Raw genomic sequence first — 56,072 nt, forward strand, 5'->3', positions numbered from 1 at the left:
CACTGTCGTTCTCAAAATCGGTGGAGCTGCATGACAAAGTCATCGGGCATTATCTGAACATAAAACACTATCAGTAAGTTGGAGTCATTACCCAGAATTGTGCTGATATCAGCACTGGTTTCGTGCGCCCTGTTATCAGGCTGTAAGGATGACAAAGCGTCCTCTGTCACCATTGAGTTTATGCACTCGTCGGTAGAGCAGGAGCGTCAGGCCGTTATTACGAAACTGATCGATAAATTCGAGAAAGAGAACCCGGGCATCACGATAAAACAGGTACCGGTAGAAGAGGATGCCTACAACACCAAGGTGATTACGCTGGCGCGAACCGGCGCGCTGCCTGAAGTGATTGAGGTCAGCCATGACTATGCAAAAGTGATGGATAAAGAACAGCTTCTGGATCGTGACGCAATCGCTGAAGCAATTAAGGCGGTCGGGGAAAACACCTTCTATGACGGCATCTTGCGCGTTGTCCGCACGGAAGACGGCGCAGCCTGGACGGGCGTGCCGATCAGCGCCTGGCTCTCCGGCGTGTGGTACCACAAAGATGTGCTGGCCGCGGCGGGCATTGAGGAGCCGCATAACTGGGAACAGCTTCTGCAAGCCAGCCAGCGCCTGAACGACCCGGTTAAAAAACATTACGGCATCGCGTTACCGACTGCGGAAAGCGTGATGACCGAACAGTCGTTCTCTCAGTTTGCCCTTTCCGGTGGCGCGAACGTGTTTGATGCAAAAGGGAATGTCGACATCGATACCCCGGAAATGGCCAAAGCGCTGGCGTTTTATAAAGCGCTGGCTGCGACCACCATGCCGGGTTCGAACGATGTTATGGAGATCAAAGACGCCTTCATGAACGGTTCTGCGCCGATGGCGGTTTACTCCACCTACATCCTGCCCGCCGTCTACAAGGACGGAAACCCTGCCAACCTGGGCTTCGTTGTCCCGACTGAAAACTCATCGGCGGTGTACGGCATGATCACCTCGCTGACGATCACCACCGGACAAACCGAAGAGGAGACCAAAGCGGCCGAGAAGTTTGTTACCTGGATGGAACAGGCTCAAAACGCGACGGACTGGGTCATGATGTCGCCGGGCGCGGCGCTGCCGGTAAACAAAGGGGTGGTGGGCACGGATACCTGGAAAAACAACGACGTGATTAAAGCGTTTGGGCAGTTGCCTTATGAGCTGATTGCACAGTTCCCGAACGTGCAGGTGTTTGGCGCGGTTGGGGATAAAAACTTCACCCGCATGGGCGACGTGACGGGCTCCGGCATTATCAGCTCCATGGTGCATAACGTCACGGTGGGGCAGAAGGACCTTAACACAACGTTAAGCGGCAGCCAGAAGCGACTGACTGATCTCATTACACAACGATAGGAGCGCTCTGCGGAAGGAAATTATGAAGACGTTGTTTTCTGGTCGTTCAGATATGCCTTTCGCCATGCTGCTGTTGGCCCCCAGCCTGATTCTGCTGGGGGGCCTGGTGGCCTGGCCAATGATTTCCAATATTGAAATCAGTTTTTTACGCTTGCCGCTCAATCCGCGCATTAGCGCCGTGTTTGTCGGACTGGACAATTACATTCGCATCCTCGGCGATGCCGCTTTCTGGCACTCGCTATGGATGACCTTCTGGTACACCGCGCTGGTGGTGATTGGCAGCACGGTGCTGGGGCTGGCCGTGGCCATCTTCTTTAATCGCGAGTTTCGCCTGCGTAAGACGGCACGTTCACTGGTGATTTTATCCTACGTCACGCCGTCTATTTCGCTGGTGTTTGCCTGGAAATACATGTTCAACAACGGCTACGGCATTGTGAACTATCTGGGCGTAGACCTGTTGCATCTGTATGACCAGGCGCCGCTATGGTTCGACAACCCGAACAGCAGCTTCGTACTGGTGGTGCTGTTCGCGATCTGGCGTTACTTCCCGTACGCATTTATCTCATTCCTGGCGATTTTACAGACCATTGATAAATCCCTGTATGAAGCGGCGGAAATGGACGGCGCGAATGCCTGGCAACGTTTTCGGATCGTCACGCTGCCCGCGATTATGCCGGTACTGGCCACGGTGGTCACGCTTCGCACCATCTGGATGTTCTACATGTTTGCTGACGTCTACCTGCTGACCACGAAGGTCGATATTCTGGGCGTCTATCTTTACAAAACCGCTTTCGCTTTCAACGACTTGGGTAAAGCAGCGGCCATCTCCGTGGTGCTGTTCGTGATCATCTTCGCTGTGATTCTGCTGACCAGAAAAAGGGTGAACCTCAATGGCAACAAATAAACGCGTACTGAGCCGTATTGGTTTTTATCTCGGGCTGGCGGTATTTCTGATCATCACGCTCTTCCCGTTCTTCGTGATGCTGATGACGTCATTCAAGAGCGCCAAAGAGGCGATCTCGCTCCACCCAACCATTCTGCCGCAGGCGTGGACGCTGCAGCATTACATCGACATCTTTAACCCGCTGATCTTCCCGTTTGTGGATTACTTCAGAAACAGCATGGTGGTGTCGCTGACCTCATCGGTGATTGCCGTGTTTCTCGGTACGCTGGGCGCTTACGCCTTGTCCAAGCTGCGTTTTAAGGGACGCACGACGATCAACGCGAGTTTTTACACCGTCTACATGTTCTCCGGCATCTTGCTGGTGGTGCCGTTGTTCAAAATCATCACCGCGCTGGGGATCTACGACACCGAGCTGGCCCTGATTATCACCATGGTGACGCAGACGTTACCGACGGCGGTGTTCATGCTGCGCAGCTACTTCGACACCATCCCGGACGAAATAGAAGAGGCCGCAATGATGGACGGCCTTAACCGCCTGCAAATCATCTTCCGTATTACCGTACCGCTGGCGATATCCGGGCTCGTATCGGTGTTTGTCTACTGCTTCATGGTGGCGTGGAACGACTATCTGTTTGCGTCCATTTTCCTGTCCAGCGCCAGCAACCTCACCTTGCCGGTCGGGCTGAACACGCTCTTTAGCACACCCGATTATATCTGGGGTCGCATGATGGCGGCATCGCTGGTGACGGCACTTCCGGTGGTCATCATGTACGCCCTGTCTGAACGTTTTATTAAAAGTGGTTTGACCGCCGGTGGCGTGAAGGGCTGAGGCGGCCAATTTTAACAAGGAGTTAATCATGAAAAAATTAGTTGCGACAGCGCCACGCGTGGCGGCGCTGGTGGAATATGAAGATCGTGCTGTGGAAGCACATGAAGTGAAAATTCGTGCCCGCTTTGGTGCCCCGAAGCACGGCACTGAAGTGGTCGATTTCCGCGCCGCAAGCCCGTTTATCGATGAAGAGTTCAACGCGGAGTGGCAGATGTTCACGCCGCGTGAAGAGGGCGCAGCGCGCGGAATCGAGTTCGGTAAGTTCCAGCTGGGCAACATGATTGTTGGCGACATTATTGAATGCGGTGCGGACGTCACGGAATACCAGACTGGCGATCGCGTTTGCTGCTACGGTCCGCTGCAGGAGACGGTTATCGTGAATGCCGTCAACAACTACAAGCTGCGCAAAATGCCGCAGGGCGCCTCGTGGAAGAACGCCGTCTGCTACGATCCGGCACAGTTTGCCATGAGCGGCGTGCGTGATGCCAACGTCCGCGTGGGCGACTTTGTTGTCGTGGTCGGCCTGGGAGCCATCGGACAGATTGCGATTCAGCTGGCGAAAAAAGCTGGCGCGTCAGTTGTTATCGGCGTGGATCCGATCGAACACCGCTGCGAGATCGCCCGTCGTCACGGTGCGGACCACTGCCTGAACCCAATCGGCACAGACGTTGGTCTGGAAATTAAAAAGCTGACCGGAAAGCAGGGCGCGGACGTGATCATTGAGACCAGCGGCTTTGCCGATGCGCTGCAGTCCGCACTGCGCGGCCTCGCCTACGGCGGCACCATATCCTACGTTGCGTTCGCTAAACCGTTCTCAGCAGGCTTTAACCTGGGGCGTGAAGCGCATTTCAACAACGCGAAGATTGTCTTCTCCCGAGCCTGCAGTGAGCCAAATCCGGATTACCCGCGCTGGAGCCGCAAGCGTATTGAAGAGACCTGCTGGGAACTGCTGATGAACGGTTATCTGAATTGTGAAGATCTGATCGACCCAGTTGTGACCTTCACCACCAGCGCTGAAAGCTACATGAAATATGTGGATCAGCATCCGGAACTGAGCATCAAAATGGGCGTCACTTTTTAAGCTAAGGAAAGCAACTCATGAAAATCGCAACACAAAATCAGGCCTTTTTCCCGTCCAACATCCTGGAAAAATTCGAGTACATCAAGGCGATGGGTTTTGATGGCTATGAGATTGACGGCAAGCTGCTGGTGGAAAATCTCGCCGAGGTGAAAGCGGCGATTAAGGCCACCGGCCTGCCGGTCACGACCGCCTGCGGCGGATACGATGGCTGGATTGGTGACTTTATTGAAGAGCGTCGTCTGAACGGTTTAGCGCAGATTGAACGCATTCTGGAAGCCCTGGCCGAAGTGGGCGGCAAGGGCATTATCGTGCCTGCAGCCTGGGGAATGTTTACCTTCCGTTTGCCGCCGATGACCTCTCCACGCAGCCTGGAAGGCGACCGCAAAGCGGTGAGTGCGTCGCTGCGCTGGCTGGATGAGGTGGCCGCGCGCACCGGAACCACCGTCTACCTTGAGCCGCTGAACCGCTATCAGGATCACATGATCAACACCCTGGCTGACGCACGACGCTATATCGAAGAGAACGGCCTCAAGCACGTGCAGATCATCGGCGATTTCTATCATATGAACATTGAAGAAGATTCGCTGCCGGAGGCGCTGCATCAGCACCGCGATCTGCTGGGCCATGTGCACATCGCCGATAATCACCGTTACCAGCCGGGAAGCGGTAGCCTCGATTTTGCCAGCCTGTTCAATCAGCTGCGTGCGGATAATTACCAGGGCTATGTGGTATACGAGTGTCGCGTGCGCGCTGAGGATCCCGCTCAGGCTTACCGGGATTCACTCACTTATTTACGCGAATGCTAAGGATGACGAGCGTGATGAGTGCTTCAACAACGTCGCCACTGCGCGTCGCCATCATTGGCGCCGGGCAGGTTGCGGACAAAGTGCATGCCTCGTATTACGCCACGCGCAGTGATGTTCAGATGGTGGCTGTCATGGACAGCCGCCTCGAACAGGCACAGGCTTTTGCGGAGCGCCATGCCATACCGTCGGCGTGGCAGGACGCGTGCGCCATGCTGGAGGCGGTTAAGCCGGACGTGGTGAGCGTTTGTTCGCCAAACCGATTCCATTTTGAGCATGTGATGGCAGCGCTGGAGGCCGGCTGTCATGTGATGTGCGAAAAACCGCCTGCCATGACGCCGCAAGAGGCCGACGAGATGCGGATCGCTGCCCGCAAGGCGGGCAAAGTGCTGGCATATGACTTCCATCACCGCTTTGCGCTCGATACGCAGCTGCTGCGCGAGGCCGTGATGAACGGAACGCTGGGCGAAATCTACTTCACCTCGGCGCAGGCGCTGCGGCGCTGCGGCGTGCCGGGCTGGGGCGTCTTCACCAATAAAGCGCTGCAGGGCGGTGGGCCGCTGATTGACATTGGTATTCACATGCTGGATGCCGCGATGTATGTGCTGGGTTTCCCGGCGGTCAAAAGGGTCACGGCGCACGGTTTCCAGAGGCTGGGAACCCGGAAAAGCAGCGGACAGTTTGGCGCGTGGGATCCTGCTCAGTTTACGGTGGAAGATGCCCTGTTTGGCACCATCGAATTCTGCAACGGCGGCATTTTGCGTCTGGACACCTCGTTCGCGCTGAATATCCGCGAGCAGTCGATCATGAATGTCGCGTTTTGCGGTGAAAAAGCGGGGGCGACGCTTTTCCCGGCACATATTTATCAGGATGACGCCGGGGCGTTACAGACCCTGATTCAGCGTGAAGAGGCTGACGATCAGCGCCATTTACGCAGCATGGAGGCCTTTGTCCGCCACGTGCAGGGAGAGCCCGTAATGATTGCAGATGCTGAACAGGGGCTGGTGATTCAGCAGCTTGTCGCGGCGCTTTATCAGTCGGCAGAAACAGGAGAAAGCGTAACATTATGCTGAGCGTGTCTGTATTAACCGATCCGGGCTTTTGTCCGCACAGTCTGAATAAGTACGCGTCCATTATGGCATGCGGTAACGGCTACATGGGCATTCGCGCTGCGCATGAAGAAGATTACACCCAGCAAACCCGAGGGATGTATCTTGCGGGCTTGTATCACCAGGCGGGACGTAACGAGACCACTGAGCTGATCAATTTGCCCGATATCACCGGTATCGAGGTTGAGCTGGACGGGGTGAATTTTACCCTTCTGTCCGGGGACATTCTTGAGTGGCAGCGCGAGCTGGCGTTTGCCAACGGCGAGATGCATCGCCGCGTCGTCTGGCGCTCGCCCAACGGAAAGCGCTATCGCCTGGAGAGTCGTCGTTTTGTCTCTCTGGATCAGCTGCCGCTTGTGGCCATGCAGCTTGCGATCACCCCGCTTGACGCAGCCTCGCAGGTGGTGATGAAAACCGGTATTGATGCAACACAAACCAATACCGGCCGTCAGCATCTGGATGAAATTTCAGTCAGGGTATTCGACCAGCACTATATGCAGGGTGTGTATGAAACACAGGACCGGGACTCTGACGTTGTTATCTCGGCTTTTTGTCAGCTATCAGCCGACAGCGAAAGCTGCTTTACCGCTAAAAATCGTCGGCTCTCTGCTCACTATTCCCTGACGATACCGCAGGGTGACACTGTCACGCTTGATAAGTTGGTCTGGGTGGCCCATCGCAGCGATAAAGCCCTGTCGCAGGAATCTTTCGCGCGCGGCGCGCTGGCGGATCTCAAGGTTTGTGCGGCAAGGGGATATGCCTCGCTGCTGGAGAGTTCAGCCTGCGCATGGGAAGACGTATGGCGTGATGCCCGGGTAGAAGTGGCTTCTGCAGCTCCTGACGATCAGATGGCGCTGGATTATGCCGTCTGGCATCTGACCACCATGACGCCAGCCCATGATGAGCGGAGCAGCATTGCCGCTAAGGGCTTGACCGGCGAGGGGTATAAAGGCCACGTATTCTGGGACACCGAAATATTCATGCTGCCTTTCCATCTTTTCACCCGTCCGCAGGTGGCCCGCAGTCTGCTGCGCTATCGCTGGCTGAACCTGGCCGGGGCCCGGGAAAAAGCCCGCCGCAACGGCTGGCCGGGCGCGCTGTTCCCGTGGGAGAGCGCCGCAAGCGGCAAAGAGGAGACGCCGGAGTTTGCAGCTATCAACATCCGTACGGGCATGCGGCAGAAAGTGGCCTCCGCCCTGGCCGAACACCACATCGTGGCGGACATTGCCTGGGCCGTTGTGGCCTACTGGCAGGCCACGCGTGATGACGCATTTATGCGCAATGAAGGGCTGACCCTGCTGGTAGAGACGGCAACGTTCTGGATGGGCCGCGCTACGGAGATTAACGGGCGCCTGGAAATTCATGATGTGATTGGGCCGGACGAATACACCGAACATGTGAATAACAACGCCTACACCAACTATCTGGCCTGGTACAACGTGGCCAGCGCATGTCGGTTTATGTTGATGTTTGAGCGTGAAGATGCCTGCTTCATGGAGAAGGCGACCACCTTCCTGGCCCGCTTGTGGCTGCCGGAAGCCGACGCCGGGGGCGTTATCCCGCAGGACGATTCGTTTATGGCGAAACCGGCGATCGATTTAAGCCGCTATAAAGCCAAAGCGGGTAAGCAGACCATCCTGCTGGATTACTCTCGCGCGGAAGTTAACGAGATGCAGATCCTCAAGCAGGCTGACGTGGTGATGCTTAACTATCTGTTGCCGGAGAAATTTACCCCCGCCCAGTGCGCGGCCAACCTGGCGTTTTACGAGCCACGTACGATCCATGACTCTTCGCTGAGCAAGGCCATTCACGGCATTGTGGCCGCCCGCTGTGGCGATACGGAAGGGGCCTACGCCTTCTGGCGCGCTGGCGTGGCTATCGATCTGGGCGACGATCCGCACAGCAGCGATGACGGCATTCATGCCGCTGCCACGGGGGCTATCTGGTCCGGCGTTATTCAGGGGTTTGCCGGCATGCAGATTGTTGAGGGAGAGCTGCATCTTGCGCCGAAGCTACCCGCTCGCTGGCGAAAACTTGCCTTCCCGCTGCGCTGGCAGAACGCTCGCCTGCACTTCACGTTTGAAAATGACGTTTTAACCATCGAGACCACCGCGCCCGTCACGTTAACCCTGTGGGGAAAAACGGTATGCGTATCGGAGCGGCAGGCAGTGTCCCGTAGGGAATTTCTTACGTCTTTTAATGGGACCGCTACCACGGAGGCCAGCCATGAAGCCTGAAGCTGTTGTATTCGATCTTGATGGGGTCATCACCGATACCGCACATCTGCACTTTCTCGCCTGGCGTTCGGTCGCGCAGGAGATCGGCATCACCATCGATGAGGTGTTCAACGAGGAGCTGAAGGGAATTAGCCGCATGGAATCCCTGCAGCGGATCCTGCGACACGGTGGGAAAGAGGGGGCGTTTGACGACAAACAATGCCTGGCGTTGGCGGGGAAGAAAAATGCGCTCTACGTCGCATCGCTGTCGTCGTTGACCGAGGCGTCGCTGCTGCCGGGCATCCGGGAGGTGCTGGCGGACATTCGGGCGGCGAAGGTCAAAATTGGGCTCGCCTCCGTTTCCCTCAACGCTCCTGGAATACTGCATGCCCTGGGTATTCATGACGCCTTTGATTTTTGCGCCGATGCCTCCCGTATCGTCTGTTCAAAACCGGACCCGGAGATCTTCCTCGCCGCGTGTGCAGGCCTGGACGTCCGCCCCGAGGCGGCCATTGGGGTCGAAGATGCGCCCGCGGGCGTGGCGGCGATCAACGCGGCGGGCATGCTGTCGGTCGGGATTGGCTCAGGCCTGACCCATGCGGGATTACAGCTTCATTCAACGCAGGAACTGACCTGGAAATGCCTGACCGATTTCTGGGCCTCCCGGGCGTATTGATAAGGAATTAAAAATGGCACAACTGTCACTGAAACATATTCAGAAAATTTACGATAACCAGGTCCACGTGGTGAAGGATTTTAACCTCGAAATCGAGGACAAGGAGTTTATCGTTTTTGTCGGCCCGTCCGGTTGCGGTAAATCGACGACGCTGCGCATGATTGCCGGGCTGGAGGAGATTTCCGCCGGTGAACTGGTGATCGACGGTGTTTGTATGAACGATGTGCCCGCCAAGTCACGCGACATCGCCATGGTGTTCCAGAACTATGCGCTTTATCCGCATATGACGGTCTACGACAACATGGCGTTTGGCCTGAAGATGCAGAAAATCGCCCCGGCGGTTATCGAAGAGCGCGTCAACTGGGCGGCACAGATCCTCGGCTTACGGGAGTACCTCAAGCGTAAACCCGGCGCGCTGTCCGGTGGCCAGCGTCAGCGCGTGGCGTTGGGCAGGGCGATAGTGCGGGAAGCGGGCGTGTTTCTGATGGATGAACCGCTCTCCAACCTCGATGCCAAGCTTCGCGTGCAGATGCGGGCTGAAATCAGCAAGCTCCACCAGAAGCTCAATACCACGATGATTTACGTGACCCACGATCAGACGGAAGCCATGACGATGGCGACCCGCATTGTGATCTTAAAAGACGGCATTATTCAGCAGGTCGGTGCACCGAAGCAGGTATACAACGAGCCGGCAAACATGTTTGTTGCGGGGTTCATTGGCTCGCCAGCCATGAACTTTGTTCGTGGTGCCATCGACGACCGCTATTTCGTCACGGAAACGCTGCGTCTGGCGATCCCGGAAGACAAGCTCGCTGCATTGAAAGCCGCTGGATATCAGCGTAAAGCTGTGGTCTTTGGGATCCGCCCGGAAGATATTCTCACCCAGCAGAGTAGCGGTGAAAATATCGCGGCGAAAGTCAGCGTAGCCGAACTGACCGGTGCGGAGTTCATGCTCTACGCCACCGTTGGCGGCCATGAGCTGGTGGTTCGCGCGGGAGCAGCGAATGATTATGCCGCTGGGGATAATATCGGCATCCAGTTCGATATGAATAAGTGCCATTTCTTCGACGCCGATACCGAAGCGGCTATTAGATAAGAAAGGTGTTTGCCGGAAATGCAAATTTCCGGTTTTTTTGTTTGTTAATTATAAAGGGAATATTTTATGAGTACTCTACTAAAAAGTGCTGCGCTCGTGCTGTGCGCAGGGGTGAGCTGCGCACATGCAACAGAAACGGCTAAACAATGGGAATTTAATATTGGCGCGATGTATGAAATTGAAAACGTCGAAGGCCAGGGAGAAGATAAAGACGGATTATATGAACCCTCCGTGTGGTTTAATGCGACCTGGGATGCCTGGACTATTTCGCTGGCGATGTATCAGGAAGGGCCGGTTGATTATAGCAGCATGACCCGTGGGACCTATTTCGATCGCCCGGAATTTGAATTACGCTATCGTTTTATTGGTACCGATGATTTCACGTTCGGTCTGACCGGTGGTTTCCGTAATTATGGCTATCACTTTAAGGATGAACACGGCGCCAGAGACGGCAGCGCAAATATGCAGCGCTACAAAATTCAGCCGGACTGGGATATTAAATTAACCGACGACTGGCGTTTCGGCGGCTGGTTTGCCATGTATCAGTTTGCTAACGATCTGGAAAAAACAGGCTACTCAGACAGCCGCGTCGAAACCGAAACGGGCTTTACCTGGACCATTAACGACACCTTTGCCGCTAAAGTGAATTACTATTTAGAGCGCGGTTTCAATATGGACGGTTCACGTAATAACGGCGAGTTCTCCACTCAGGAAATTCGCGCCTACCTGCCTATTTCATTGGGTCAGACGACCTTAACGCCTTACACCCGACTGGGGCTCGATCGCTGGTCGAACTGGGACTGGCAGGACGATCCTGAGCGTGAAGGACATGATTTCAACCGTCTGGGTATGCAGTACGCCTATGACTTCAACAACGGTTTATCCATGACGCTTGAATACGCCTATGAATGGGAAAACCATGACGAGGGTAAAAACGACCGCTTCCACTATGCGGGCGTTGGGGTAAATTACGCGTTCTGACCCGTGGGTCTTCCAGGGGCCTGGTGCCCCTGGTTTTAGCGCAGCGAGGCCGCCAGTAAAAAATGGGTATCAACCAGCACTTTTTGCGGGGCGGGGTGACCCGCAATACGCCTGAAGAGAAGATCGCAGCTCTCTTCCCCCAGTTTGCGGGTGGGGATATCAAAGCCGCCTGGTGCGGGCGTTAAAATGAGAGACAGCATCGGGTCACTGTATCCGGCTATCACCACCTGTTCCGGTATCATCAGATTTAACTCATCCGCCGCGCGATAAAGGCCGAGTAACTTCATGCTGTCGGTAGCAAATACGGCATCAGGCGGCGTGGGTGAAGAGAGCAGTTCCAGAGCCGCCTTAAGCGCACTCTCATGGGTATAACCACCATCCATGATCCAGTCCGGGTTAATCGCAATATGGTGCTTTTCCAGACTGGCTTTATAACCCGCCAGGCGATCGATCGAAACATGATATTCAAGCGGCGCATGCAGGCAGGCAATTTTCCGGCGGCCGTTTTTGATAAAGGTTTCCGTCAGCGTGGCGCTGTCATGAAAATTATCCGTGTCGACGGAGTAAATATTCTGATACTCACCTTCCACTTTGCCGATAACCACTACCGGTACGCCATACGCGTCCAGCGTGGTGAAAAAGGATTCATTTGCGGGTGAACTCAGCATGATGATCCCTTTGATCATCTTCTGTTTTATTTTACTCACGCATTTCAGGAGATCGTCTTCACTGCTTTTTGAGGTTTGTAAAATAACATCGAATCCTTCTTCTTCCGCTTTTGCCGTAATGGCATGAAGAACATCGGAGAAAAAAGGATTGCCGGCAGTGGTTTTGGTTGAACGGGTCGAAATAACCATAATGGCATCGAATCCTGAAGAGGTCAGGGCACGGGCCAGTTTGTTGGGCTGATAATTTAATTCGTCAATCGCCTTCAGCACTTTGTCACGCGCTTCAGGAGAAATATTCGTTTGTTTATTCAGAACGCGGGAAACGGTTGATTTCGATACGCCCGCAACCCGTGCGATATCATAAATGGTGGGTGACATACACCTTACTCACTCAGGACTGACAGCAATGGCGTTCATCTTACTGGAGAAAAAACGGCAATAGCAATAAATAAGAATTGATAATCAACGATCTGCCCCCATTTATTGTATTCTGAAGCCATGCATTCAAGGCTTCCAGGCAACGAAGGACGGCGATGAAGCGACTTAAAAACGAAATCAATTCACTGGTAAACCGCGGCGTTGACCGTCATCTTCGACTGGCGGTGACGGGGTTGAGCCGAAGCGGTAAGACGGCGTTTATCACCGCGATGGTGAACCAGCTCCTGAACCTGCACGCCGGGGCGCGTCTGCCGTTGCTTGGCGCGGTGCGGGAAGAGCGTCTGCTGGGCGTTAAGCGCGTTCCACAGCGTGATTTTGGCATTCCCCGTTTTACCTATGACGAAGGGCTGGCACAGCTGTATGGCGACCCGCCCGCGTGGCCGACGCCGACGCGAGGGGTCAGTGAAATTCGTCTTGCGCTGCGTTTCCGCTCGAATGAATCCCTGATGCGCCATTTCAAGGATACCTCCACGTTATACCTTGAAATCGTCGATTACCCCGGCGAATGGCTGCTCGACCTGCCGATGCTGGCGCAGGATTACCTCAGCTGGTCACGCCAGATGACGGGATTGCTGCAGGGGCAACGCGCCGGGTGGTCGGCCAAATGGCGACAGCTGTGCGAAGGGCTGGACCCGCTTGCGCCAGCAGATGAAAACCGTCTGGCGGCCATTGCCGACGCCTGGACGGCGTATTTACACCAGTGTAAACAGGAAGGGTTACACTTCATTCAGCCGGGGCGCTTTGTTCTGCCGGGTGATTTAGCGGGCGCGCCTGCGCTTCAGTTTTTCCCCTGGCCGGATGTGGATGGGGTGGGCGAGTCGACGCTGGCGCAGGCGGATAAGCATACTAACGCCGGTATGCTGCGCGAGCGCTACCATTACTACTGTGAGAAGGTGGTCAAGGGATTCTATAAGAACCACTTTTTACGATTTGACCGCCAGATAGTGCTGGTGGATTGTCTGCAGCCGCTCAACAGTGGGCCACAGGCATTCAACGATATGCGCCTTGCCCTGACGCAGCTGATGCAAAGTTTTCACTACGGGCAGCGGACGCTGTTCCGCCGTCTTTTCTCACCGGTGATCGATAAACTGCTCTTTGCGGCCACAAAAGCCGATCACGTCACCGTCGACCAGCATGCCAATATGGTGTCGCTGCTGCAGCAGCTGGTGCAGGACGCCTGGCAAAACGCCGCCTTCGAAGGGATCAGCATGGATTGCCTTGGGCTAGCGTCCGTGCAGGCGACGCAAAGCGGGCTGATTGACCTTAACGGCGAGAAAATACCGGCATTACGCGGGAATCGGCTCAGCGACGGTGAACCGCTTACTGTCTACCCAGGCGAAGTGCCTGCGCGGCTGCCGGGCCAGGCCTTCTGGCAGAATCAGGGCTTCCAGTTTGAAGCCTTCCGCCCGCAGGCCATGAGCGTCGACAGGCCTTTACCGCATATCCGTCTGGATGCGGCGCTGGAGTTTTTGATTGGAGATAAATTGCGATGACGGAACCGTTAAAACCGCGCATTGACTTTACCGGAACGCTTGAGCAGAACCCTCAGGAGGCGTTCAAAACGGCGCAGACGTTCAGCGGTACCCAGGCCGATAACTTTGCCCCGGCGCTGCAGGACGAGCCGGCTGTTGAGGATGGTCCGGCGGAGGCGGTCGTGGACGCCGCGCTGCGTCCAAAACGCAGCCTGTGGCGCAGGATGGTCACCGCCGGTCTGGCGCTGTTTGGCGTAAGCGTGGTGGGTCAGGGCGTGCAGTGGACGATGAATGCCTGGCACACACAGGACTGGGTGGCGCTGGGCGGATGTGCCGCAGGCGCGCTGATTGTGGGGGCTGGCGTCGGGTCGGTTGCCACCGAATGGCGTCGACTCTGGCGTCTGCGACAGCGCGCGCACGAGCGTGATGAAGCGCGGGATCTGCTCCACAGTCACGGCACCGGGAAAGGGCGCGCGTTCTGTGAAAAGCTGGCCAGCCAGGCCGGAATCGATCAGTCGCATCCGGCGCTTCAGCGCTGGTATGCCGCCATCCATGAAACTCAGAATGATCGGGAAGTGGTGACGCTCTATTCCCACATGGTACAGCCGGTGCTGGATGCTCAGGCGCGGCGCGAGATCAGCCGTTTTGCGGCGGAATCCACATTGATGATTGCCGTCAGCCCGCTGGCGCTGGTCGATATGGCTTTTATCGCCTGGCGTAACCTGCGCCTGATCAACCGTATTGCGAACCTTTACGGCATAGAGCTGGGTTACTACAGTCGGATCAGACTGTTTAAGCTGGTCCTGCTCAATATCGCGTTTGCCGGGGCGAGTGAGCTGGTGCGCGAAGTGGGCATGGACTGGATGTCGCAGGATCTGGCGGCGCGTCTTTCTGCCCGTGCGGCTCAGGGCATCGGTGCGGGATTATTAACCGCACGCCTGGGGATTAAAGCGATGGAAGTCTGCCGTCCGCTGCCCTGGATTGACGGCGATAAGCCCCGGCTGGGGGATTTCAGGCGTGAACTGATCGGCCAGCTCAAAGAGACGCTCAATAAAAAACCTTCGCCGTGAGGTTTTGTTCACTAATCGTGCTGGCTGTCAATATTTGTTGACAGCCATCTTCCCGATCACCGTGTTCTGACATATCATTTTACTGTTATTGGCTTAAAACGGTGAATTTCCCATGCGTCTTGAAGTCTTCTGTGAAGACCGTCTCGGTCTGACCCGCGAATTACTCGATCTTCTTGTTTTACGTAGCATTGATTTACGTGGCATTGAGATCGATCCTGTCGGGCGAATTTACCTCAATTTTGCCGAAATTGAATTTAATACCTTCAGCAGCCTGATGGCGGAAATCCGCCGTATCGCTGGCGTTACGGATGTACGCACCATTCCCTGGATGCCGTCCGAGCGTGAGCACCTGGCGCTGAGCGCGCTGCTGGAAGCCATGCCTGAACCGTTCCTCTCCCTGGATTTGAAAAGCAAAGTTGAGCGCGTTAACCACGCGAGCTGCCAGCTTTTCGCGCAGAGCCAGGAGAAGCTCAGCAATCATAACGCCGCGCAGCTGATCCCCGGTTTTAACTTCCAGCGCTGGCTGGACAGCAACCCGCAGAACACGCACAGCGAGCATGTGGTGATTAACGGGCAGAATTTCCTGATGGAGATCACGCCGGTCTATCTGAAAGGGGAAGGGAATACCCGCGTGTTGACCGGGGCGGTGATCATGCTGCGCTCGACGCTACGCATGGGTCGTCAGCTGCAAAACCTCTCCAGTCAGGACGTTGGCGCGTTCAGCCAGATTATTGCCGTCAGCCCGAAAATGCGTCATGTGGTTGATCAGGCGCGTAAGCTCGCAAGCCTGACCGCGCCGCTGCTGATTACCGGCGATACCGGCACCGGGAAAGACCTGCTGGCTCACGCCGTGCATCTGGCGAGCCCGCGTGCGGCTAAGCCTTATCTGGCACTTAACTGCGCCTCTATCCCGGAAGATGCCGTTGAAAGCGAGCTGTTTGGTCACGCGCCGGAGGGCAAGAAAGGCTTCTTCGAGCAGGCTAACGGCGGCTCCGTGCTGCTGGACGAGATCGGCGAAATGTCGCCGCGTATGCAGGCTAAGCTGCTGCGTTTCCTGAACGACGGCACGTTCCGCCGCGTCGGTGAGGATCACGAGGTGCATGTGGACGTGCGCGTCATTTGCGCCACCCAGAAGAACCTGGTGGAACTGGTGCAAAAGGGGATCTTCCGCGAAGATCTCTATTACCGCCTTAACGTCCTGACGCTGAATATTCCGCCGCTGCGCGATTGCCCGCAGGACATCATGCCGCTTACGGAGCTGTTCGTCGCCCGCTTTGCCGATGAGCAGGGGGTTCCTCGTCCGAAGCTGTCTGCCGATCTGGGCACGGTGCTTATGCGCTACGGCTGGCCGGGGAACATTCGTCAGCTCAAAAACGCCGTATATCGTGCGCTGACCCAGCTTGAAGGGTATGAGCTGCGCCCGCAGGATATCCTGTTGCCGGATTATGACGCCGGAACGGTATCGGTAGGGGAAGAGGCGATGGAAGGGTCACTTGATGACATCACCAGCCGTTTCGAGCGTTCTGTGCTGACGCAGCTGTACCGCAGCTATCCCAGCACCCGCAAACTGGCAAAACGCCTGGGCGTCTCGCACACCGCAATCGCCAATAAGCTACGTGAGTATGGTTTGAATCATAAGAAAGGTGACGAATAACAAAAAAGCCTCTGCAAAGAGGCTTTTTACTTTTCACTTTAGATTTATTCCTTCGCCAGCGGCGTGTTAACGATGTCTGTTTTTGTCTCGCCCTGAATCGACGCAATCCTGCTTTCAACCTCTTTCACCTGCTGCGGGCTGTGGAGCAGGGTATAGGTCAGATCAAACTGCGCGCTGGCGCCAGGCTGCAGCTGCTTAACCCGCTTCTGTTGGCGTTCAATCGTCACGGGGTAGGCGTAGCTGGTACCCGGTTCGATGCCCGTGACATAACCCTGCTTCAGCGTATCGGTGTTTTTCCATAAGGTCAGCACGGGCAGCTGGCGCGTATCAAACTGGATTGATGCGCCTTTATCGCCGGCTTTATTGACCACCGCCGCGAGCGTTTCGTGGTTGTTGTCGGCGAGCGGCTGAATGTTAAAGACCATCTCATCAAAGCCTTTTGTCGGCCCGGCATAGGTTTGCCAGTCGTTAACGCCCGCTTTGGCGTAGTCATTGAATGGGCTTACGCTCGCCGCTGGCGCAAGGAAACGTGCGCCTTCTTCGAGGATCGGCGTCCCGAAGTTGCTGTGATAGATGATTTGGTAATCGTGAGGGTAATCGGCATGGTTAGTGAGAACATCATGCAGGCTGAACTGGTTGGTTCCGGGAACGTAGCGCAGTTCGGTCATGGTCTGCAGATCCGCTTTTTTGAACGTGCTCTCTTTGATCAAACCCCGAACGCGGATCTCATGCGGGGCGGCATCCGCCACCTCAACTTCCACCTGTGATACTGGGGTATTCCCGGCCCTGCCGTGAAGGGTGTAAATTTGCCCGTCCGCCGTGACAGGGTGACCTGTCCACTCATAGCCACAGCGCACCATCATCTCGTTGAAACCATCCAGCCAGCCGAGACCGTTGCGGCTCTCAAGATTGATATAAGCCGGATTCACGACCTCTTTGACGGGGGAATCCCACCCCAGTCGGGTGCCAAACCCTTCAACGTGCAGAAGGTTCATGCCGCGGGTCGGACTCAGCGTAATTGTCAGGCCATCTTTACTGCTAATAACGATGACTTTACTGCCTTCCTGCTTGCCGCCGTGCAAGACTTTTTGCTCAATGCTGAACGTCTGATCTTTAACTTTCAGCTCATCACTGGAAATCTTCCAGTTTCCTTTCTCTACGCTGCTTTCAGCACTTGTCAGCACCCAGGTTTTAGCCGCGGCATGGCCAGAAACCAGGACCGCCAGGAGCGTAAAAGCGAATTTGATCTTCATAGTTTATCCTTTTTGCTGAAACGATTATTTACTTTCGTAAGCAAATCTAATGTTTAGACAAAAAGGGAAATGTGATGGGCTTCACTGAGGTTAAAATTAGGTGATTTTAACAATTAGAATGCGTTAATGATCACGCGGGAGTTACATGTTGCTGTCTTTATTGCATGATTTTTGTGATCGATGAATATTTTGGCTTTAACGATTCAGCTGTTTTCTAATAAAAAAACCCCGCCGTGGCGAGGTTGAGAATAAGTTGTATAGAATGCTAAGGACTTATTATGCTTTCAGCACGTCCAGCGCGGCAGTGTAGTCCGGCTCGGTGGTGATTTCGTTAACCAGTTCGCTGAAAACGACAGTGTCGTTTTCATCAAGAACCAGTACAGCACGTGCTGCCAGACCTTTCAGTGGGCCTTCCGCGATGCTGACGCCGTAGTTCTCGAGGAAATCAGCGCTGCGCAGGGTGGAAAGGGTGATAACGTTGCTCAGGCCTTCGGCACCGCAGAATCGGGACTGGGCAAACGGCAGGTCAGCGGAAATGCACAGCACCACGGTGTTGTCCATTTCAGTCGCCAGCTGGTTGAATTTACGCACGGATGCGGCACAAACGCCGGTATCAATGCTTGGGAAAATGTTCAGTACTTTGCGTTTGCCCGCAAACTGAGCCAGTGTGACGTCAGACAGATCTTTAGCCACCAGAGTAAAAGCCTGCGCTTTGCTGCCAGCCTGCGGAATGGAACCTGCTACAGCAACCGGGTTGCCCTGGAAATGAACGAGTTGTGACATAGATATCTTCCTGTTTACATATAGTTAACGTCGTGGCTAGTGTATGCCATCAGCAGATAACACGGCAAACCAAATTTTTCGCCTTTCCGGGCCGCAAGGAGTCAGTGATGAGAAGCGTTAAGGTCTATGAAGAAGCCTGGCCATTGCATACCCCGTTTGTGATCTCTCGTGGCAGCCGAAGTGAAGCCAGCGTGGTCGTGGTTGAAATCGAAGAAGAGGGGTTTAAAGGCGTCGGGGAATGTACGCCTTACCCGCGCTATGGGGAAAGTCTGCCATCCGTGATGGCGCAGATCATGACCCTGGTACCTGACCTGCAAAAAGGGCTCACGCGCGACGCGTTACAGCAGCGTTTATCCGCCGGGGCGGCGCGCAACGCCATCGACTGTGCGCTCTGGAGCCTTGAAGCCGCTAAGCAGCAAAAATCGCTGACGTCACTGCTGGGCGTGGCCGTGCCGGAATCGATCGTGACCGCGCAAACGGTCGTGATTGGGGAGCCCGAGCAGATGGCCGCCAGTGCGAAAGCACTCTATGACGCCGGGGCCACGCTGTTAAAAGTGAAGCTCGACGATCGTCTGATCAGCGAGCGGATGGTCGCCATTCGCTCGGCGGTGCCGTCAGCCACGCTCATTGTTGACGCCAACGAGTCGTGGCATCCCGAAGGGCTGGCCGCGCGATGCCAGCTGCTGGCCGATCTGGGCGTGGCGATGCTGGAGCAGCCTCTGCCGGCAAAAGAGGATGCGGCGCTGAAGAATTTTATCCATCCGTTGCCCGTCTGTGCGGATGAAAGCTGTCATACCCGCGAGAATTTGAGCGCGCTTAAGGGCCGCTATGACATGGTCAATATCAAACTCGACAAGACTGGCGGACTGACTGAAGCCCTGGCCCTGGCGGCGGACGCCCGGGCGCAGGGGTTCGCCCTGATGCTGGGATGCATGCTTTGCACCTCGCGAGCGATCGGTGCGGCGCTGCCGCTGGTCAATCAGGTCCGTTTCGCCGATCTGGATGGCCCGACGTGGCTGGCCGTTGACGTTTCACCGGCGCTTAATTTTACCAGCGGCGTACTTCACCTCTGAGGCTGCCAGCGCAACAGATCCATCATTGCCTTTAAGTATTTTTCGCTGGCTTCGTCGGAGGAGATCGCCGGGAACTCGGCGGTGATGCAGGGCAGGCTTAAGTCGGCGCACCAGCTGCCGAATGAACCGGGTGTCTCATAGCCCACGCTGGTGACGAGCGGGAGGGCGAACGCCTGGGCCAGCCACGCGCCCAGGTCAGAGTGGCGCGGATCTTCAATACAGGCCAGCGGATCGTGGAAGGAGACAACCCAGGCGGGGTGGATCTTATGGATAAGCTGGCACAGCGCCTGCGTTTCCGGCTCCGATCCGGGTTTATCGCCCGTGAGCAGCACCACGTCCCGCTCCTCGGCGGAGCTGTTCCAGCGATATACCGTTTCCCCTGCGCGCCAGTTTGCCGCAGGGAAATTACGGTTCAGGTCGATTCCTCTCGCATTCGCCCGTAATCCAAGCTGACAGCCGTCCGGATTCACGGCAAGAATCACGTGGTGACGTCGCAATGCCGGGGTCAGCGTCCGCAGCGCGCACGAGAGCGTGACGACAGACGAGTTCTCATCTCCGTGCGTGCCGGCAATAACCAAACCGCTGTCGCGATCGGCATCGGGGGCCGGGAACCAGATCAGCGATGCGCCTAAAAATGAGCGGCCATATTGTTCAGCGCCCGGAGGGAAGGCGCCGCGTTCCGCGCGGGGTCGGGTGGTTGCCATACGATATCCTGATAACGAAGTCTCTACAGGCAGTGTTGTGCAAAAGCCGCTGTTAATCAAATAGTTTCCTTAACGGCTGAGAATTGCCTTAAATCACTATTCAGGCGTAAGTTGTTTGCATTTCTTACTGTCGAAACAAATAATTACGCATCTGCTTTTTACCTGTATTTTTTAAAGGGGATCTTATGAAGCATCCTGTTTCGCGTCTTTTTGCCGCACTGTGCCTGTGCGGACTCTCTTCACTCTCATACGCTGCTGATGTGCCACAGGGCACGGTGCTGGCGCAAAAACAGGAGCTGGTCAGACACATTAAAGACGAACCGGCTTCGCTCGATCCCGCAAAAGCGGTGGGGTTGCCAGAGATTCAGGTGATTCGCGATCTTTTCGAAGGGCTGGTAAATCAGAATGAGAGAGGGGAACTGACTCCGGGCGTGGCGACGCGCTGGCAGAGCAACGATAACCGAATCTGGACGTTCACCCTGCGCGATAACGCAAAATGGTCTGACGGTACGCCGGTTACCGCGCAGGATTTTGTCTACAGCTGGCAGCGTCTGGTTGATCCGAAAACGACCTCTCCGTTTGCCTGGTTTGCGGCGCTGGCAGGCATCAGCAACGCGCAGGCCATTATTGATGGTAAAGCGGCGCCAGATACCCTGGGCGTGACGGCGGTGGATGCCAGAACGTTGCGCGTCCAGCTGGATAAACCGCTACCGTGGTTTAGCAACCTGACGGCAAACTTCGCCTTCTATCCGGTGCAAAAAGCCAATGTTGAAAGCGGGAAAGAGTGGACGCGTCCGGGAGCGCTGGTCGGTAACGGGGCCTACGTTCTGAACGCGCGCGTGGTGAATGAAAAACTGGTTGTCGTGCCGAACACCCACTACTGGGACAATGCGAAAACTGTCCTGCAAAAAGTGACCTTTATTCCGATTAATCAGGAATCGTCCGCCACGAAACGCTATCTGGCAGGGGATATCGATATTACCGAATCGTTCCCGAAAAACATGTATCAGAAGCTCCTGAAGGATATTCCTGGCCAGGTGTATACGCCGCCTCAGCTCGGGACCTATTACTACGCGTTTAACACACAAAAGGGCCCGACCGCCGATGCCAGGGTCCGTCTTGCGCTGAGCATGACTATCGATCGCCGCATTATGGCGGATAAGGTACTGGGTACCGGCGAGAAACCGGCCTGGCATTTCACCCCTGACGTGACGGCGGGCTTCACGCCTGAACCTTCACCGTTTGAGCAGATGTCCCAGCAGGAGCTGAACGCTCAGGCCAAAACCTTGCTCCAGGCCGCAGGCTACGGCCCTCAGCGTCCGCTGAAGCTGAACCTGCTGTACAACACGTCGGAAAACCACCAGAAAATCGCCATTGCGGTGGCGTCCATGTGGAAGAAAAACCTCGGTGTGGATGTCAAGCTGCAAAATCAGGAGTGGAAAACCTACATCGACAGCCGCAACACCGGCAATTTTGATGTGATCCGCGCGTCATGGGTGGGGGATTACAACGAGCCCTCGACCTTCCTGTCCCTGCTGACCTCTACCCACAGCGGCAATATCTCGCGCTTCAACGACCCGGCTTACGATAAAATTATCCACCAGGCGACGCTCGAAACCACGGCGAAAGCGCGTAATACGGACTACAACATGGCGGAGAAAATCCTCATGGAGAAAGCGCCGATCGCGCCTATTTACCAGTACACCAACGGTCGTCTGATTAAGCCGTGGGTGAAAGGGTATCCGATTAATAACCCGGAAGACGTGGCGTATAGCCGGACGATGTATATTGAGAAGCACTGATGGTTAATGCGAACTGGCGCACGTGAGCGCCAGTTTTGCCATGGATGATACCGCGCTGTGCTTTCCGGCAGCGATGAGACCGTGACGTATTATTCTAACAACGCATTAAACTTCGCCAGCCACTGCGGATGGGCGGGCCACGCGGGAGCCGTCACCAGGTTGCCGTCAACATGTGCCTGATCGATGCCGATCGTGGCATAGTGTCCCCCCGCGAGACGGACCTCAGGAGCACAGGCCGGGTAGGCGCTACAGGTACGGCCTTTCAGGATGCCCGCGGCAGCGAGCAGCTGCGGGCCATGGCACACCGCCGCAATCGGTTTGCGCGCGGCGTCAAACGCCTGTACCAGCTTTAACACGTCCTCATTTAACCGCAGATACTCGGGCGCTCTCCCGCCGGGGATGAGCAGCGCGTCGTAGTCCTGCTCCTTTACGGCGGAAAAGTCGGCGTTGAGGGTAAAGCGGTGACCGGGTTTTTCGCTATAGGTCTGGGCGCCGTCGAAATCATGGATTGCCGTTATGATGTAGTCGCCCTTCGGTTTGTCGGGGCAGACGGCATCCACCTGATGACCAACCATCTGTAACGCCTGAAAAGGCACCATGGTTTCGTAATCTTCGGCATAATCGCCCACCAGCATCAGGATCTTCTTGCTCATCATTCCTCTCCCTTGTCATTAAAGATGATTAAGATATAGCCTGGCGTGGCTGAAATGCCGGAAATAAAAAAGCCCGTCAGAGCACGGGCAACATAAGCAAGTGAATAAGTGATTCGTTATCAACGTAGTTGGAGGATAACGACGCGTATCTTACGCGGCCGTCAGGCTGGCAGATACCTGACAAATTCGGTAGGTGAAACACGATATTAAACGTGCGTTAAGGGGCGTCGAAGGTCGGGTAAAGACTATTTTCGAGAAACTCGACGAGATACCAGATTTCCCCGCTAAAAATAAACCAGAAGCCAAATATAATAAGGAGCAAAATAATTAAGGTGAGTATTATTTCTGTTTTGCCCATTGCAGATTTTACCCACCTGACGTTAATTTATTCGAGGCAGGCATTGTAGCGGGGCTTTCCCGTATACTCCAGTTTCATGCTGCAAGGACTTTATTGCGCCCATCATTTTTAGCGCGATACAGCGCATCGTCTACACGCTTAAACAGCTCATCAATCGTCTCCCCCGGGTTATGTCGCGCCACGCCAATGCTGACGGTAAACCGTGGTAAGCCCGGAATCGTAATGCGGGCAACGGCTGCACGGATCGACTCGGCAATCTGCAACGCGGTGTCGAGAGAGGTATGCGGCAGCAGGATGACGAACTCTTCGCCCCCCCAGCGGAACACCATGTCGTTCTCCCGACTACAGGCTTCCAGCGTTCGGGAGAGGGCAATAAGCACCTCATCGCCCTTCAAATGGCCAAACAGGTCGTTGATGTTTTTGAAGTGATCGGTGTCAACCAGCAGCAGGCTAAACTGCTGCTGGGCAGGTCGATTATTGAGATTGTTGGGGTCGGTAATCGCGTAGAACTGGCGTCGGTTGAGTAACCCGGTCATGGAGTCACGTAACGCGGCATGTTCCAGCTCTTGCTCCAGTCTTTTTTGCTCGGTGATATCGTGGATGATGCACAGCATCAGCTTGTCACCGTAGATCTCAATGGGCCCGGCATACGTCTGAACATGGCGGGTGGAACCATCGGCAAGGCGGTGAACAAAGTTGAGCGGCTTATGGCCGCCGGGCAGCGCGGCAATCGCGGTCATAATGGGCATCACGTCTCGCCCCAGGGTATTGATTTCCCAGGTATGCTTGCTGCACATACCATCATGCGAGTAACCGTAAAAATTGAGCGCAGCCAGGTTGGCATCAACAATCTGACCATCGCGGGCAGGATCGATTAACAGCATCGGCGCGCTGTTGGTCTGAAAAAAACGGGCGTAAAACCCCTGTTTTTTTCGCCGGTAGGTTGCGGAGCGGCTGGCCTTCAGTCCTGAGAGGATATGTTGGGCGATCCCCTCGAAGACAATCACATCTCCCCAGGGGGCGTAACGGGCAAGCGAGAGACGACAGCTTAACGGCGTATCCAGCCCATCCCGGCTTCTTATTGTCCAGATTTCGACGATCTCCTGCTCGGTTTTCAGTTCAGGTACATACATCGACAGGAGAGCTTGTGCATTCGCGGAATAGATGCCTTTACGCAGCTGATCGAGCGTCTTATCTCCCATAAGCTGCATTGCGACCACGTTCGCAAAAACGATCTCTTCCGAAACGGGTGAAATAAGCCACACGGGTGTTTTAATGACGTTCAGCGCTTCAAAACCGTTTTGCGACATAGGCATTTCCTGTTCATCGGCTTAATACGCCTGACAATCATGACAGACGTGACTCGTGTGTTCTGCTTTGAAACATACTCTACTAAACCCCGTCAGGCATGGTTTTTTTGTGAAATAAATGCGGCGTCCGTTTGAATTTTATTAAGGGGGATAATTTGCTTTTCTGAGTTTATCTGCAGAAGCAGCCACGGCACCTGTTCGGCAGGTAAGGGGCGGGAGAAGAGGTAACCCTGCAGGTAGTCGCAGCCGAGACGGGTGAGAACCGCCTGCTGTTCTTCCGTTTCAATCCCTTCTGCCACCACGTTCATCTCCATGGTGCGGGCGATACTCATAATGGTTTCAACCAGCTTGTAGGTTTTTTCATTTTCCAGCATCGACGTTACAAAGCTTTTGTCGATCTTGAGCTCTTTTGCCGGCAGCACGCTCAGCATCAGCAGGTTGGAGTAGCCCGTACCAAAATCATCAATCGAGACGGTGATCCCCGCATGATTAAAAGCGTTGAGCAACTCAATGCTGCGGTCGAGATTTTTCAGCGCGGTGCTCTCCGTGACCTCAAGGATCAGCCTGGACGGGGACAAGTTATATTTTTCCAGCATCGACGATACGATGTGGAAAATGTCCGGCTGCTCGAACTGGACGGGGGATAAGTTGAGCGATAACGTCCACTGGCTGAACCCTTGTTCAGTCCAGAAATGCAGCTGTCGACATGCCGCTTCAATGGCCCAGTTGCCCACCGGAATAATTAAGCCGGTTTGCTCCAGCGAGGGGATAAACAGACCAGGCAGCACAACGCCTTGCTCAGGGTGCCGCCAGCGCAGCAGGGCTTCAAAACCATGGATAGTCTTCTCTTGCGCATACCAGGTTGGCTGGTACCACAGTTCAAACTGATCGCGCTCAAGCGCCTGAGAGAGCTCCTGAAGAAAACCGGGTTTTGCCGGGATTGCTGTCGACATCTCGGTTCTGTAACGCGCCCAGCCGTTGCGGCCGTCGTCTTTGACGTGATGCAGGGCTGCATCAGCTTTGAGTTTCAGTTCATGCAGCGTCCCGCCATCCTGAGGATAGAGGCTGACGCCCGCACTCATTGTCGTGTTAAGCGTATGACCACAGATCGAAAGAGGACGTCGCACATCCTCGAGCAGCGACGCGAGCAGGGCGTTGAGTTTGTCGTCGTCACATTCCGGCACCAGCAGGATAAAAGCGTCACCTCCCAGCCTTGCCAGGGTCATCTCACGCGAGAGCCGGGAAGTGATGCGTTGTGCGACGGTGATCAATAACTCATCGCCGACGCTGTGACCCCAGGTATCGTTGACGCGTTTGAAGTGATCGACGTTCAGGAAAATAACGGCAAATTGCCTGTTGCTCAGCAACGCGCTGCGCAGGCAGTCCTGCATGCGGAGATCCATCTGATGGCGATTCGCGAGTCCGGTGAGCGCATCAAAGCGCGCCTGGAGCTCAAGCTGCCGATTGAGTTGTCGAAGATTATCCGTCAGCCGGCCGGTGCGCCGGTGAGAATCGATAAGGGAAATAATTAACATCACGCCAAGCAGGCAGAGCGTGGTGACAGAAACCCAGATGGATAACCCCAGCTCGCCGATCCCGCCGGGGAGGGTATGCGACATTTCCGGGTAATGCGCAGCGCTCATGCCGGTATAGTGCATCGCACAAATGGCGGCACCCATGACCAGGGCGGCGAGAAGGCGCTCGATAAAAACCCCTTTGTCTCGCAGGCGGAAAGCCAGCCACAGCGCCGTGCCGGACGCCACCACGGCAATGACCACCGACAACCCCACAATGCGGCGATCCCAGATAATGCTGCCATCCAGCATCAGGGCAGCCATACCGATATAGTGCATAGATACCACGCCTGCGCTCAGGATAGCCGTGGCAACGATCGGTCGAAACGAAGAACGTTTTTTTCCCGCGACGGCAATATCAAGGGCCGTAATCGACGCAATAATCGCGACGCCCAGAGACGCAAGGGTTAACCAGAGGTCATAGCGCATCATCATCGGCATCTGCATCGACAGCATGCCGATAAAGTGCATCGACCAGATGCCGATCCCCAGCGTCATACCCCCGGCAATGCGCCAGAACAGGGCAGCCTTTCGGCTGGAAAGGGGGATCTTTCCGGCACTGTCCAGCGCCACAAAGGAGGCGATAAAGGCCACCAGATAAGAGATAGCGATTAACACAGGGTCCCACGATATATTGAGCATTATGCAATCCCACGCCTGAGAGGGTTACCGATTTCGCCTGCCGGGCACATCTTAATCTGGCAACGAACATGCGCATTCAAACAATATTAGTTATTTATCGTGAAGCATGACCAGTCATATTAATACTCTACATCGCATTAAGAATATAAAATATATTCTCATTGTTAACGTATTAAGCATTGCTAAACAAGAGCGAATAAAAGTAGCAAAGCTCCTTAAATATAACGGCGATTGTATCGGTTCGCCGCAGCGGATGGTATCGCTTAACGTGGCGGCAGACCAGTATCACAGCATGCTGCGAAGAACATTTTCACTAATACGCTTTTTTCATCTGACTTAAGCTAAATCCCAGGCTGCTAACGGCGAAACAACAAACCCGTGAAGTTTCCGAGGAAAAACGTTTGTGCCAATGCTATAAGTCTAGATGCCGACCAAAATATAAAATGTGGGTATCATCATGCTAAGAAATATTAGTGTCAGAACCTTTATTATCGGGTTCCTTTTATCGCTATTTTTGGTAAACGCAGGTGTCGTTGTTCTAATTTCCAGCAAGCCCTCTCTCTTTATTTCCCTTAACGCTATCAATTTCGTTGCGCTATTTTTGCTTTGGGTCTATATGACCCGGTATCTTGTGACGCCGATCAATACGGTGAAGAAAAGTATTGAAGAGGTGACTGCCGGCAACCTGGGGGTTTCTATCCCGGAGTTTGGCAATAACTGTGCGGGGCGACTCATTCCCGGGATCAACAGCCTGTCCGGCAACATTGCGACGCTGGTGCGTGAGATCAGGGCGTCATCGCAAACCGCCATGACCTTATCGGATCAGCTCTCGACACGTAGCGCTCAGCTCTCGGTAAAAACCGAACAGCAGTCTGCGTCTTTAGTGCAAACCGCAGCCAGCATGGAGCAAATGGCGGCGAGCACTAAAAATAACGCCGATAACACCCGCCTGGCGAGTGAACAGGCGAATATGGCGACGCTGCAGGCGCGTAAGGGCGGGGAGCTGATGGGGCAGGTTGCCAACAATATGCAGTCCATAACCGAATGCGCCCAGCAGATGACGGAGATCATTTCGCTGATTGACGGCATTGCGTTCCAGACCAATATTCTGGCGCTCAACGCGGCCGTTGAGGCGGCAAGAGCGGGCGACCATGGAAAAGGTTTTTCTGTCGTTGCGGAAGAGGTCAGAAACCTGGCGCACCGCAGCGCAGAGGCCGCGAAGAATATCAAAGCGCTGATTGAAGTCACCAGCAGTAACGTCACGCAGGGCGCGACCGTGGTGTCGCAGGCAGAGAAGAATATGCATGAAATCGTGACGGGCTCGGGAAACGTCAGTCGCTTAATGGATGAAATCTTCGCGTCGACGTCTGAGCAGGAGAAAGGTATTTCCCAGATCACGCTGGCGCTTTCGGAGCTGGAGCGGGTCACGCAAAGCAACGTGGCGATGGCGGAGGAACTCAACGGCTCCTCGGATGTACTGCGCAATCAGGTGATTGAACTCCAGGCCCGCACCCGGAATTTCAGATTGGATCACGGGTCTTCGTCCCCATTACCGACCGGCTCACCCTCCTTCCTCCAGCAGCCAGAGCACTCTCTCTGAAAGCGACACGAAGCCTGGCATGCCAGGCTTTTTTCATACATCTGCCCACCCAGCTCAATTCCCGAGCGATTTCAGCGCGATGGAATACATAGTTGTTGCTTAACCCCTCATGAAAGCTAGACTGACACCGAAAGAGTTAAAAAGGTGGAGGTGCTGTGGAAAGCATTAAAGGATCTGAACTTAACGTTCCTGACGCAGTTTTTGCGTGGGTGCTGGACGGCCGCGGCGGTGCCCGACCGCTGGAAGATAATGATGCGATCGACAGTGCGCATCCCTGCTGGCTGCATCTGAACTATACCCATCCGGACAGCGCTGACTGGCTGGCGTCGACCCCGCTCTTGCCCAATAACGTGCGCGATGCGCTGGCGGGTGAAAGTCTGCGGCCCCGCGTAAGCCGCATGGGTGACGGGACGCTGATTACCCTCCGCTGTATTAACGGCAGCACGGATGAACGTCCGGATCAGCTGGTGGCGATGCGGGTCTATATGGACGATGGGCTGATTGTCTCCACCCGACAGCGTAAGGTCCTGGCGCTGGATGACATCGTCAACGATCTGAAAGAGGGCACGGGGCCGATCGACTGCGGCAGCTGGCTGGTGGATGTCTGTGACGCGCTTACCGATCACGCCAGTGAGTTTATTGAAGAGTTGCACGACAAAATCATCGACCTGGAAGATAACCTGCTCGATCAGCAGATCCCGCCGCGCGGTTTTCTGGCCTTATTGCGCAAGCAGCTGATTGTTATGCGTCGCTACATGACGCCGCAGCGCGACGTGTATGCGCGGCTGGCCAGCGAAAGGCTCGCCTGGATGAACGACGACCATCGGCGCAGAATGCAGGATATTGCCGACAGGCTGGGCCGCGGGCTGGATGAAATTGATTCCTGTATTGCCAGAACGGCGGTGATGGCGGACGAAATCGCGCAGGTGATGCAGGAGTCGCTGGCGCGAAGAACCTATACGATGTCCCTGATGGCGATGGTGTTTTTACCGAGCACGTTTCTGACCGGGTTGTTTGGCGTCAACCTGGGCGGAATTCCGGGTGGCGCTTATCGCTACGGTTTTACGGCGTTTTGCGTGATGTTAGTTGTTTTGATTGGGGGTGTTGCATGGTGGTTGCATCGTAGTAAATGGCTGTAAATTTACGCTTTTTTCATCTTTTTCCGGGATTAAAACGCTCTTTTAATTGAGCGAAGTCAATAAACATCTACCCCGTAAGGTGCAATATTACTCCCGCAGGTGAATGCAACGTCAAGCGATGGGCGTTGCGCTCCATATTGTCTTACTTCCTTTTTTGAATTACTGCATAGCACAATTGATTCGTACGACGCCGACTTCATAGTCGGCTTTTTTTTGCCTCCTGATTCTGAGCGTCTACCCTAAAAGGGATGACAGCAAATTATGGAGGGAATGATGAGCATCCTTAACGCTCTGCTACTGCCACAATCGCGTCAATCCGATCCTATCCCCAGCGATCCGGTACCTATGCCCGATCCCATCCCGCGTCCCCAGCCGATGCCCGACCCGCCGCCCGATGAAGAACCGATTAAATTGTCGCATCGAACCGCGAGATCTGCGAGGATACGCGCCATCTGACCGCAAAGATCACCACGAGAGACAATTGTGACCGCTTTTTCTACCCTGAATGTTCTGCCCGATGCCCAACTCGCTAACCTCAACGAGTTGGGATACCTCACGATGACGCCTGTTCAGGCGGCCGCCTTACCCGCCATTCTTGAGGGCCGTGACGTGCGCGTGCAGGCGAAAACGGGCAGTGGGAAAACGGCGGCCTTTGGCCTTGGCCTGTTGCAGCATATCGATGCGGCGCTTTTTCAGACCCAGTCTTTGGTGCTGTGTCCGACCCGCGAGCTGGCAGACCAGGTTGCGGGTGAACTGCGTCGCCTGGCACGTTTCCTGCCAAACACCAAGATTTTAACCCTCTGCGGCGGGCAGCCGTTCGGTGCCCAGCGTGATTCGCTTCAGCATGCGCCGCACATTATTGTCGCGACGCCGGGACGCCTGCTCGATCACCTGCAAAAAGGCACGGTCTCACTGGATGCGCTACAAACGCTGGTGATGGATGAGGCCGATCGGATGCTGGATATGGGCTTCAGCGAGGCCATCGACGAAGTGATCCGTTTCGCACCGGCCGATCGCCAGACGCTTCTGTTCTCAGCAACCTGGCCGGAAGCTATCGCCGCCATCAGCGGGCGCGTGCAGAAAAATCCTCTTACCATTGAAATCGACAGCGTAGATGCGCTGCCGGCCATCGAACAGCAGTTCTTTGAAACCTCGCAGCAGGGGAAGATCCCGCTCCTGCAGAAATTACTGAGCCAGCATCAGCCTGGCTCCTGCGTGGTGTTCTGTAACACCAAAAAAGACTGTCAGTCGGTTTGTGATGCTCTGAATGCCGCCGGGCAGAGCGCACTGTCGCTGCATGGCGATCTTGAACAGCGCGATCGCGATCAGACGCTGGTCCGTTTCGCGAACGGCAGCGCCCGCGTGCTGGTGGCGACCGACGTCGCTGCGCGCGGTCTGGATATTAAATCGCTTGAGCTGGTGGTGAACTTTGAACTGGCGTGGGATCCGGAAGTGCACGTGCACCGTATTGGCCGCACCGCGCGCGCCGGGAACAGCGGTCTGGCGATCAGCTTCTGCGCTCCGGAAGAGGCGCAGCGCGCCAATATTCTCTCTGAGATGCTGCAGATTAAGCTGAACTGGATGAATCCCCCAGCCGGCGTCAGCCTTGTGCCGCTGGAGGCCGAAATGGCGACCCTGTGCATTGATGGCGGTAAAAAAGCCAAGATGCGTCCTGGTGATGTACTCGGTGCACTGACCGGGGATGTGGGGCTGGACGGGGCGGATATCGGTAAGATTGCTGTCCATCCGGCGCATGTCTACGTCGCGGTTCGCCAGGCGGTTGCCCATAAGGCATGGAAGCAGCTGCAAAACGGGAAAATTAAGGGTAAAACCTGCCGCGTACGTCTGCTGAAATAAAGCATGAAGCGTCTCAGACGGTGTTTCTGAGACGCTAACCGCTTACTTCACTTCAAGCACGTTCAGACGCAACGCTTCAAACTGATTGTCATCGTCTTCCGGCTGCCAGCCTGCTGGCTGCATCGGGATCTCTTCCCGGTCAAACGCCAAATCTCCGCCGTTCACGACTTCTGACTCGTGATTGATGCCTTTAAAGTCGAACAGTTCCACATCCGCGAGATGGGAAGGGACGACGTTCTGCATGGCGCTGAACATGGTTTCGATACGACCCGGATAGCGCTTATCCCAGTCGCGCAGCATGTCGCCAATCACCTGACGCTGCAGGTTCGGCTGAGAGCCGCAGAGGTTACATGGAATGATCGGGAACCCTTTCGCCTGAGAGAAACGCTCAATGTCTTTTTCACGGCAGTAGGCAAGCGGGCGGATCACAATATGTTTACCGTCATCACTCATCAGCTTAGGCGGCATACCTTTCATCTTGCCGCCGTAGAACATATTGAGGAACAGCGTTTGCAGGATATCGTCGCGGTGATGGCCCAGGGCAATTTTGGTCGCGCCCAGCTCGGTCGCGGTGCGATACAGAATACCGCGGCGCAGACGAGAGCACAGAGAGCAGGTGGTTTTCCCTTCAGGAATTTTCTCTTTCACAATACCGTAGGTATTTTCTTCGACGATTTTGTACTCAACGCCCAGATTTTCGAGGTATTCCGGCAGAATGTGCTCCGGGAAGCCCGGCTGTTTCTGGTCAAGGTTGACCGCCACCAGGGAAAAATTCACCGGCGCGCTTTGCTGAAGATTACGCAGGATCTCCAGCATGGTGTAGCTGTCTTTACCCCCTGACAGGCAAACCATGATGCGGTCGCCTTCTTCAATCATGTTGAAGTCTGCAATGGCTTCGCCCACGTTACGGCGCAGTCGCTTTTGCAGTTTATTCAGGTTGTATTGCTCTTTTTTGTTAATCTCTTGATTCTGTTGCATTGAGTACTACCTTCGGAGCCAGCAGGGGCAAAAATTGTATGCCGCGTATGGTACGGATTCCGGCGGCGAATGCCAGCACGTTTTACTGCTGCGTGAAATCTGGCGCCGATACGTGATAAAGGGTAGCGTTCAGACGTTTGGATACGATAGCGACTTTATGGCAAACGGCGCAGTTGTGGCGCAATCATCTCCGCCAGTATCAATGTTGAAGATTAGCAGTAAGCATGCTGTAATGAGCTTACTTAATTTGAGGGTAACTTGAGCTTAGAATTAAAAATGATAAAAACTTCTACTCTTTTCCTTTGTACTTTCTTATTTTCAAGTATGGCTTTTGCAGAAAATCACTACATACCTCTACTTTATAACTTATCGACTATGTTTGATTTCAATCCAGTTAAGGGGGCTGTTAAATCCTTAGATACTGATGTTGAGGAGAATGGAAAAATCACTTATAAAATCTCCATCAGACTGAATAAAAATGGTTGTGTTGATAGCTTAAACCTTGATAATGTTTCTTCTAGGCATGAAACCATTCTAAAATATACAAATGGAAGTCTTATTGGCCATAGAGATGGCAAGTCTTTCTCAATACAACTTGATGAAAAATGTCACATTTTGAGTAAAAATGAAAATGGTGACGAGTTGCGTTACACTCTTTACCCGAATGGATTAATTAAAGACACCTATTTTTTAGGCAAAAAAATATCTGAACATTTTTATGATGAAGACGATAATTTGACGCGCTCTGAATTTTATAGTTCAGAAAGCGTTATGTCTAAAAATGAAATATCTTATGTTGATAAAAAAAGAAAGCCTCTTGATTATAAACTAATAAACTCATCAGTTTTCTCGGAGGGATATACAGCAACCAGTTCTTGTAATTATAACGAAATGCTTGTGCCTGAAATATGTAATGCCACAGTACAGAACGCAGGTAATCCGGCGCCGAAACCAGTTTCAATGACAGCGCATACGAAAGTTGAATTCTACTAGACTTAAACGATTCCAATAAGCTACCTCCGGCGTCAGGTTATTCAGGCATTCATGAGGACGCTCGCTGTTGTATTCATTCAGCCAGCGTTCAGTGATTTCCCGTGCTTCATTCAGCGTTCAGAACAGGTAAAAATCCAGGGTTTCTGTCCGGTACGTCCGGTTGAACCGTTCGATAAACGCATTCTGCGTCGGCTTACCCTGCTTGACTTGCTTATCGGATAAACCATTACAATGTTCATCTGCGGTTGGGCTTGGTAATGGCTAACTCCATTTAAACGATGCGTTTTCTTTATTGAATGTTATTGATGCATTACTCCATTCCTTGCCATCAAGTAACATTTCCACACACTGGGTAGGGTAGAGGTCATCGGCTGGCTGGAACCGCTCATATTCGGAGTCAGGGTTAAGCATCACATCATGATTAACGTTGACTATCCATCCATCGGGGTTTTCAGGATCGGATTGGCGAGTGCATAGCAGTCTGGCCTGGTAGAAGTCATCCGGGAGCCCTTCCAGCATGCAACCGGTAGCCCACTGGATAAGCTGTTCATTTGAATATTTCTGAGGAGCGGTATGTGTTTCTTGCTGTTTGCTGATTAATCGCTTAAATGTGTTCAGAAAGGGGAACATGTCATTTTCCTTTAGCTTGTAAGTCAGGCATTGTAGGGCAATTAGCGAGATTAGATCCATTCAATGGTTAATATCACCGCTAGCGCATAACGCCATTGATTTTCCTTCCATGGGATAAAGCAGACATTATTTGATATAAAATCTTCGACAAGACGTAAACCAAAGCACAAGCCCAGCGCCACCCATGATCCCTGTGTGCCAGAGCGGAAGTAACTTACATTGTGCTAGGGTGTTTTATCGGGACGAGTTCAACGAAGGTACTGGCTGAATGCAAGAGGAATTAAAGATGAATGTAGAGACGGCCCGCTTAATCCTGGAACCCTACAATGATTCACATTATGAAGGCTTAAGGGTAATGGATAGTGATGCTGAGGTGATGCGCTATATCAATAAGGGTATCGTTAAAACGCCCGAAGAAACCTGGGAGGGCATCAGAAGGGTGCAGGCTCGCTGGGATAAGTATCACTTCTCGTGGTGGGCTATCAGAGAGAAATCTTCTGGTGCGATCGTTGGTGCAGCATGCCTCCAGCACCTGGCGAACGTGGAGGGGGCACCATTAGAGATTGGCTGGCGCCTCGTGCCTGAACACAATGGCAAAGGCTATGCTACAGAGGCAGCGAAAGCGATCGTTGATTACGCTGTAGAACGGGTGGGAGCATCTTATCTGGTGGCCGTGGCCGATCCAGAAAATATCGCATCGCAGCGTGTAATGAAAAGGTTAGGTATGTCTTATAAAGCCATAGAGCGGCATTACGATACGGAATGCGTTGTGTACGAGCTTAACATGAGTAAGCCTGCTTAATTAAGCGACACATCACTGCCACTTTATCTCAGCTTACAGCACCTCAACCAATTCAAATTCTTCTGCGATCAGTTCCATATCTTCAGAAAAATGGCCTTCGCGGAAGAAAAATCGCTGATGCTCTTTCCGCCAGTATTCAAGGCTTAAATCACCTTCACCCTCTTTGCGAGCGAATTCCTCATTAACATCGCAAAAACGCACCAGTCGCATGGAAACCAGCCGGATCACACAGACCGGGACATTCTGACCATCAAGGATTATGTTGTAGCTTCCTATCCGTGGAGCAGAGACATCCTGCGAGTACGAGGCAAAAGATCCGCAGGTGGCCGTTTTGAGCCCTTTTTTAATCAGGTCCGCAAGCGCGTTCGCCAGTTCCGGGCTGTCACCCATTTGCCAGGCCGCTGCGCCTGGGTACGTCGTTTTTAATTCTTCAACCTTAACCATTCAAATCCCTTCTCAATCCTTGACCATAAGAAACATAATAGCGGTTTTAGCATAAACTCCCTCGATATTTGAAGCGTAATCGGCTTTCCTTCTATTTTTGTACACAGGCTGCCTGGAATACAAAGGGTTGCATGCATTGGTTGTGTAAATATATTCTTATGGGGTATCTGTGTGGTGAATCTGCTGCCTGCACCCCGGCGCGTGACGTTATAATCAGTAACGAGTCATCGGGATGCTATCGGCACCACGCATTTTCTGTAACTTTTATCCCATTGGAAGGGGTTAGCGTGTTCAAGCTTAATACATCTCTACTGGCGGTTTTGCTGCTGTCAGGCTGTAGCTCCGATCTGGTTCTCAACCCACCTAAGCAACCTGAATACAAGTCGATGCCTGAAATAACGCAGTCTGTGACGCCATCACAACAGCGTGCAATCATGGCTGGCGAGCGGCCTGACTGGTCAGAAAGAACGCCGGTCAAGACAATAAAGCAATACTAATAAGCACTTAACAACCAGGGCTGCCGTTCGGCGGCCTTTTTATTTACCCATTTGAGAAGGTGCAAAGACGGAGCCTGGTTTGGGGAAAATTTCTGACGGCGGACATGGTATTTCTTTCTTTATCAACCATGCTTAAGGCGAAGATAATTCAATCACTTCAGCATCACCGAAGCGGCAACGTCACTCGAGTCGAGAACCCTGAATGCGCCATGCACCTATCTCCATAGCTGCAGCCACGGCAATTTTTGTGCTGGGCGTTTTTATCATCAATATCCAGGTCTGGTACTCGGCGCGGGCTGACAGCCTTGCCGGGGCGCACTACGTCGTCAGGAATATGCACGTCATTCTTACAGAAGCTCATCATGCGACCCAGGTTGCAATGCGGCTTGCTGAGAATGAGTGTGATGCTGAAGGACAGTATCGGCTCGGCACTGAAGCGGCATTACAACCCCATCTGAGAACGATCGTTATTCTGAAAAAAGATGTGGTCTGGTGTTCCTCCTTGCCGGGAAACCGCGTGTTGTTGGTTAACGGGTCAGCGCTGCCTGAAGCGCCATTGTTACTTGTTCCATCGAAAAGTACGGTCAACGGCTTGCCGGTTCTGTTATACCAGACAAATCATGCCGGAAGCCGAATCATGGTGAGCATCAGCGACAGCCATATCCGGGATGCGCTGAATATGCCACTACGTGGCGTGGCGTATTCGCTGCTGGTCGGCAATCGTCGTTTAGGCCAATCAGGCGATGTCTTGACGGCAGCCCATTCAAACAACGATGTTCTGACGGTAAAAGACGTTGATTATGCCTTCGCGATTCAATTTAACGCTCCGCCTCTTTTTAGCCTGACGCGATTATTCGACCAGACCGGTGGAGTGGTGTTATTTCTGCTGCTCGTTTCCTCTCTTTCTGCTTATCTTCTGCAGCGATATCTGTCTAAGGATATTTCGCCGGAAGAATCGCTGCGGACTGCCATCTACAGAAATGAAATTATACCCTATTACCAGCCCGTCGTGAGCGGTAAAGAGGGGACCTTGCGCGGTGTAGAGGTGTTGGCCAGATGGAAGCATCCGCAATCCGGGTTTATTTCTCCCTCGTCATTTATTCCTCTTGCTGAGAAAACAGGGCTAATAATTCCACTAACTCAAAGCTTAATGCGTCAGGTTGCAACGCAGATGAATGCTATTTCTACGCTGCTGCCGGAAGGATTTCATGTCGGGATTAACTTCAGTGCGTCTCATATCGTTGCCTCTACCTTTTTTGAAGAGTGTCTGAATTACAAGCGCAGCTTTGTTCAACAGGATCTTAATCTCGTTGTGGAGGTGACCGAGCGTGAACCTCTCCACGTAGATGAACATCTCGTTAAGACCCTGAATGCGCTACATGAAATAGGGTTTGCCATTGCCCTGGATGATTTTGGAACGGGATATTCCGGCCTGTCCTACCTGCAGGACCTGCACATTGATTACATCAAAATCGACCAAAGCTTTGTTGCCAGGGTTAATGAGAATGAGGATTCCACCCTGATACTGGATTCGGTACTGGAACTGGCAAAAAAACTGTCAATCCGTATTGTGGCGGAAGGGGTTGAAACCCAGGAACAGCTTGATTACCTCATGCGCAATAACATCACGTTTTTACAGGGCTACTTCTTCTACAAACCCGTTCCTTTTAAGGAGTTGATAAAAATTCTGTTATCGAAGCCAAAGGTTAAAGTGAGGGTGGAGTGACGTTTGTCCCGTTGTCAGCAATTCCCGCCCGATACATTCATAAGTAGCGTATAATGCGGCGTCGAAAACCGCTCAACACTTCTCTGGCCAGTACTATGACCCTCAATCGCGTTTGTTATTTACTTCTGATCTTTGCTGCGATCGGCAGTCTTTTTACCTCGAGCCCTTTGGCTATGTGGTTTCTGCTCATCAATATGCTGACGTTGGTCATGTATGGTGCCGATAAAATGGCGGCGCGGAAAGGCATGCGCAGGGTGCCGGAAGCCACGCTGCTGGTATTTGGCGTAACGGGCGGCTGGCCTGGCGCGATTGTAGGCCAACAGCTCTTTCGCCATAAAACACAAAAGCAGCCGTTTAAAACCTACTTCTTCTTAAGCATTGTCGTTAGCATCGCCGTGATGGCGGCGGTTTACCATTTCTCGCCTGTTTCTTCTTTATGGCCGTTTTGACATCAAGTTAACCTGAGTTTTTCAGATGCCAGCACTACGTTGATAAGACGGTCATTCGGATAGCGCGTCGTGAATAAATCCTCCATCACTGCCAATAGTAGTAGGACTATTCTTAAGTTGTTGCTGTTTTTTGCACAATCTGAATAATACGTGCAACAACACGGACGACAACATCCCATGAAAATAGTCTCTTTTACGCTGGCAGCGCTGGTGCTTTATTCTGCACCTGCCTGGTCCGCTTTTCAGGAGCGGGAATATAATACCTGGTATATGAAAAATGCGGTGCTTTATGATATGACGCAGACCTCGGAAGGTTTTCCCGTCATGGTAAGCGTATCCCAGCCTGGGAGAAAATCCGCTAATTTGCTGGTGTCATATATTACGGAAGGCCGCTGTAGTGAGAATAATCTGCCACTTAATGTGAATGGTAAAGTGCTGCCCGCCAAATATAATTGTGTTCAAATAGGAAAGAACAGAATTGAACATTTTTCAGTGGTGGACGCGGACAGCGTCAATGGCATGGTGACGCATCTGAAATCTGATTTCACTATTCTCCTGCAAAACGATATCAAAATTTGGGCGGCAAATATCAAAGCGCCAAAATACGGGCTAACCCCGCGCTTTTAAAATCATGCTACGCTTGTTTGTTGTATCAGGAGCATGAGTATGAAGAACAAAGACGAACAAACAGGATTAGTGGGGCTGGCGATTGGGGCGGCCGTTATTGGGCTGGTTTCTGCCCAGAAACCAATCGATCGCGACAGCATTGTTGATGAGCTGGTCAGGCTCGGCAGGCAGAAAGGCGATGGTGTAGAAGATGAGGTTTTTGTCAAGGCTGCTGACCTGGTGAGGAAGGGGATCTAGCCATGGCTGATATTCGTCATGCGCAGTGCCATTGTGGCGCGGTGGCCTTTACCGTTGCGCTAACGGATGGCCTGAATACCGCGCGGCGCTGCAGTTGTTCCTTTTGTCGCATGCGGGGGGCGGTCGTCGTCTCTGCGCCGCTGTCAGGGATTACCGTGACCAAAGGTGAGGATAAGCTCACGGAGTACCGCTTCAATACGGGAACGGCACGGCACTTTTTCTGCTCGGTGTGCGGAATTTACACGTTCCATCAGCGGCGTTCTAATCCAAACGAATACGGCGTGAATGTGGCCTGCTTTGATAACGTCTCACCGTTCGATTTCCCTGAAGTGACGGTGATGGACGGGGTTAACCATCCCTCGGATGGAGATAGCGGGGTGTTTGGCTACCTCTCTTTTCGCAAGAAAGGAACAGGTCAGGCGTAATTGCCGCCTGGCCACTCTGTAATTAGCCTGGCTATAGTGGAGGGTGGTTATCTGAAACAGGAGAAACTATGCTTTGTGTTGAAAAAGACGATCCGCGTGAGGCCCCTGAATCAGGTGATAAAAAGCCTCAACCCGTAAAAAAATAACGCAACCTGTGCGTTTTCCCGCCACCGGCACTGCTGGTGGCTTTTCATTTCTCAGGAAATAATGTTAACCGCCATCAAGGTGGTTCAACACAGCACTGAGATGCCCGACAATATCAGCAAAATCAAAAATTAACGCCATCCAGATGAGCGCTAAAAGAGTTAGTACGACAACGGATACACGACCAAACAACGCTGTTATCCTTAGTGATGGAAAGGCTATCACCTGAGTTTAAACAGCTTTACCTCAACTTACCCTCAACCACGTGATTTCAGAACCTGCTTTTTGTGACGAGCTTCAAAAAACGGGGGGGCCCGCATCAACATGCGGGCTCTGGCAATCAGAACTGGTAAACCAGGCCCAGTGCCACGACATCATCCGTGCCGATGCCGTTGTTTTTGTAGAAGCTGTCATCTTCATCCAGCAGGTTGATTTTGTAATCAACGTAGGTGGACATATTTTTGTTGAAGTAATAGGTTGCGCCGACGTCAGCGTACTTAACCAGATCCTGGTCGCCCTGGCCGTTGCCAAGGTCCTTGCCTTTAGACTGCAGGTAGGAAAGGGACGGACGCAGGCCGAAGTCGAACTGGTACTGTGCGGTCACTTCGAAGTTCTGGGTTTTGTTCGCCACGGCGTCGGTGTTATCACCGTACGGCGTCATATTGCGGGTTTCAGAGTACATGGCTGCCAGATAGATGTTATTGGCGTCATATTTCAGGCCCGCAGTCCATGCATCTGCTTTGTCACCGCCCGCAGTGGTATTCATCACCTGCTCGTTGGTACGGTCAGAAGAGGTGTAGGCTGCACCTGCGGTAATACCCATGCCGAAGTCATAGGTGGTAGAGATACCGAAGCCGTCGCCGTTCTCGTGACGCGTGTCGCGACCATTGTTGGTGCCTTCCTGATTGTTGCTGGCATCTTCATTTTTGCCCTGATACTGCAGCGCAAAGTTCAGACCCTGCACCAGACCATAGAAGTCGGTGTTACGGTAGGTTGCTACGCCATTGGCGCGGCCGGTCATGAAGTTGTCGGCTTTGGTGTAGGAGTCGCCGCCGAACTCAGGCAGCATATCGGTCCAGCCTTCCACGTCGTACAGTACGCCATAGTTACGACCGTAATCGAAGGAGCCGTAGTCGCCCACTTTGATACCGGCGAAGGCCAGACGCGTCCAGGACTGGTTATCAGACCCTTCGGTGTTATTGGCCTGAATGTTGTATTCCCACTGCGCGTAGCCAGTCATCATGTCGTTGATCTGGGTTTCGCCTTTGAAGCCCAGACGCATGTAGGTTTGATCCCCGTCAGCGCCTTTATCATCGGAGAAATAGTGCAGACCATCTACTTTTCCGTACAGATCTAATTTGTTACCGTCTTTATTATAAATCTCTGCTGCATGAGTTGCGCCAGCCATTAACAGAGCCGGAATCATCAGGGCCAGTACTTTTCTTTGCATTTTGATATTCCTTTGCGGTTGTTTTTATTTAATTACCTGTTGAACTTTCCGAATACGAAAGTTGTCTCATGCTAAATCACTCCCGTGTAAGAGTAATAAATTATAATTGTTACGAACTAAGTAAAATCTAAACTGAATACATCAACGGTAATGGTCATTGGTTTGGTGAATACTTTAAGGCTAAATATATTAAATTAAAATTATTAATCAGGTATGAGTTAAGCTATTCTTGATGGCGTTATATGCCTTTAAGATTATTTATCCATAATTCGCATGAATAATATTTAGGGAACTAAATAGATATTTAATGATTATCTGGATTCGCCCGGTGTGAATACACCGGGTTTTTTTATGGCAAAAAAATGCCCGGACGCGCCGGGCAGAGAGACTAGTCGTTGGTCGCTTTTTCGGCTTTACCCGCCAGCTGCGCCAGGAAGTCATACCGTTTTTGCAGATCCGCCGCAGCGTCTTTCCATAGCTGTTCGGCCACTTCCGGCTGCTGCGCGTTAAGGCGGCGGAAGCGCTGTTCCTGCATTAACGTCTCGGCCAGAGCATCTGACGGCGGACGCGAATCCAGCGCCAGCGGTAATTTACCCTCGTCCGCACGGCGCGGATCGAACCGGTACAGCGGCCAGAAGCCGGTCGCGGTTAGCTGTCGCATCTGATCGTGGCTGAGTGCCAGGTCGTAGCCATGCTCTTCACAAGGGCTGTAGGCAATGATCAGCGACGGGCCGGGATACGCTTCCGCCTCCTGGATCGCCTTTACCGTCTGGTTAAGCTGTGCCCCCAGCGAGATTTGCGCGACGTAAACGTGACCGTACATCATCATGCTCACCCCGAGATCTTTGCGTGCCTTGCGTTTCCCGTGCTCACCGAATTTCGTGACGGCACCCAGCGGCGTGGCTTTCGACGCCTGACCACCGGTGTTGGAATAACACTGCGTATCCAGCACCAGGATATTGACGTTTTCCGTCAGGCTCAACACGTGATCCAGGCCGCCAAAGCCGATGTCATAAGCCCAGCCGTCACCGCCAATCAGCCAGATCGATTTTTCGACCAGGGCGTCCGCGTCGGTCAGCAGCTGTTCAGCGCCCGCCACGCCCTGAAGCGCCTGACGCAGCTCTGCAACCTGCTCACGACGTACCTCTGGCGTCGCGTCGGCGTGAAGCGCGTCATTGAGCCCGGCGGGGATCTGCCCGGCAAACTCCTCCAGCAGGCGCATCACGCGCGCGCGGTGCTGGTCAACGGTCAGGCGGAAGCCCAGACCAAATTCGGCGTTATCCTCGAACAGCGAGTTGGCCCACGCGGGACCGCGGCCGTTGGCGTCAGTGGTATACGGCGTGGAGGGCAGGTTGCCGCCATAGATAGACGAACAGCCGGTGGCGTTGGCAATCAGCATCCTGTCACCGTACAGCTGGGTAAGCAGCTTGATATACGGTGTTTCACCGCAGCCCGAGCAGGCGCCGGAGTATTCAAACAGCGGCGTGATCAGCTGCGAAGTGCGAATATCAATGCGTTCCAGTTTGCTGCGATCGATTTCCGGCAGATTCAGGAAGAAGTCATAATTCACTTTCTCTTCTTCGACGTGCTCCAGACGCGACATCATATTGATGGCTTTAATCTCCGGGTTCTGCCTGTCTTTCGCCGGACAGACCTCGACGCACAGATTACAGCCGGTGCAATCTTCCGGTGCGACCTGCAGAACGTATTTCTGTCCGCGCATATCGCGTGATTTCACATCCAGAGAGTGCAGGTTGGCCGGCGCGGCCTCCATCTCTTCCGGTGACACCACTTTGGCGCGAATGGCAGAGTGCGGGCAGGCTGCCACGCAGTGGTTGCACTGGGTACACAGCTCTTCCTTCCAGATGGGGATCGCTTCGGCGATGTTGCGTTTTTCCCAGCGGGTGGTGCCCATCGGCCAGGTGCCATCCGGCGGTAGGGCAGAGACGGGCAGGGCATCACCCAGACCGGCCAGCATCGCCGCCGTCACGGTCTTCACGAAATCAGGTGCCGCATCGGATACCACCGGAGGGCGGTTCGGGCTTGCGGAATTGACCGGCTGCAGCGGGACCTCAAACAGCGACTCGCGCGCCAGGGCCAGCGCTTGCCAGTTACGCTCGACCAGCTCCTGGCCCTTGCTGCTGTAGCTTTTGGCAATCGCGCCCTGCAGTTCCGCCAGCGCGCTGTCGCCCGGCAGGATATTCGTCAGATGGAAGAAGGCCATCTGCATAACGGTATTGATACGCGCGGCAAGGCCACATTCGCGGGCAATTTTCGCCGCGTTAACCACATAGAAACGGGCTTTTTTCTGGTTCAGCACCGCCTGCACTTCCTGCGGCAGGCGCGACCAGACTTCATCCGCGCTGTATGGCGTATTCAGGAGGAAAATACCGCCAGGTTTCAGGCGCTCGGCCATCTGGTACTTATCAATGAACTGCAGCTGGTGACAGCCAACAAAATCAGCCTGAGAAATTAGATACGCAGAGTGGATGGGCTGTTCGCTCACCCGCAGGTGGGAAACGGTCAGGCCGCCGGCTTTCTTGGAGTCATAGACGAAGTACCCCTGGGCGTACCACGGTGTGGAGTTCCCGATGATTTTGATGTTGTTTTTGGTCGCAGAGACGCTGCCGTCACTGCCGAGACCATAGAACAGCGCCTCAAGTTTGGCGGTCGAGGGCAGGGTATTTTCCGGCAACGACAGGGACAGATTCGTCACATCATCATAGATGCCGACGGTGAAGCGCGGCTTGGGTTTCGCTTCGCTGAGCTCGTTGAATACCGCCAGCACGCAGTCCGGCCCGAACTCTTTGGAGGACAAACCGTAGCGGCCCCCGATCACGCGCGGCAGCGTTTCACGTTCACCATGATTAAAGGCTTCTGCCAGGGCGGTCATCACATCCAGATACAGCGGTTCCGCCTGCGCCCCCGGCTCTTTGGTGCGATCGAGCACCGCAACGGTACGCGCGCTTTCCGGCAGCGCAGAGAGCAGATGTTTCGCCGAGAACGGGCGATAAAGACGCACTTTCAGCACGCCAACTTTTTCGCCGCGCGTCAGCAGCTCGTCAACAACTTCCTCGCAGGTGCCAATGGCCGAGCCCATGAGCACGATGACCCGTTCCGCCTGCGGATGGCCGTAATACTCAAAGGGTTTGTATTCCCGACCGGTCGCGGCGGCAAAGTCATGCATCGCCTGTTCAACATGGTCGTAAACCGCGTTGTACCACGGGTTCGTGGCCTCGCGGGACTGGAAATAGGTATCCGGGTTCGCCGACGTGCCGCGAATCACCGGGTGTTCCGGATTCAGGGCGCGGGCGCGATGCGCGTCGATATCCGCCTGCGGGAGGAGATTCAGGGTTGTTTCGTCAGCCAGCGGGACGATTTTGTTAATTTCGTGAGAGGTGCGGAAACCATCAAAGAAATGAATAAACGGCACCCGGCTTTTGAGCGTGGCGATATGCGATATTAAAGCAAAGTCCTGGGCTTCCTGAACGCTGCTGGCGCACAGCATCGCGCAGCCGGTCTGGCGTACGGCCATCACGTCTGAGTGATCGCCAAAGATAGAGAGCGCGTGGGTGGCAACGGTCCGCGCAGCAACGTGCAGAACGAAGGGGGTCAGTTGCCCGGCGAGTTTGTACAGCGTCGGGATCATTAATAACAATCCCTGGGAAGAGGTAAACGACGTGGAAAGCGCCCCGGTCTGAAGCGCGCCGTGCACCGTGGCAATCGCACCGGCTTCCGACTGCATTTCAACCACTCGCGGGACATCGCCCCAGACGTTTTTTAACCCGTTACCCGCCCAGGCGTCCGCCTGCTCAGCCATGGTAGAACTTGGCGTAATCGGGTAGATGGCGATAACTTCACTGGTGCGAAACGCGACTGAGGCAACTGCACCATTACCGTCAATAGTTTGCATAGGACAACACCCTTACATTGCGCAAAAAAATAGGGGTCTGTATTACGGCAACAAACCCTGAATATTATCTGTGTATTCTAGCAAACGGGGGATTTTTCGATTTTCGCTTTTGTGTCCTCGTTATTCCTGCCATCAATGAGTAGATCAAACTTTTGGCAGAAAAATTGCGAGAAATTGTTTCAGGAGCGCATAAATACGCACTTCCGCTCTCGACGACACGGGATGGGATGCCTATTATGCATAGGTTTCGCATTATTCATGGGGGAGAGAGCATGCGCTCAGCATTTTTGGTAGGGTGTGCCGCATTATTGTTGTCGGCATGCAGCAGTGAACCTGTCCAGCAGGCAACGGCCGCGCACGTGGTGCCGGGTATGAAAGCCGCGATGTCCAGCTCCGGTCAGGCCAACTGCGCGATGATTGGCGGTTCGCTGTCGGTAGCTCGCCAGCTTGATGGTTCAGCTATTGGGATGTGCGCCTTGCCAAACGGCAAACGCTGCAGTGAACAGTCGCTTGCCGTTGGAACCTGCGGTAACTACTGATTATTCTGCACGCTTAAACATCAGCGTTTTATCGGCTGTCGCCAGCGTTAACTGGTCTTCAGTCAGGTCGACCTGCGCGCCTTTGCGCAGCATGTCGCCGATGGCCTGATCCAGCTCGTTAAGCTGCGGCTCATTACAGAGCTTGCGCGTCATGGCCAGCGTTTTCACCTTCAGCTCGCCTTCGGACAATTTCCCCTGTCCGTTGAAGCGGTTACACATCTGACCAGAAACGCTGATGTTATTCACCAGGCTGATATCTGGCAGTGCGCTAAAACCGATCTCAGGTTGCGTTGTCGCGGTCTTCACGGCCTTACCGTCCACACTTTCCAGCACAAAGCGGTGGTTCTTAAGTTGCTCCGGCTGAACGGAGGCTTTACCCGGATTAACGCAGCCGGTAAGGACAAGACTGATAACACTTAACGCTATGAGCTTTTTCATTTTTCTTCTCAAACTATAAACACTGTGAATCTTTTTCCAGTGTAACGATACTCTGCCATTCGTTAATGGGGTTTATCTGAAAGTGCGGGGAGGAGCCGGGCAACGCAGCGGTTGCCCGGGATGACGTTAATGTGATTTAAACCCTGCCGCCGTCATCAGCATACGGAAGAGCATACTGACCGCAGCCAGCGCCAGTACGCTGCCGCCCCAGATAATGGCCAGCCACAGTAATCTTTTCCAGACCGGTTGTTGCATCAGTGATAACCCTCCCCATGCTGAACTTTGCCGCGAAATACGTAGTAACTCCAGAAGGTGTAGACCAGGATAACGGGAATGATCAACAGCGCGCCGACCAGCATAAAGCCCTGGCTTTGCGTCGGTGCGGCGGCCTGCCACAGGGTGATTGACGGTGGAATGATGTGCGGCCAGATGCTGATCCCAAGCCCGCTAAAGCCGAGGAAAATCAGCCCCAGCGTCAGGATAAACGGTCGGCTATGGCTGTCGGGATTATTCAGGCAGCGCCACTGATACAAACTAAAAATCACCACCAGGGCCGGGACGGGCAGCAGATAGAACAGGTTCGGCAACGTAAACCAGCGCGCCGCGATGGCCGGCTGCGCCAGCGGTGTCCAGAGGCTGATCGCCGCAATAAATGCCAGCAGCACGAGTAACAGGGTTTTCGATACCTGACGCATCCGCTGTTGCAATGCATTTTCGCTTTTCATTACCAGCCAGGTCGAGCCTAACAGCGCGTAGGCCACCACCAGGCCCGCGCCGCAAAACAGATTAAACGCGGTAAACCAGTCAAAGGGGCCGCCGGTATAGGCCCGGCCGGTGACGCTAAAGCCGTTAATGACGGCGCCCACCGTCACGCCCTGGGTAAACGTCGCCAGAATGGAACCGCCTATAAACGCCTTATCCCAGAAAGGACGGTGTGCTGGCGTGGCTTTAAAGCGAAACTCAAACGCTACGCCACGAAAAATAAGACCGATCAGCATTAATGTGAGCGGAATGGTGAGGGCATCGATAATCACGGCGTAGGCCAGCGGAAAGGCGCCGAACAGGGCGGCCCCGCCCAGCACCAGCCAGGTTTCATTCCCGTCCCAGACCGGCGCGACGCTGTTAACCATCACATCGCGATCGTCGGCGTTCTGCGTTGCCGGGAACAGAATGCCAATCCCCAGATCAAAACCGTCCATCACGATATACATCAGCGTGGCAAAGACGATGATCACAAACCAGATAATGGAAAGATCGATACCCATTACGGCTGCTCCTTATGTTCAGTTGTGACGGCAGAAAGCGGGCGCGCCGGACGTCCATCGGACTCGGTGGCGAAAGATTCATGCGGCTGCGGGCCTTTTCGGATGAGGCGCACCATATAGCTGTAACCCACGCCAAATACCGAGGTGTAAACGACGAAGAAGGCCAGCAGGCTCACGCTCATATGCAAATCGCCATGGGCAGAAACCGCATCCTTCGTGCGCTGGAGCCCATAGACCACCCACGGCTGGCGGCCCACTTCGGTAGTGATCCACCCGGCCAGAATGGCAATCAGCCCGGATGGCCCCATCAGCAGCGCAAACCACAGGAAAGGGCGCGATGAATAAACGCGCTTTTTATAGCGCAGCCAGAGTGCCGTTACCCCAAGCAGCAGCATCAGCATGCCCAGGCCAGCCATAATGCGGAACGACCAGAAGACGATGGTGGAATTCGGGCGGTCTTCCTTTGGAAACTCTTTGAGCGCCGGTACCTGTTTATCCAGACTGTGCGTCAGAATAAGGCTTCCCAGCGCCGGGATCTCCAGCCCAAAGCGGGTGCGCTCCTGTTCCATATCCGGCCAGCCAAACAGCAGTAGCGGGGTAGGCTCGCCCGGCGGGTTTTCCCAGTGCCCTTCAATGGCGGCAATTTTCGCGGGCTGGTGCTTTAAGGTGTTCAGCCCGTGCATATCGCCCACCATGGCCTGGAGGGGCGCGACAATCAGCGTCATCCACAGCGCCATTGAAAACATCGCCCGGATGGCGGGGGTATTATTCCCGCGCAGCAGATGCCATGCCGCGGATGCGCCAACAAACAGGGCGCTGCTCAGGAACGCGGCTATTGACATATGCAGCAGGCGGTAAGGGAAGGAGGGGTTAAACACCACGGCGAACCAGTCCACCGGTACCACCTGACCGTTGACGATCTCATAGCCCTGCGGGGTTTGCATCCAGCTGTTGGAGGAGAGGATCCAAAAGGTGGAAATAATGGTCCCCAGTGCCACCATGCAGGTGGAAAAGAAGTGCAGCTTCGGCCCGACTTTATTCCAGCCGAACAGCATCACGCCGAGGAACCCGGCTTCGAGGAAGAAGGCGGTAAGCACTTCATAGGTCAGAAGCGGGCCGGTAATACTGCCCGCAAACTGCGAAAAGCCGCTCCAGTTGGTGCCAAACTGGTAGGCCATCACCAGCCCGGAGACCACGCCCATGCCAAAGTTGACGGCAAAAATCTTCGACCAGAAATGGTACAGCGAGCGCCAGACCGGATTTTTTGTTTTCAGCCACAGCCCTTCGAGCACGGCAAGGTAGCTTGCGAGACCAATGGTGATGGCCGGGAAAATAATGTGGAAGGATACGGTAAAGGCAAACTGTATCCGCGCAAGGTGAAAAGCATCTAAACCAAACATGCACAGCCTCAATGTCAAACGGTGTGCTGTTATGGTATAGGGGCGAAGATCGGACGAGCAGACACAGAAAAGCGAATTTTAACCATAACAGTTGGCGTAAATTTCACGCTTTAGCCATCTGATATACCTCGCCGTTGTGGAATAAAAATATTCTTTTTATGATTTTTCCGCATTAAACCGCTTGCTTTGTCGTCAGCGTCGTGCGTTAATGGCTTTCTGGTTTTGAGTCCAAATAAATATCTGACGTAGTTTTATAAAGCAGTTCTCATCACGTTGTGCCTCTCCGCAGCCTCTCTTGGGTCTTTATCTACATTCCGATTCGTTTTGTTTAAAACCATTATGCCCAATCGGCCCATTAGTAATTTACGTTTTTACGTTTCAGGAGAAACCTATGACTTCATATATCCATTTTCGCTGCCCATGCTGTCATGGCTCGCAGTACCGTACCTCAGCCTTTGATGTGTCTGAGAAAAACCCGTTTGGCGCGAAATGCATTTTTTGCAAATCGTCGATGATCACGCTCGACCACCTGGCCGCCGCGCGTTCCGCTCAGAGCCACGTGACCGAATACCGTAAGTAATTCATCTTCCAGACTATAACAGTTCGCTAAATCTTCTCTTTTTCTCCTGCTGATATACACTGTCGGTCTTAAGGAGAATCTGATGAAAAAATACCAGCGTCTGGCGCAACAAATTATCTCGCAGATTGAGCTTGGCGTATGGCTGCCGGGCGATAAGCTGCCTTCCCTGCGAGAGCAGGTGGCAAGCAGCGGCATGAGTTTTATGACCGTTGGCCACGCGTATCAGATGCTGGAAAGTCAGGGGCGCATTGTCGCCAGACCGCAGTCGGGCTATTACGTTGCCTCGCGCCCGACCGCACAACAGCCTGCGCCACCCGCTCAGGTGATGCGTGACGAAGCGGTGGATATCAATACCTACATCTTCGACGTCTTACAGGCCAGCCGCGACCCGTCCGTTGTTCCCTTTGCTTCCGCGTTTCCCGACCCCAGGCTTTTCCCGCTTCAGCAGCTCAACCGTTCGCTGGCAAACGTCAGCAAAACCGCGACGGCGATGAGCGTGATTGAGAACCTGCCGCCGGGAAACGTCGATCTCCGCCACGCCATTGCCCGCCGCTACGCGCAGCAGGGGATGAACATCTCCCCGGAAGAGATCGTGATCACCGCAGGCGCGCTCGAAGCGCTGAATCTTAGCCTTCAGGCGGTAACCGAGCCGGGTGACTGGGTGATTGTCGAAAACCCCTGTTTTTACGGTGCGCTGCAGGCGCTGGAACGCCTGAAGCTCAAAGCGTTGTCGATTGCGACGGACGTTCGCGAGGGGATCGATCTCAATGCCTTAGAGCAGGCGCTGAATGAATACCCGGTTAAAGCCTGCTGGATCATGACTAACAGCCAAAACCCGCTCGGCTTCACGCTGAGCGCGGAGAAAAAAGCCCAGCTTGTCGCCCTGTTAACCCAGCACAACGTCCCGCTGATTGAAGATGACGTCTACAGCGAGCTCTATTTTGGACGTGAAAAGCCGCTCCCGGCGAAAGCGTGGGATCGTCAGGACATGACGCTACACTGCTCGTCCTTTTCAAAATGTCTGGTGGCCGGTTTTCGCATCGGCTGGGTGGCGGCAGGAAAACACGCGCGACGCATTCAGCAGCTGCAGCTGATGAGCACGCTTTCAACCAGTTCTCCCATGCAGCTGGCGCTGGTGGATTACCTGGCGACCAAACGCTACGACGCCCACCTGCGCCGCCTGCGGCGTACGCTGGCCGAGCGAAAGCAGCAGGCCTGGCAGTCACTTCTTCGCCATATGCCTGCAGGCGTTAAAATTCACCATAACGACAGCGGCTACTTTTTATGGCTGGAACTGCCGGCACAGCTGGACGCGGGGCTGCTGAGCGAAAAGGCCTTAACGCACCACATCAGCATTGCTCCCGGAAAAATGTTTTCCACCTCTGACGCGTGGACGCCGTTCTTTCGTTTTAATACCTCCTGGGCCTGGGGAGAGCGGGAAGAGCAGGCGGTCATTCAGTTAGGAAAATTAATTAGCACGATGCAGGAATAATCCTTTCTCCGTTATTTAAATAATCAATTCTTATCCTGATGACGGCGCTGCGACTATTTCGCGATGACCCGTCATAGGAAATCTGCATACCGTCTCTCGCGCCTAACCCCTTGTCTATAATCCAGTTAACGGGGAATGCGCCCTCGGTCACACCTTGATGAAATTTCCTGAAGCCGAACGGTGCGGCGCATTTGCGCGGTCTACGTTTAATAAGGGAGATATTTTTACGGCACGGCTGCCGCTAAATTTCATTGCGACAGGAGTAACTCTTATGAGCAAAAAATTTGCCCGCAGCAGCCTGTGCGCGCTCGGCATGACTATCATGGCCGCGCAAGCCGCAGAACCACCAAAGGCCATTGGCGACGGGGAAGGTCGACTGGATATTATCGCCTGGCCGGGATACATCGAGCGGGGGCAGACGGATAAAAACTACGACTGGGTCACCCAGTTTGAAAAAGAGACCGGGTGTGCGGTTAACGTCAAAACGGCGGCCACGTCGGATGAAATGGTCAGCCTGATGGCGAAAGGGGGATATGACCTGGTGACCGCCTCAGGCGATGCCTCCCTGCGGCTGATCATGGGCAAACGCGTCCAGCCGATTAACCCCGATCTTATCCCCAACTGGAAAACCCTCGACGAGCGGATTGTGAAAGGGGAATGGTTTAACGTCGGCGGTAAAATCTACGGCACGCCGTACCAGTGGGGGCCAAACCTGCTGATGTACAACACCAAAACCTTCCCGACGCCGCCGGACAGCTGGAGCGTCGTCTTTACCAAACAGGATCTGCCGGACGGTAAAACCAATCAGGGACGCGTGCAGGCCTATGACGGCCCGATTTACATCGCCGATGCGGCGCTGTTCGTCAAAGCGACCCAGCCGCAGTTGGGGATCAAAGACCCTTACCAGCTCACCGAAGCACAGTATGCCGCCGTGCTGAAAGTGCTGCGCGACCAGCATGCGCTGATCCACCGCTACTGGCATGACACCACCGTCCAGATGAGCGATTTCAAAAACGAGGGCGTCGTGGCCTCCAGCGCCTGGCCGTATCAGGCGAATGCCCTGAAGGCCGAGAACCAGCCCATTGCCACCGTCTTCCCGAAAGAGGGGGTGACAGGCTGGGCGGACACCACCATGCTGCACGCGCAGGCTAAACACCCGATGTGCGCCTACAAATGGATGAACTGGTCGCTGACGCCGAAAGTGCAGGGCGATCTGGCCGCATGGTTTGGCTCCCTGCCCGTGGTGCCGGAAGGGTGTAAAGCCAGCACGCTGCTGGGCGATAAAGGCTGCGAAACAAACGGTTATAATGAGTTCGACAAAATCATGTTCTGGAAAACCCCCATCGCAGAAGGCGGCAAATTTGTCCCTTACAGCCGCTGGACGCAGGATTACATCGCCATCATGGGCGGTCGTTAATTGCCCGGGAGCAGAACATGACGTACGCAGTCGAGTTTAACAATGTTTCCCGTCTGTACGGCGACGTCCGGGCGGTGGATGGGGTCACCATTGCGATCCGCGACGGAGAGTTTTTCTCCATGCTGGGGCCTTCGGGCTCCGGCAAAACCACCTGCCTGCGTCTGATAGCGGGTTTTGAACAGCTGTCAGGCGGGACGATTTCCATCTTCGGTAAAGAAGCGAGCGAACTGCCCCCCTGGGAGCGGGACGTGAACACCGTGTTTCAGGACTACGCGCTGTTCCCGCATATGTCGATCCTCGACAATGTTGCCTACGGGCTGATGGTCAAAGGCGTCGACAAGAAAAAACGCCATGCGCAGGCCCGCGATGCTCTGGAAAAAGTGGGCCTGAGCTTTGCCATCGCCCGCAAACCATCGCAACTTTCCGGCGGCCAGCGTCAGCGTGTCGCCATCGCCCGCGCGCTGGTGAACGAACCGCGCGTCCTGCTGCTGGACGAGCCTTTAGGGGCGCTCGATCTCAAGCTGCGGGAACAAATGCAGTTCGAGCTGAAGAAGCTTCAACAAGAACTCGGCATCACCTTCATTTTTGTCACCCACGATCAGGGCGAGGCCCTTTCCATGTCGGACCGGGTGGCGGTGTTCAATAACGGGCGCATCGAGCAGGTGGATACCCCACGCGATCTCTACATGCGTCCGCGCACGCCGTTTGTCGCCGGTTTTGTCGGCACCTCCAACGTTTTTGATGCGGGCCTTGCGCAGACGCTTTGCGGCATGGAGGGCATCTTTTCCCTGCGCCCGGAGCATATTCGCCTTAATGAACAGGGTGACGTTCAGGTTCAGGGCGTCGTGCAGGCCGTTCAGTATCAGGGGGCTGCCACGCGTCTGGAGCTGAAGCTCGCCGATGGCGCCAAACTGCTGGTGAGCCAGGCTAACTTCAGTGACGCCTCGCCGCTGAGCGGCATTGCGCCGGGGCAGGCGGTCATGGCGTCATGGTCGCGCGAGGCGATGATCCGCCTTCACGAGGAGAGGTGAAATGGATATGAGCGTTGCGCATCCTCCCGCCCCGCGCGGCCGCCTGAGCCGCATGACGGCCCTGTTCTGGCGAAAGCCGTCGCTCGGTCTGTTCCTGCTTCTGCTTGCGCCGCTGATGTGGTTTGGCATCGTCTATTTAGGATCGCTGCTGACGCTGCTGTGGCAGGGGTTTTACACCTTTGACGATTTCACCATGGCGGTCACGCCGGATCTCACGCTGGCGAACATTCAGGCGCTCTTCAACCCGGCAAACTACGACATCATCCTGCGCACGTTAACGATGGCGATTGCGGTGACCATTGCCAGCGCCATCCTTGCGTTCCCGATGGCCTGGTACATGGCGCGATACACCAGCGGCAAGTGGAAAGCGTTTTTCTATATCGCCGTGATGCTGCCAATGTGGGCGAGCTATATTGTCAAAGCCTATGCCTGGACGCTGCTGCTGGCGAAGGACGGCGTGGCCCAGTGGTTTCTCAGCCATCTCGGACTGGAGCCGATTCTGACCTCAATCCTGACGCTCCCGGCAGTTGGCGGCAACACCTTGTCCACCTCCGGGCTGGGACGGTTTCTGGTCTTCGTGTACATCTGGCTGCCGTTTATGATCCTGCCCGTCCAGGCGGCGCTGGAACGCCTTCCGGCCTCGCTGCTGCAGGCCTCAGCCGACCTCGGCGCGCGTCCCCGTCAGACGTTCCGCTATGTCGTTCTGCCGCTGGCCATTCCGGGCATTGCGGCGGGGTCCATTTTCACGTTTTCCCTGACGCTGGGGGACTTCATCGTTCCTCAACTGGTCGGCCCGCCGGGCTACTTCATCGGTAACATGGTCTACTCGCAGCAGGGCGCTATCGGCAATATGCCGATGGCCGCCGCGTTCACGCTGGTTCCCATCGTGCTGATTTCTCTTTATCTGGCGTTCGTGAAACGTCTGGGAGCATTCGATGCACTCTGAACGCGCACCGCTGTTCCTGAAAGTGGCAGCATGGGGAGGCGTCATCTTCCTGCACTTCCCGCTGTTGATTATTGCGACCTATGCCTTCAACACCGAGGACGCCGCCTTCAGCTTTCCGCCGCAGGGGCTGACGCTGAAGTGGTTTAGCGTGGCGGCGGGGCGCGGCGATATCATCGAATCCGTGACGTTGTCACTTCAGATTGCCGCGCTTTCTACCGCTATAGCCCTTGTGCTTGGCACGCTTGCTGCAGCGGCGCTGTGGCGAAGCGCGTTTTTTGGCAAGAATGCGATCTCTCTGCTGCTGCTGTTACCGATTGCGTTACCGGGGATCATCACCGGCCTGGCGCTGCTGACGGCTTTCAAAACGATTAACCTGGAGCCGGGGTTTTTCACCATCGTGGTCGGACACGCCACCTTCTGTGTGGTGGTGGTGTTTAACAACGTGATTGCCCGGTTCAGACGCACCTCCTGGAGCCTGGTGGAAGCGTCGATGGATCTCGGGGCTGACGGGTGGCAAACCTTTCGCTATGTGGTGCTGCCCAATCTGGGTTCCGCGCTGCTGGCCGGGGGAATGCTGGCGTTTGCCCTGTCGTTTGACGAGATCATCGTCACAACGTTTACGGCGGGACACGAGCGCACGTTACCGCTGTGGTTGCTCAACCAGCTCGGGCGTCCGCGTGACGTGCCGGTCACCAACGTCGTGGCTCTGCTGGTGATGCTGGTGACAACTCTCCCCATTCTGGGAGCCTGGTGGCTAACCCGCGACGGCGAAAACATTGCCGGCAGCGGGAAATAACAGTGAATTCAACAGGAAAATGCTATGCAAAAACATCTGCTGATAAACGGTGAGCTGGTTGCCGGAGAGGGTGAAAAACAGCCGGTTTATAACCCGGCTACCGGAGAGGTATTGCTGGAAATTGCTGAGGCGTCAGCGGCCCAGGTCGACGCGGCGGTGCTGGCGGCTGACCGTGCTTTTGTGGCGTGGGGACAAACGACGCCGAAAACCCGCGCCGAGTGCCTGCTGAAGCTGGCGGACGCGATTGAAGCGCACGGTGAGGCGTTTGCCCGGCTCGAGTCCCTCAACTGCGGCAAGCCGCTGCACTGCGCGCTGGGGGATGAAATTCCGGCGGTGGTCGACGTTTTCCGTTTCTTTGCCGGGGCCGCCCGCTGCCTGAACGGTCTGGCAGCGGGCGAGTACCTTGACGGTCACACGTCGATGATTCGCCGCGATCCGGTGGGCGTGGTGGCCTCTATCGCGCCGTGGAACTACCCGCTGATGATGGCAGCCTGGAAGCTGGCCCCCGCGCTGGCGGCAGGGAACTGCGTGGTGATTAAGCCCTCTGAGATCACGCCCCTGACCGCGCTGAAGCTGGCAGAGCTGGCAAAAGATATCTTCCCGGCGGGCGTTCTGAACGTGCTGTTTGGTCGCGGGAAAACGGTCGGCGACCCGCTCACCGGGCACGAGAAGGTCCGCATGGTTTCGCTGACCGGTTCGATCGCGACCGGGGAACATATCATCGGCCATACGGCGTCCTCGATTAAACGCACCCATATGGAGCTGGGCGGCAAAGCGCCGGTGATCGTGTTTGATGATGCCGATCTGGATGCGGTGGTTGAAGGGGTGCGGACGTTTGGCTTCTACAATGCCGGGCAGGACTGTACGGCAGCCTGCCGCATTTATGCCCAGAAGGGAATCTATGCCCAACTGGTGGAAAAGCTGGGCGCCGCGGTTGCCAGTCTTAAAATGGGTGCCCCGGAGGACGAGGCTACCGAACTCGGTCCGCTCAGCTCGGCCGCCCATCTTTCACGCGTCTGTCAGGCCGTCGATGAGGCGAAAGCGCTCGGCCATATCCGGGTTGTCACCGGCGGGAGCAAAAAAGAGGGGGCGGGCTACTACTTCCAGCCAACCCTTCTGGCGGGAGCAAAACGGGACGACGCCATCGTTCAGCGCGAGGTGTTTGGCCCGGTGGTGAGCGTCACCGAGTTTGATGACGAGGCGCAGGTGCTGGCCTGGGCAAACGACTCGCAATACGGCCTGGCGTCATCGGTCTGGACCAAAGACGTGGGGCGCGCCCATCGCCTGAGCGCGCGCCTGCAGTACGGCTGCACCTGGGTGAATACCCATTTTATGCTGGTGAGCGAAATGCCGCACGGCGGCATGAAATTATCGGGCTACGGGAAAGATATGTCGGTCTACGGGCTTGAGGATTATACGGTTGTCCGGCATGTCATGATCAAACACTGATCCGCTTAGCCTGGCCGCTTGCGCGGTCAGGCGTTCTCTTTGCCCGCCAGATGTGTTACGTAAGATACTCAATTGTTATTAGCCATAATTTTTAAGTGGTTATTCTGTAACGAAAAAACTTGATCTGTGTCAACATATGACGCATATTGCGTGCGGTTATTTTTTCGGCTCTGGTATACAGAATGACGTTGTATCAAAAGATGTTGGTTTTTTACGCAATCATGGCTTCCATCTGCGCGTTAATCACCTGGTTCCTCTCAAAAGACCGCAAACGTATCCGCCTGC

Annotated in this window: 55 protein-coding genes and 2 pseudogenes (1 of these 57 running past the window's edge); 38 read left to right on the forward strand and 19 right to left on the reverse strand. The window is 54.5% G+C overall.

Annotated elements, in window-relative coordinates; genetic code table 11:
* From ACOTXF_RS15430 to ACOTXF_RS15480, 11 genes are all read left to right on the forward strand, one after another.
* A partial coding sequence (locus ACOTXF_RS15430) for an IS1 family transposase (RefSeq protein ID WP_033802282.1) occupies positions 1 to 77 on the forward strand: 77 nt, incomplete at its 5' end.
* A 1-nt stretch (position 78) separates the two neighbouring features.
* A complete protein-coding gene (locus tag ACOTXF_RS15435) occupies positions 79 to 1,374 on the forward strand; it encodes an ABC transporter substrate-binding protein (protein ID WP_270589299.1) in 1,296 nt (431 codons plus the stop codon).
* A 22-nt stretch (positions 1,375 to 1,396) separates the two neighbouring features.
* On the forward strand, positions 1,397 to 2,278 hold the full coding sequence (locus ACOTXF_RS15440; RefSeq protein WP_008501242.1) for a carbohydrate ABC transporter permease: 882 nt from the start codon (positions 1,397 to 1,399) through the stop codon (positions 2,276 to 2,278).
* Positions 2,265 to 3,107 (forward strand): carbohydrate ABC transporter permease, encoded by an 843-nt coding sequence (locus tag ACOTXF_RS15445; RefSeq protein ID WP_048962052.1) that lies wholly within the window; start codon positions 2,265 to 2,267, stop codon positions 3,105 to 3,107. The genes ACOTXF_RS15440 and ACOTXF_RS15445 overlap by 14 nt, the downstream gene beginning before the upstream one ends.
* Positions 3,108 to 3,135: 28 nt before the next feature.
* Positions 3,136 to 4,188, forward strand: coding sequence for a zinc-dependent alcohol dehydrogenase (locus ACOTXF_RS15450; protein WP_023327617.1), 1,053 nt, complete (start codon positions 3,136 to 3,138; stop codon positions 4,186 to 4,188).
* 17 nt (positions 4,189 to 4,205) lie between these two features.
* Positions 4,206 to 4,994, forward strand: coding sequence for a sugar phosphate isomerase/epimerase family protein (locus ACOTXF_RS15455; protein WP_023327616.1), 789 nt, complete (start codon positions 4,206 to 4,208; stop codon positions 4,992 to 4,994).
* An 11-nt stretch (positions 4,995 to 5,005) separates the two neighbouring features.
* Positions 5,006 to 6,064: a Gfo/Idh/MocA family protein gene (locus ACOTXF_RS15460; protein WP_086538451.1), complete on the forward strand. Its 1,059-nt coding sequence runs from the start codon at positions 5,006 to 5,008 to the stop codon at positions 6,062 to 6,064.
* A complete protein-coding gene (locus tag ACOTXF_RS15465) occupies positions 6,058 to 8,337 on the forward strand; it encodes a glycoside hydrolase family 65 protein (protein ID WP_048962053.1) in 2,280 nt (759 codons plus the stop codon). Before ACOTXF_RS15460 ends, ACOTXF_RS15465 begins: the two co-directional genes overlap by 7 nt.
* Positions 8,327 to 8,992: a beta-phosphoglucomutase gene (gene pgmB / locus ACOTXF_RS15470; RefSeq protein WP_023327613.1), complete on the forward strand. Its 666-nt coding sequence runs from the start codon at positions 8,327 to 8,329 to the stop codon at positions 8,990 to 8,992. Before ACOTXF_RS15465 ends, pgmB begins: the two co-directional genes overlap by 11 nt.
* 13 nt (positions 8,993 to 9,005) lie before the next feature.
* The gene (locus ACOTXF_RS15475; RefSeq protein ID WP_126325286.1) at positions 9,006 to 10,088 is read left to right on the forward strand and encodes an ABC transporter ATP-binding protein; all 1,083 of its coding nucleotides are present in this window, start codon (positions 9,006 to 9,008) and stop codon (positions 10,086 to 10,088) included.
* A 66-nt stretch (positions 10,089 to 10,154) separates the two neighbouring features.
* Positions 10,155 to 11,069 carry an OmpG family monomeric porin gene (locus tag ACOTXF_RS15480; RefSeq protein WP_008501250.1) on the forward strand — a complete coding sequence of 305 codons (915 nt, stop codon included), beginning with the start codon at positions 10,155 to 10,157 and terminating at the stop codon, positions 11,067 to 11,069.
* Positions 11,070 to 11,104: 35 nt separating this feature from the next.
* Here the strand turns inward: ACOTXF_RS15480 and ACOTXF_RS15485 are convergent, their stop codons facing one another.
* Positions 11,105 to 12,115, reverse strand: a complete 1,011-nt coding sequence (locus tag ACOTXF_RS15485; protein ID WP_008501251.1) for a LacI family DNA-binding transcriptional regulator — start codon at positions 12,113 to 12,115, stop codon at positions 11,105 to 11,107.
* Positions 12,116 to 12,270: 155 nt separating this feature from the next.
* Between ACOTXF_RS15485 and ACOTXF_RS15490 the strand changes: the two genes are divergently transcribed.
* The 3 genes from ACOTXF_RS15490 to tyrR all read left to right on the forward strand — a co-directional run bounded on the left by ACOTXF_RS15490 (position 12,271) and on the right by tyrR (position 16,371).
* Entirely contained in the window at positions 12,271 to 13,668 is a 1,398-nt protein-coding gene (locus tag ACOTXF_RS15490; RefSeq protein WP_045415711.1) for a YcjX family protein, read from the forward strand.
* A complete protein-coding gene (locus ACOTXF_RS15495; protein ID WP_048962356.1) occupies positions 13,665 to 14,717 on the forward strand; it encodes a YcjF family protein in 1,053 nt (350 codons plus the stop codon). Before ACOTXF_RS15490 ends, ACOTXF_RS15495 begins: the two co-directional genes overlap by 4 nt.
* 112 nt (positions 14,718 to 14,829) lie before the next feature.
* Positions 14,830 to 16,371 carry a transcriptional regulator TyrR gene (tyrR, locus tag ACOTXF_RS15500; protein ID WP_032652110.1) on the forward strand — a complete coding sequence of 514 codons (1,542 nt, stop codon included), beginning with the start codon at positions 14,830 to 14,832 and terminating at the stop codon, positions 16,369 to 16,371.
* Positions 16,372 to 16,415: 44 nt separating this feature from the next.
* Here tyrR and ACOTXF_RS15505 read toward each other — a convergent pair whose 3' ends face one another.
* Both ACOTXF_RS15505 and tpx read right to left on the reverse strand, forming a co-directional pair.
* Positions 16,416 to 17,624, reverse strand: a complete 1,209-nt coding sequence (locus ACOTXF_RS15505; RefSeq protein WP_032674905.1) for an aldose 1-epimerase family protein — start codon at positions 17,622 to 17,624, stop codon at positions 16,416 to 16,418.
* A 276-nt stretch (positions 17,625 to 17,900) separates the two neighbouring features.
* Complete coding sequence (tpx, locus tag ACOTXF_RS15510) at positions 17,901 to 18,407, reverse strand: thiol peroxidase (RefSeq protein ID WP_008501256.1); 507 nt, start codon at positions 18,405 to 18,407, stop codon at positions 17,901 to 17,903.
* Between the two features lie 107 nt (positions 18,408 to 18,514).
* On the opposite strand from tpx, the gene ycjG reads away from it, so the two are divergent.
* Positions 18,515 to 19,480 carry an L-Ala-D/L-Glu epimerase gene (gene ycjG / locus ACOTXF_RS15515; protein WP_048962353.1) on the forward strand — a complete coding sequence of 322 codons (966 nt, stop codon included), beginning with the start codon at positions 18,515 to 18,517 and terminating at the stop codon, positions 19,478 to 19,480.
* On the opposite strand, the gene mpaA is transcribed toward ycjG, so the two are convergent.
* The gene (gene mpaA / locus ACOTXF_RS15520; protein WP_008501258.1) at positions 19,471 to 20,184 is read right to left on the reverse strand and encodes a murein tripeptide amidase MpaA; all 714 of its coding nucleotides are present in this window, start codon (positions 20,182 to 20,184) and stop codon (positions 19,471 to 19,473) included. The two genes, ycjG and mpaA, sit on opposite strands and share 10 nt — an antisense overlap.
* 185 nt (positions 20,185 to 20,369) lie before the next feature.
* Here mpaA and ACOTXF_RS15525 point away from each other — a divergent pair, with 185 nt between their 5' ends.
* Entirely contained in the window at positions 20,370 to 21,986 is a 1,617-nt protein-coding gene (locus ACOTXF_RS15525; RefSeq protein WP_008501259.1) for a peptide ABC transporter substrate-binding protein, read from the forward strand.
* Between the two features lie 89 nt (positions 21,987 to 22,075).
* Here the strand turns inward: ACOTXF_RS15525 and ACOTXF_RS15530 are convergent, their stop codons facing one another.
* From ACOTXF_RS15530 to ACOTXF_RS15545, 4 genes are all read right to left on the reverse strand, one after another.
* Positions 22,076 to 22,639, reverse strand: a complete 564-nt coding sequence (locus ACOTXF_RS15530) for a DJ-1/PfpI family protein (protein WP_008501260.1) — start codon at positions 22,637 to 22,639, stop codon at positions 22,076 to 22,078.
* A 217-nt stretch (positions 22,640 to 22,856) separates the two neighbouring features.
* On the reverse strand, positions 22,857 to 22,997 hold the full coding sequence (locus ACOTXF_RS15535; protein ID WP_021240268.1) for an Ecr family regulatory small membrane protein: 141 nt from the start codon (positions 22,995 to 22,997) through the stop codon (positions 22,857 to 22,859).
* A gap of 74 nt (positions 22,998 to 23,071) precedes the next feature.
* Positions 23,072 to 24,307 carry a sensor domain-containing diguanylate cyclase gene (locus tag ACOTXF_RS15540; protein ID WP_008501261.1) on the reverse strand — a complete coding sequence of 412 codons (1,236 nt, stop codon included), beginning with the start codon at positions 24,305 to 24,307 and terminating at the stop codon, positions 23,072 to 23,074.
* 92 nt (positions 24,308 to 24,399) lie between these two features.
* On the reverse strand, positions 24,400 to 26,523 hold the full coding sequence (locus ACOTXF_RS15545; RefSeq protein ID WP_047745741.1) for a putative bifunctional diguanylate cyclase/phosphodiesterase: 2,124 nt from the start codon (positions 26,521 to 26,523) through the stop codon (positions 24,400 to 24,402).
* 457 nt (positions 26,524 to 26,980) lie between these two features.
* Between ACOTXF_RS15545 and ACOTXF_RS15550 the strand changes: the two genes are divergently transcribed.
* From ACOTXF_RS15550 to dbpA, 4 genes are all read left to right on the forward strand, one after another.
* Positions 26,981 to 28,123 (forward strand): methyl-accepting chemotaxis protein, encoded by a 1,143-nt coding sequence (locus ACOTXF_RS15550; protein WP_234115317.1) that lies wholly within the window; start codon positions 26,981 to 26,983, stop codon positions 28,121 to 28,123.
* Positions 28,124 to 28,278: 155 nt separating this feature from the next.
* Entirely contained in the window at positions 28,279 to 29,262 is a 984-nt protein-coding gene (gene zntB / locus ACOTXF_RS15555; protein WP_021240264.1) for a zinc transporter ZntB, read from the forward strand.
* A 273-nt stretch (positions 29,263 to 29,535) separates the two neighbouring features.
* Positions 29,536 to 29,718: a hypothetical protein gene (locus ACOTXF_RS15560; protein ID WP_071530964.1), complete on the forward strand. Its 183-nt coding sequence runs from the start codon at positions 29,536 to 29,538 to the stop codon at positions 29,716 to 29,718.
* Between the two features lie 27 nt (positions 29,719 to 29,745).
* A complete protein-coding gene (dbpA, locus tag ACOTXF_RS15565; RefSeq protein ID WP_047745743.1) occupies positions 29,746 to 31,119 on the forward strand; it encodes an ATP-dependent RNA helicase DbpA in 1,374 nt (457 codons plus the stop codon).
* A gap of 42 nt (positions 31,120 to 31,161) precedes the next feature.
* Here the strand turns inward: dbpA and ttcA are convergent, their stop codons facing one another.
* Together ttcA and ACOTXF_RS15575 are read right to left on the reverse strand one after the other, a co-directional pair.
* Positions 31,162 to 32,097, reverse strand: coding sequence for a tRNA 2-thiocytidine(32) synthetase TtcA (ttcA, locus tag ACOTXF_RS15570; RefSeq protein WP_008501267.1), 936 nt, complete (start codon positions 32,095 to 32,097; stop codon positions 31,162 to 31,164).
* 35 nt (positions 32,098 to 32,132) lie between these two features.
* A pseudogene (locus ACOTXF_RS15575) lies at positions 32,133 to 32,222 on the reverse strand (hypothetical protein); the annotation flags it as partial.
* Between the two features lie 133 nt (positions 32,223 to 32,355).
* Here ACOTXF_RS15575 and ACOTXF_RS15580 point away from each other — a divergent pair.
* Positions 32,356 to 33,090: a YnfC family lipoprotein gene (locus tag ACOTXF_RS15580; RefSeq protein WP_234115316.1), complete on the forward strand. Its 735-nt coding sequence runs from the start codon at positions 32,356 to 32,358 to the stop codon at positions 33,088 to 33,090.
* Here ACOTXF_RS15580 and ACOTXF_RS15585 read toward each other — a convergent pair.
* Together ACOTXF_RS15585 and ACOTXF_RS15590 are read right to left on the reverse strand one after the other, a co-directional pair.
* Positions 33,055 to 33,294 (reverse strand): annotated as a pseudogene (locus tag ACOTXF_RS15585) (integrase core domain-containing protein); the annotation flags it as partial. The gene ACOTXF_RS15580 and the pseudogene ACOTXF_RS15585 overlap by 36 nt on opposite strands.
* Positions 33,295 to 33,351: 57 nt before the next feature.
* Positions 33,352 to 33,720: a hypothetical protein gene (locus ACOTXF_RS15590; protein ID WP_084832007.1), complete on the reverse strand. Its 369-nt coding sequence runs from the start codon at positions 33,718 to 33,720 to the stop codon at positions 33,352 to 33,354.
* Positions 33,721 to 33,988: 268 nt separating this feature from the next.
* On the opposite strand from ACOTXF_RS15590, the gene ACOTXF_RS15595 reads away from it, so the two are divergent.
* Positions 33,989 to 34,522 (forward strand): GNAT family N-acetyltransferase, encoded by a 534-nt coding sequence (locus ACOTXF_RS15595; protein WP_232927306.1) that lies wholly within the window; start codon positions 33,989 to 33,991, stop codon positions 34,520 to 34,522.
* Between the two features lie 33 nt (positions 34,523 to 34,555).
* On the opposite strand, the gene ACOTXF_RS15600 is transcribed toward ACOTXF_RS15595, so the two are convergent.
* Positions 34,556 to 34,966, reverse strand: a complete 411-nt coding sequence (locus ACOTXF_RS15600) for an ASCH domain-containing protein (protein ID WP_047745534.1) — start codon at positions 34,964 to 34,966, stop codon at positions 34,556 to 34,558.
* A 287-nt stretch (positions 34,967 to 35,253) separates the two neighbouring features.
* Between ACOTXF_RS15600 and ACOTXF_RS15605 the strand changes: the two genes are divergently transcribed.
* From ACOTXF_RS15605 to ACOTXF_RS15635, 7 genes are all read left to right on the forward strand, one after another.
* Entirely contained in the window at positions 35,254 to 35,463 is a 210-nt protein-coding gene (locus ACOTXF_RS15605) for a hypothetical protein (RefSeq protein ID WP_126287803.1), read from the forward strand.
* A gap of 202 nt (positions 35,464 to 35,665) precedes the next feature.
* On the forward strand, positions 35,666 to 37,189 hold the full coding sequence (locus ACOTXF_RS15610) for an EAL domain-containing protein (protein WP_047745536.1): 1,524 nt from the start codon (positions 35,666 to 35,668) through the stop codon (positions 37,187 to 37,189).
* 95 nt (positions 37,190 to 37,284) lie between these two features.
* Positions 37,285 to 37,638, forward strand: coding sequence for a DUF1294 domain-containing protein (locus ACOTXF_RS15615; protein ID WP_021240259.1), 354 nt, complete (start codon positions 37,285 to 37,287; stop codon positions 37,636 to 37,638).
* A gap of 177 nt (positions 37,639 to 37,815) precedes the next feature.
* Entirely contained in the window at positions 37,816 to 38,265 is a 450-nt protein-coding gene (locus ACOTXF_RS15620; protein ID WP_045415725.1) for a hypothetical protein, read from the forward strand.
* A 39-nt stretch (positions 38,266 to 38,304) separates the two neighbouring features.
* The gene (locus ACOTXF_RS15625; RefSeq protein WP_008501277.1) at positions 38,305 to 38,502 is read left to right on the forward strand and encodes a hypothetical protein; all 198 of its coding nucleotides are present in this window, start codon (positions 38,305 to 38,307) and stop codon (positions 38,500 to 38,502) included.
* A 2-nt stretch (positions 38,503 to 38,504) separates the two neighbouring features.
* Entirely contained in the window at positions 38,505 to 38,927 is a 423-nt protein-coding gene (locus tag ACOTXF_RS15630) for a GFA family protein (protein ID WP_008501278.1), read from the forward strand.
* Between the two features lie 68 nt (positions 38,928 to 38,995).
* A complete protein-coding gene (locus ACOTXF_RS15635) occupies positions 38,996 to 39,073 on the forward strand; it encodes a hypothetical protein (protein WP_223239581.1) in 78 nt (25 codons plus the stop codon).
* Between the two features lie 338 nt (positions 39,074 to 39,411).
* On the opposite strand, the gene ompC is transcribed toward ACOTXF_RS15635, so the two are convergent.
* Both ompC and nifJ read right to left on the reverse strand, forming a co-directional pair.
* The gene (gene ompC, locus ACOTXF_RS15640; protein ID WP_021240257.1) at positions 39,412 to 40,521 is read right to left on the reverse strand and encodes a porin OmpC; all 1,110 of its coding nucleotides are present in this window, start codon (positions 40,519 to 40,521) and stop codon (positions 39,412 to 39,414) included.
* A 388-nt stretch (positions 40,522 to 40,909) separates the two neighbouring features.
* A complete protein-coding gene (gene nifJ, locus ACOTXF_RS15645) occupies positions 40,910 to 44,434 on the reverse strand; it encodes a pyruvate:ferredoxin (flavodoxin) oxidoreductase (RefSeq protein WP_316937146.1) in 3,525 nt (1,174 codons plus the stop codon).
* Positions 44,435 to 44,706: 272 nt separating this feature from the next.
* On the opposite strand from nifJ, the gene ACOTXF_RS15650 reads away from it, so the two are divergent.
* Entirely contained in the window at positions 44,707 to 44,973 is a 267-nt protein-coding gene (locus tag ACOTXF_RS15650) for a DUF333 domain-containing protein (RefSeq protein ID WP_008501281.1), read from the forward strand.
* Here ACOTXF_RS15650 and hslJ read toward each other — a convergent pair whose 3' ends face one another.
* From hslJ to ACOTXF_RS15670, 4 genes are all read right to left on the reverse strand, one after another.
* Positions 44,974 to 45,411, reverse strand: a complete 438-nt coding sequence (hslJ, locus tag ACOTXF_RS15655) for a heat shock protein HslJ (RefSeq protein WP_055321427.1) — start codon at positions 45,409 to 45,411, stop codon at positions 44,974 to 44,976.
* Between the two features lie 126 nt (positions 45,412 to 45,537).
* Entirely contained in the window at positions 45,538 to 45,666 is a 129-nt protein-coding gene (locus ACOTXF_RS15660) for a DUF2474 domain-containing protein (RefSeq protein WP_008501283.1), read from the reverse strand.
* Positions 45,666 to 46,676 carry a cytochrome d ubiquinol oxidase subunit II gene (gene cydB / locus ACOTXF_RS15665; protein WP_008501284.1) on the reverse strand — a complete coding sequence of 337 codons (1,011 nt, stop codon included), beginning with the start codon at positions 46,674 to 46,676 and terminating at the stop codon, positions 45,666 to 45,668. Before cydB ends, ACOTXF_RS15660 begins: the two co-directional genes overlap by 1 nt.
* Positions 46,676 to 48,076, reverse strand: coding sequence for a cytochrome ubiquinol oxidase subunit I (locus ACOTXF_RS15670; RefSeq protein ID WP_047745544.1), 1,401 nt, complete (start codon positions 48,074 to 48,076; stop codon positions 46,676 to 46,678). The genes cydB and ACOTXF_RS15670 overlap by 1 nt, the downstream gene beginning before the upstream one ends.
* A gap of 391 nt (positions 48,077 to 48,467) precedes the next feature.
* On the opposite strand from ACOTXF_RS15670, the gene ACOTXF_RS15675 reads away from it, so the two are divergent.
* From ACOTXF_RS15675 to ACOTXF_RS15710, 8 genes are all read left to right on the forward strand, one after another.
* Positions 48,468 to 48,656: a hypothetical protein gene (locus ACOTXF_RS15675; protein WP_008501286.1), complete on the forward strand. Its 189-nt coding sequence runs from the start codon at positions 48,468 to 48,470 to the stop codon at positions 48,654 to 48,656.
* Between the two features lie 82 nt (positions 48,657 to 48,738).
* A complete protein-coding gene (locus ACOTXF_RS15680) occupies positions 48,739 to 50,148 on the forward strand; it encodes a PLP-dependent aminotransferase family protein (RefSeq protein ID WP_316937147.1) in 1,410 nt (469 codons plus the stop codon).
* A 271-nt stretch (positions 50,149 to 50,419) separates the two neighbouring features.
* The gene (ydcS, locus tag ACOTXF_RS15685) at positions 50,420 to 51,565 is read left to right on the forward strand and encodes a putative ABC transporter substrate-binding protein YdcS (RefSeq protein WP_232927209.1); all 1,146 of its coding nucleotides are present in this window, start codon (positions 50,420 to 50,422) and stop codon (positions 51,563 to 51,565) included.
* A gap of 17 nt (positions 51,566 to 51,582) precedes the next feature.
* Positions 51,583 to 52,596 (forward strand): ABC transporter ATP-binding protein, encoded by a 1,014-nt coding sequence (locus tag ACOTXF_RS15690; RefSeq protein ID WP_047745546.1) that lies wholly within the window; start codon positions 51,583 to 51,585, stop codon positions 52,594 to 52,596.
* Between the two features lies 1 nt (position 52,597).
* Positions 52,598 to 53,542 carry an ABC transporter permease gene (locus tag ACOTXF_RS15695; protein WP_008501290.1) on the forward strand — a complete coding sequence of 315 codons (945 nt, stop codon included), beginning with the start codon at positions 52,598 to 52,600 and terminating at the stop codon, positions 53,540 to 53,542.
* On the forward strand, positions 53,532 to 54,338 hold the full coding sequence (locus tag ACOTXF_RS15700) for an ABC transporter permease (RefSeq protein WP_032652061.1): 807 nt from the start codon (positions 53,532 to 53,534) through the stop codon (positions 54,336 to 54,338). The genes ACOTXF_RS15695 and ACOTXF_RS15700 overlap by 11 nt, the downstream gene beginning before the upstream one ends.
* Positions 54,339 to 54,362: 24 nt before the next feature.
* A complete protein-coding gene (gene patD, locus ACOTXF_RS15705; protein ID WP_047745548.1) occupies positions 54,363 to 55,787 on the forward strand; it encodes an aminobutyraldehyde dehydrogenase in 1,425 nt (474 codons plus the stop codon).
* A 182-nt stretch (positions 55,788 to 55,969) separates the two neighbouring features.
* Positions 55,970 to 56,072, forward strand: the 5' portion of a protein-coding gene (locus ACOTXF_RS15710; protein WP_013096478.1) for a GhoT/OrtT family toxin. It continues 71 nt past the right edge of the window; only the first 103 of its 174 coding nucleotides appear in the window; the start codon lies at positions 55,970 to 55,972; its stop codon lies beyond the right edge, outside the window.

Origin of the sequence: Enterobacter cloacae complex sp. IR53041, assembly GCF_049238285.1 — a bacterium.
Classification (GTDB): domain Bacteria; phylum Pseudomonadota; class Gammaproteobacteria; order Enterobacterales; family Enterobacteriaceae; genus Enterobacter; species Enterobacter roggenkampii.

What these genes read in the sequence shown, in the direction of transcription:
- ACOTXF_RS15630 (WP_008501278.1), top strand. Translation starts at nt 38,505, where the DNA reads ATGGCTGATATTCGTCATGCGCAGTGCCATTGTGGCGCGGTGGCCTTT.
- ACOTXF_RS15480 (WP_008501250.1), top strand. Translation starts at nt 10,155, where the DNA reads ATGAGTACTCTACTAAAAAGTGCTGCGCTCGTGCTGTGCGCAGGGGTG.
- patD (WP_047745548.1), top strand. Translation starts at nt 54,363, where the DNA reads ATGCAAAAACATCTGCTGATAAACGGTGAGCTGGTTGCCGGAGAGGGT.
- hslJ (WP_055321427.1), bottom strand. Translation starts at nt 45,411, where the DNA reads ATGAAAAAGCTCATAGCGTTAAGTGTTATCAGTCTTGTCCTTACCGGC.
- cydB (WP_008501284.1), bottom strand. Translation starts at nt 46,676, where the DNA reads ATGGGTATCGATCTTTCCATTATCTGGTTTGTGATCATCGTCTTTGCC.
- mpaA (WP_008501258.1), bottom strand. Translation starts at nt 20,184, where the DNA reads ATGGCAACCACCCGACCCCGCGCGGAACGCGGCGCCTTCCCTCCGGGC.
- ACOTXF_RS15620 (WP_045415725.1), top strand. Translation starts at nt 37,816, where the DNA reads ATGAAAATAGTCTCTTTTACGCTGGCAGCGCTGGTGCTTTATTCTGCA.
- ACOTXF_RS15695 (WP_008501290.1), top strand. Translation starts at nt 52,598, where the DNA reads ATGGATATGAGCGTTGCGCATCCTCCCGCCCCGCGCGGCCGCCTGAGC.
- ACOTXF_RS15625 (WP_008501277.1), top strand. Translation starts at nt 38,305, where the DNA reads ATGAAGAACAAAGACGAACAAACAGGATTAGTGGGGCTGGCGATTGGG.
- ACOTXF_RS15540 (WP_008501261.1), bottom strand. Translation starts at nt 24,307, where the DNA reads ATGTCGCAAAACGGTTTTGAAGCGCTGAACGTCATTAAAACACCCGTG.
- ACOTXF_RS15680 (WP_316937147.1), top strand. Translation starts at nt 48,739, where the DNA reads ATGAAAAAATACCAGCGTCTGGCGCAACAAATTATCTCGCAGATTGAG.
- ACOTXF_RS15455 (WP_023327616.1), top strand. Translation starts at nt 4,206, where the DNA reads ATGAAAATCGCAACACAAAATCAGGCCTTTTTCCCGTCCAACATCCTG.
- ACOTXF_RS15465 (WP_048962053.1), top strand. Translation starts at nt 6,058, where the DNA reads ATGCTGAGCGTGTCTGTATTAACCGATCCGGGCTTTTGTCCGCACAGT.
- ACOTXF_RS15700 (WP_032652061.1), top strand. Translation starts at nt 53,532, where the DNA reads ATGCACTCTGAACGCGCACCGCTGTTCCTGAAAGTGGCAGCATGGGGA.
- ACOTXF_RS15560 (WP_071530964.1), top strand. Translation starts at nt 29,536, where the DNA reads ATGAGCATCCTTAACGCTCTGCTACTGCCACAATCGCGTCAATCCGAT.
- ACOTXF_RS15535 (WP_021240268.1), bottom strand. Translation starts at nt 22,997, where the DNA reads ATGGGCAAAACAGAAATAATACTCACCTTAATTATTTTGCTCCTTATT.
- ACOTXF_RS15485 (WP_008501251.1), bottom strand. Translation starts at nt 12,115, where the DNA reads ATGTCACCCACCATTTATGATATCGCACGGGTTGCGGGCGTATCGAAA.
- ACOTXF_RS15475 (WP_126325286.1), top strand. Translation starts at nt 9,006, where the DNA reads ATGGCACAACTGTCACTGAAACATATTCAGAAAATTTACGATAACCAG.
- ttcA (WP_008501267.1), bottom strand. Translation starts at nt 32,097, where the DNA reads ATGCAACAGAATCAAGAGATTAACAAAAAAGAGCAATACAACCTGAAT.
- ydcS (WP_232927209.1), top strand. Translation starts at nt 50,420, where the DNA reads ATGAGCAAAAAATTTGCCCGCAGCAGCCTGTGCGCGCTCGGCATGACT.
- ACOTXF_RS15690 (WP_047745546.1), top strand. Translation starts at nt 51,583, where the DNA reads ATGACGTACGCAGTCGAGTTTAACAATGTTTCCCGTCTGTACGGCGAC.
- ACOTXF_RS15490 (WP_045415711.1), top strand. Translation starts at nt 12,271, where the DNA reads ATGAAGCGACTTAAAAACGAAATCAATTCACTGGTAAACCGCGGCGTT.
- ACOTXF_RS15650 (WP_008501281.1), top strand. Translation starts at nt 44,707, where the DNA reads ATGCGCTCAGCATTTTTGGTAGGGTGTGCCGCATTATTGTTGTCGGCA.
- ACOTXF_RS15590 (WP_084832007.1), bottom strand. Translation starts at nt 33,720, where the DNA reads ATGTTCCCCTTTCTGAACACATTTAAGCGATTAATCAGCAAACAGCAA.
- ycjG (WP_048962353.1), top strand. Translation starts at nt 18,515, where the DNA reads ATGAGAAGCGTTAAGGTCTATGAAGAAGCCTGGCCATTGCATACCCCG.
- ACOTXF_RS15635 (WP_223239581.1), top strand. Translation starts at nt 38,996, where the DNA reads ATGCTTTGTGTTGAAAAAGACGATCCGCGTGAGGCCCCTGAATCAGGT.
- pgmB (WP_023327613.1), top strand. Translation starts at nt 8,327, where the DNA reads ATGAAGCCTGAAGCTGTTGTATTCGATCTTGATGGGGTCATCACCGAT.
- ACOTXF_RS15545 (WP_047745741.1), bottom strand. Translation starts at nt 26,523, where the DNA reads ATGCTCAATATATCGTGGGACCCTGTGTTAATCGCTATCTCTTATCTG.
- ACOTXF_RS15595 (WP_232927306.1), top strand. Translation starts at nt 33,989, where the DNA reads ATGCAAGAGGAATTAAAGATGAATGTAGAGACGGCCCGCTTAATCCTG.
- ACOTXF_RS15600 (WP_047745534.1), bottom strand. Translation starts at nt 34,966, where the DNA reads ATGGTTAAGGTTGAAGAATTAAAAACGACGTACCCAGGCGCAGCGGCC.
- ACOTXF_RS15525 (WP_008501259.1), top strand. Translation starts at nt 20,370, where the DNA reads ATGAAGCATCCTGTTTCGCGTCTTTTTGCCGCACTGTGCCTGTGCGGA.
- ACOTXF_RS15615 (WP_021240259.1), top strand. Translation starts at nt 37,285, where the DNA reads ATGACCCTCAATCGCGTTTGTTATTTACTTCTGATCTTTGCTGCGATC.
- tyrR (WP_032652110.1), top strand. Translation starts at nt 14,830, where the DNA reads ATGCGTCTTGAAGTCTTCTGTGAAGACCGTCTCGGTCTGACCCGCGAA.
- ACOTXF_RS15530 (WP_008501260.1), bottom strand. Translation starts at nt 22,639, where the DNA reads ATGAGCAAGAAGATCCTGATGCTGGTGGGCGATTATGCCGAAGATTAC.
- ACOTXF_RS15440 (WP_008501242.1), top strand. Translation starts at nt 1,397, where the DNA reads ATGAAGACGTTGTTTTCTGGTCGTTCAGATATGCCTTTCGCCATGCTG.
- tpx (WP_008501256.1), bottom strand. Translation starts at nt 18,407, where the DNA reads ATGTCACAACTCGTTCATTTCCAGGGCAACCCGGTTGCTGTAGCAGGT.
- ompC (WP_021240257.1), bottom strand. Translation starts at nt 40,521, where the DNA reads ATGCAAAGAAAAGTACTGGCCCTGATGATTCCGGCTCTGTTAATGGCT.
- ACOTXF_RS15660 (WP_008501283.1), bottom strand. Translation starts at nt 45,666, where the DNA reads ATGCAACAACCGGTCTGGAAAAGATTACTGTGGCTGGCCATTATCTGG.
- ACOTXF_RS15670 (WP_047745544.1), bottom strand. Translation starts at nt 48,076, where the DNA reads ATGTTTGGTTTAGATGCTTTTCACCTTGCGCGGATACAGTTTGCCTTT.
- ACOTXF_RS15505 (WP_032674905.1), bottom strand. Translation starts at nt 17,624, where the DNA reads ATGAAGATCAAATTCGCTTTTACGCTCCTGGCGGTCCTGGTTTCTGGC.
- ACOTXF_RS15450 (WP_023327617.1), top strand. Translation starts at nt 3,136, where the DNA reads ATGAAAAAATTAGTTGCGACAGCGCCACGCGTGGCGGCGCTGGTGGAA.
- ACOTXF_RS15550 (WP_234115317.1), top strand. Translation starts at nt 26,981, where the DNA reads ATGCTAAGAAATATTAGTGTCAGAACCTTTATTATCGGGTTCCTTTTA.
- ACOTXF_RS15445 (WP_048962052.1), top strand. Translation starts at nt 2,265, where the DNA reads ATGGCAACAAATAAACGCGTACTGAGCCGTATTGGTTTTTATCTCGGG.
- ACOTXF_RS15610 (WP_047745536.1), top strand. Translation starts at nt 35,666, where the DNA reads ATGCGCCATGCACCTATCTCCATAGCTGCAGCCACGGCAATTTTTGTG.
- nifJ (WP_316937146.1), bottom strand. Translation starts at nt 44,434, where the DNA reads ATGCAAACTATTGACGGTAATGGTGCAGTTGCCTCAGTCGCGTTTCGC.
- ACOTXF_RS15675 (WP_008501286.1), top strand. Translation starts at nt 48,468, where the DNA reads ATGACTTCATATATCCATTTTCGCTGCCCATGCTGTCATGGCTCGCAG.
- ACOTXF_RS15495 (WP_048962356.1), top strand. Translation starts at nt 13,665, where the DNA reads ATGACGGAACCGTTAAAACCGCGCATTGACTTTACCGGAACGCTTGAG.